Origin of the sequence: Lolliginicoccus suaedae, from assembly GCF_008312885.1 — a bacterium.
GTDB classification, from domain to species: domain Bacteria; phylum Actinomycetota; class Actinomycetes; order Mycobacteriales; family Mycobacteriaceae; genus Lolliginicoccus; species Lolliginicoccus suaedae.
The window spans coordinates 235846-292344 of record NZ_VSSO01000002.1; the positions used below are offsets into that span (position 1 = coordinate 235846).

Below are 56499 nucleotides of genomic sequence, written 5' to 3' on the forward strand. Positions count from 1 at the left end.
GACGATCTGGGCGTCGGTGGGGGTGGCGCGGACCTGCATGCCGAAGCGGGTGGCGTCGGGCGCTGCGGGCGGGATGGTGGCGGCGATGATGCCGCCTGCCTCGGGCAGCTCGGCGAAGGCCTGGCAGGGGATGGTGGCGTCGAGGGCCTGGGGGAGGTAGGAGATCAGGGGTGCTTCGACGTCGGTGGCCTGGGCGTCCTGGGGCCAGCTGAGGGTGGAGGTGGTCTGGGCGACGGGCATCAGGGGGGTGGCGATGGCGAGGATGAATCCGGCGAGGCCGGTGATCACCGCTACCAGACGAGCTAGCCGTACCGTGCGCGCATCCCTTTTTGTAGCCACGGGAACTGATGGTATTCGGACCTCGTGGACGACGACGCCCCGGCCATGGCTGGCCGGGGCGTGTCGGGGCTATTCGCGCGGGTAGTCGTCGTCGTCGGGGACCTCCTGGAGCTGCTCCACGAGGTCTGCCTCGTTGGCCTCCATGCTGCGGGAACCCGTGTCCTGGGTTTCCTCGTCCTCGGGTCGCACCGGGGTGGCCTGCTCGATCCGGTCCGCCTCGGGGGCATCGAAGCCGTAGGGCGAGGATGCGCGTGAGGTCATGATGTCCTCCTCGTATCGTTCGCGGAAGCCAGCCCGGCCGGGCCGCGCCGTCCGTTCCAGTCTACGGAGCAGGCGTGCGCGGGGCACGGTGATCCGGTGGTAGCGGCCCGAGGGTGGTCATACAGTGACGAGGATCGTCCCGTCGCGCACCTCGGCATGATGCACGGTGACCGGCGGGACATCGCCGGCAGTGCATTCGCCGGTGGCGAGCGAGAAGCCGTACTGGTGCAGCGGGCACATCACCACGGTGTTGTCGATCTGGCCGTCGGCGAGCGGGCCTCCCCTGTGCGGGCAGACCGCGGCGGTGGCGCGGACAGTCCCGTCGGGCAGCAGGAACACTGCGATCTGCTGGCCCTCGACGACGTAGGCGCGTCCCTCGCCGGGCGTGAGGTCGGTGATGGGGCCGACTGCAATGGCGTGCCGTGTGCTCATCGGACCGGCACCTGTGGCAGGGGCAGCAGCGGCAGGGCTGGTGCGAACTGGGCAGGGGAGCGTGGCTCGGTCCGCTCGAGCCACGGATCGCGGTACCCGTCCACGGACTGCTGCAATCGCTCATCGAGCCTGGCCGCGATGCCGTCGCTGTCGTCGATCAGCACGGCGCGCAGCGCGTCGAGCCCGACGCGGGGCACGAAGTCATAGGTGCGCTCCAGCCATCTGCCGTTCTCCCGGTAGTACTGCACGAACCGCCCGGCGAGCCGCAGCACCTCATCGGCCGAGCCGACGGTGGCGAGCAGGTCGCCCTTGCGGATGTGCGCCCCCGCCGCGCCGCCGACGTAGATCTCCCAGCGGCCATCGCCGACCGCCACGACGCCGAGATCCTTGCACAGTGCCTCCGAGCAGTTGCGGGGGCAGCCCGCCACCGCCATCTTCAGCTTCGCGGGGCACTCGAGGCCCTGCAGGCGCTCCTCCATGCGGATGCCGAGGGCGGTGGAATCATCGAGCCCGTAGCGGCAGAAGTCGCTGCCCACGCACGTCTTCACCGTCCGCATGGACTTGCCGTACGCGAATCCGGACGGCATGCCGAGATCGCCCCACACCTTTGGCAGGTCCTCCTTCTTGATGCCGAGCAGGTCGATGCGCTGGCCACCGGTGACCTTCACCATCGGCACCTGGTACTTGTCGGCGACGTCGGCGATCTTGCGGAGCTGTTCGGGCGTGGTGACGCCGCCCTTCATCTGGGGCACCACCGAGAACGTGCCGTCGCGCTGGATGTTGGCGTGCACGCGATCGTTGATGAACAGCGCGCCCCGCTCGTCGACCCAGTCCGGGCCCCACACCGTGCGCAGCAGCGAGGCGAGCGGCATCTTGGCCGTAGCGTCCTCCTGGCCGCCCGCGGCGAGCTCGGCGAAGACCTGCGAGACGGCACGCAGGTCGCGGGCGCGGATCTCGGTGATCAGATCGGGCTTGGACAGCGGGATGCACGGCACGTACCAGTCCGCGGCGGGATCGGACTCCAGCGCGCCGTCGGCCGCGCAGGCCACCACCTCGCCGACCAGGGCCTTGCAGGAGCCGCAGCCCTTGCCGGCCCGGGTCCGCGCCATGACATCGGTGAGGGACTTCGCGCCATGCTCGACGCAGGCGACGATCGCGCCCTTCGTCACGCCGTTGCAGTTGCACACCTGGGCATCGTCGGCGAGGTCGGCGGCGCCCTGCCCCGCTGGCGCGCCACCGAGGTCGAACAGCATGCTGATGCGTTCCTCCGGCAGCTCCACCTTGTCGTCGAAGGCCTGGCTAAGGAAACCGATCTTGCTGATGTCGCCGAGCAGCATCGCCCCGATCAGCTTGCCCTCGCGCACCACCACGCTCTTGTAGACGCCTGTGCTGGGCTCGTAGAACTGGACGAACTCGTCATCCTCGCGCTCGGGGCCCTTCACGCCCATCGCGGCGACATCGATGCCCGCGACCTTCAGCTTCGTCGTGATCCGCGAGCCAAGATAGGCAGCACGCGGATCAGCACCGGTCACGACATCGGCGAGCACCACCGACTGCTCCCACACCGGCGCCACCAGCCCATACACCTCGCCGCGATGCTGCACGCACTCGCCGACCGCGAAGATCGCCGACTCGTCCTCGCACCGCATCTGGTCATCCACGACCACCCCGCGCTCCACCACCAGGCCCGCGGACCGCGCTAGCTCCGTGCTCGGCCGGATGCCTGCTGCGACCACGACCATGTCCGCACCGAGGCGCGCCCCGTCGGCGAACTCGACGCCGGTGATGCTGCCCTCCTCATCGCGCAGCACGGCGGTGGTTCGCGCGCCGGTATGCACGCGGATGCCGAGCTTCTCGATCTCCTTGCGCAGCACCCGGCCCCCGCGCTCGTCGAGCTGCTGGTTCATCAGGTGCCCGGGCGAATGCACCACTTCCACCTCGAGGCCCTGCGTGCGCAGGCCGTACGCGGCCTCGAGCCCCAGCAAGCCGCCACCGATCACCACGGCATGGGTCTTGTCGCGCGAGTGCGCGAGCTGCAGCATCCCATTGGTGTCCTCGATGTTGCGGAACCCGAACACCCCCGGAAGCAGATGCCCATCGGTGCCGCGCAGGCCGTCGATGTTCGGGAAGAAGCTTGTCGAACCGGTCGCGATGACGAGCACGTCGTAGCCAACGATGCGGCCGCTCTCGCACTCCACGTGCTTGGCGAACCGATCCACTCGCACGACACGATCCCCCGCGTGCAGGGTGACGCCGTTCTCCCGGTACCAGCTCATCGGGTTGAGCAGCAGGTCATCGTCGTCGATGGTGGCCTCCCCGGCCAGCACGTGCGACAACATGATGCGGTTGTAGTTGCCGTATGGCTCATCGCCGATCATGGTGATGTCGAACAGGTCGCGGCCGCCGCGGGAGATGATCTCCTCGACCGCCCGCGCGCCGGCCATGCCGTTGCCGATGACGAGGAGCTTCCGGGCCGTCATGCGCGGACCAGCCCGAGGTCGGTGGTGGCCCCCGCGTCCGCGAACGGGAAGGCGCCCTGCAGGAACCGTGGAGTGCTCGACATGGCCTCCAGGCTCGTCGCAGTCAGTGTCGCAGCGACTACCCGAGCGTTACGCGACCGTCAGGAAGTGCTCACAGTCCCGGGAGCGGGCTCGTGCAGGGCCTCGGCCTGCAAAAGCACCGGAAGTTGCTAAACGCGATAGAAACTCCAAGGGTTTCCGAACCACTTCCAGTGCTTTTGCCCAGCGGACGGCCCCAGTGGCGGGCAGGCAGGCCTAGATGGGCAGCTTGCGGAACAGTGGGCGGGGCACATGCCGCAGCGCGGACATCACGTAGCGGTACGCCGCGGGCGCCCACACCAGTTCCTTGCCCTTGCGGGAGGCCTTGACGGCGATGCGGGCGACCTCATCGGCGGTAATGGTCATGGGTGCCTCGTCCATGCCGTCGGTCATCTTGGTGCGCACCATGCCGGGCCGCACGACGGTGATGATGACGCCGTGGGGGCGCAGGGCCTCGCCGAGGCCGAGGTAGAAGCCATCGAACCCGGCCTTGGAGGAGCCGTAGACGAAGTTGGAGCGGCGCACGCGCTCCCCAGCGACGGAGGAGAACGCGATGATGCGGCCGTGGCCCTGGGCCTTCATCTTCTCGCCGAGGATCACGCCTGCGGAGACGGCGGCGGTGTAGTTGACGGTGGCGAGCTTGACGGCCTCGTCCTGGTTCTGCCACAGCTCCTCGGCGTCCCCGAGCAGGCCGAACGCGACGACGGCGACGTCGACGTCATGGCCGGCGAAGGCCTCGTCGAGGGCCTTCTGGTGGGTGCTGGTCTCCAGTGCGTCGAAGTCGACGAGGGTGACAGTGGCACCAGCCTGGCGCAGGCGGGTGGCTGCATCGTCGCGACGGTCGGAGGGGCGGGCGGCAACGATCACGCGCAGCGGCCCCGCCACCAGGTACTCATCGGCCACGGCGAGCGCGATGTCGGAGGTGCCGCCGAGCAGCAGGATCGTGTTGGGGTTGCCTACAGCATCAATCACAGGAGTTCCAGCCTTCTGGCGAGATCGGAGACAAAGACACCATTGGGGTCCACGGAGCGGCGGACCTTGATCCACTCATCGATCCGCGGGTACATGGCATGGAAGGTCTCGGCGCTGGTGCGGGAGTCCTTCGCGAGGTAGAGGCGGCCACCCATCTCGAGGACCCGGCGGTCGAGGTCGCGGACGAGCTCGTGCAGGCCCGGCTTGATGGGGAAGTCCACGCAGATGTTCCAGCCCGGCATGGGGAACGACAGGGGAGCGTCGTTGCCCGGGCCGAAGCGCTTGAACACGTTGAGGAACGAGTAGTGCCCGCTGTGGGCGATGTCGTGGATGATGCGCCGGAACTCGTCGACGGCACTGATCGGCACGATGAACTGGTACTGCAGGAATCCCACGTCGCCGTAGGCGCGGTTCCACTCCCCGAACAGATCGAGCGGGTGATAGAACTGCGTCAGGTTCTGGACCTTGTTCCGGTAGGTGCCGGACTTCTGGTACCACAGCTCGCCGAGCATCCCGAAGGTGAGCTTGTTGCCCATGCCGTTGGGGAAGATGTCGGGGAGCGTCATCAAGGTCGGCGCGTCGAACTTGAGCGGGTCCTTCTGCAGCTTCTTGGGCAGCTGATCGAACTTCGCTAGCGATCCGCGCGAGATCGCGGCCCGGCCTAGCTTGGGCCCCTTGGAGATCGCGTCGAACCAGCCCGAGGAGTAGTCGTAGTTCTCCTCGCTGCCATCGCTGTGCAGGGCGATCGTCTCATCAAGGTTGGCGGTGCGGTCGCCGTCAGCGATGAAGTACGCCGTCTCGGTGGGGGTCATCTTGATGACCGCGCGCAGGATGATGCCGGTCAGCCCCTGCCCGCCCACGGTGGCCCAGAACAGCTCCGAGTCCTTGCCGCGCGGCGTGATGGTGCGGATCTGCCCGTCGGCGGTCAGCAGGTCCAGCGATACGACGTGGTTGCCGAAGCTGCCCGCGCTGTGATGGTTCTTGCCGTGGATATCCGAGCCGATCGCGCCGCCGACAGTCACCTGCCGGGTACCGGGAAGCACGGGAACCCACAGGCCGAACGGCAGCGCCGCCTTCATCAACTGGTCGAGATTCACCCCAGCGTCGACATCTACGAGCTGGGTGTCCGCGTCGATCGAGTGGATCGAGTTCAGCGGATTCATGTCGATGACGAGGCCGCCACCGTTCTGGGCCGGATCGCCATAGGACCGTCCGAGCCCGCGCGCGATGATGCCGCGCTTGAGGTAGGACGGGGCGTCTTCGGCCTTCTCGCTCGCCATGCGGACCGCCTTGGCGATCAGCTCGATATCGGGCGTCGAGAGGACCTCAGCGGTGGTGGGCGCGGTACGGGCCCAGCCTGTGAGGGTGCGCGTCTGCGTGGGCAGCTCCGGCGAGAAGCCCGGGGCCCCGGAATTCGTGGTCGTGGACATCACGGTAGAGATTACTCGCCCCGCGCCGCTTCGGGTGGGTGGACAGCCCGGTTTGGTGCGACCGCTGTGCTGAACACTCGTGCGCCCGTGGCCCAGAGCGCGTCGAGGTCCGATCCTGGCGGGTAGCGATGGTCCAGCTCAAGGATGGTGGTGCCGTGCGCGAACGACCACAATGCCTGCGCGGCAAGCGGATCGCCCGTGGCGAGGAAGAAGGGTTGGCCCGCCCACTCCTCCAGGCCTTCGGGGAGGACGTCGCGGGGGAGGGGCCCGCTCGTGGCGAGCCGGTAGAGGTGCGGGCGCGCCGTGGCCAGGGCCCGGTAGGCGGCGAGCAGGTCGTGCACCGAGCCGGTCGCCGCGTGCAGGGCAGTGCCGGACTGATGCAGGGCATCGGTGATGAGCACCGCGCGGATCGCGTCGCGGCTGGTGAAGTGCTTGTACAAAGACGGTGCCTTGATGCCCAGGGCGGTGGCCAGCGAGCGCATAGTGACCGCCTCCCAGCCCTGTTCGTCGAGGATGGCGTGGGCGGCGTCGGCGATCTCGCGGGCCCGGGGGGCGAGGCTGGTCACGGCCGGGCAGCTTACCGCGCTGCTTGCTGCTCGACACGCTCCTTCAGCGCACGGTTCATCGCGTCGAAGCTATCGCGCACATCGAGCGATCCTCCGGCGAGGGGCACGAGGGCGCCGCGGAAGTTCTCGCCCTGCACGAAGCGGGTGCGCTCGCCGGGGAGTTCCTCGAGGAGGAAGTAGTGCTCGCCGTCGACGATGCCAGGGGCGACGAAGCGTCCGATCCAGCGGAGCTCGCGCGCTGGCTCCGCGGCGGTGATGCGCGGCTCGAACGTCATCGTCGATCCCTTGTTCTCGAGTGTGTTGTGCAGGCGGGTCCCGGTGGTGGCGGTGCCTTCCGCGGAGGTGATGAAGGGGTTCCACTGCTCGTAGGCCTCGAAATCGGTGAGCGTGGCCCACACGGCCTCGGGTGGCGCGTCGATGGTGATGGCTGTCTCGATTCCGGGCTTGGCGAGGACGGTATAGAGGTAGCTGCCCGCCGCTGCGATGACGGTAATGGCGAGCAGGGCAGCGGCGGTGATCGCGATGACGCGCATGATGACTCCTCGTGCGGGGACGACAGCTCGGCTAACGCTGTTAGCTATCACTTTAGGCTAACGGTGTTAGCTGCGCAAGGTGGTGCCACCCACGCCCCGCAATCCGGCGCGCCGCGATACGCTCGACCGGTGACCCGACAGCCGCACGAGCCCCCCGAGCAGCACCACGAGGTGCCCCTGCCCGTCGAGCTACCCCTCGACGAATACGTGAGCACCGCGGACGTCGACCTCAAGACACAGATCATCCGGTTCGGCGTCACCGGCGGGCTCTCCGCCATCGTCGACTTCGGCAGCCTGCTGATCCTCCGCTACTTCGGCCTCCCTTTCGAGGTAGCCAAAGCCATCAGCTTCATCCTCGGCACCACCACTGCCTACATGATCAACCGGCGCTGGACCTTCAAGGCCGAGCACAGCAACAAGCGCTTCGCCGCCGTCGTCGCCCTCTACGGCCTCACCTTCGTCCTCCAGGTCGGCATCAGCGCCCTCATCTTCTACAGCCTCCAGGGCCGCTGGAACGAGCTCATCGTCACCACCATCGCGTTCGTCATCGCCCAAGGCATCGCGACGATCATCAACTTCATCGTCCAGCGCGTCGTCATCTTCCGCATCCACTAGAGGCGCGGGAGCTGGCTACCCCGCGAACCGCGGCAGGATCCCATCGTCGAGTGCCTCCTGCAGCGACGGCGCGGCCTTGTCCTTATCGGACAGGACGGGAGAAAGTGGCTTCCCGGTGTGGCCCAGCCGTGGCCATTCGATGCCGATGGCAGGGTCGAGGGGATCGATGCCATGCTCGGCCGCGGGGTTGTAGCCGCTGGTGACGAGGTAGGCGACGGTGGCCTGCTCGCTGAGCGCGAAGAATCCGTGCCCGAGGCCGACGTCGAGGTAGATGGCCCGGTGGGAGAGATCGTCGAGCAGCACGCTGTCCCACTGCCCGAAGGTGGGGGAGCCGACGCGGATGTCGACCACCACGTCGAGGACCGCGCCACTGACGCATTTGACGTACTTGGCCTGGCCGGGCGGCACGTCGGCGAAGTGGATGCCGCGCAGCGTCCCCTCGGTCGAGGTGGACATGTTGGCCTGCTCGAGGCGGAAGCGATGCCCGGTGGCCTTCTCGAATGCCTCCTGCTTGAACCATTCATGGAACGAGCCGCGGTGGTCGCCGAACAGGCGGGGAGTTATCTCCCATGCGCCGTTGATGCTGAGTTCACGAAATTCCATCTGCAAGCTCCCGATGCATGAGGTCGATCAAGTATTGGCCGTATCCGGACTTGACGAATGGCTCTGCCCGCTCGAGGAGCTCGTCCGCGGTGATGTAGCCGCAGCGCCAGGCTACTTCCTCGGGAGCGCCGATCTTGAGGCCCTGCCGGTGCTCGATGGTGCGCACGAAGTTCGACGCCTCGAGGAGGGAATCGAACGTGCCCGTGTCGAGCCACGCGGTGCCGCGCCCGAGCTTCTCCACAGAGAGGCTGCCAGCGCGCAGGTACTCGAGGTTGACGTCGGTGATCTCGAGCTCGCCGCGCGGCGATGGCTTGAGGTTCCGCGCGATCTCGATGACGTCATTGTCGTAGAAATACAGGCCAGGTATGGCGTAGTTCGATTTCGGATTCTTCGGCTTCTCCGCGAGGGAAACGGCACGGCCAGCGTCGTCGAACTCGATGACGCCATACGAGCTGGGATTGGACACCCAGTATCCGAATACCGAGCCGCCGGTGATCGTCGAGAATCGAGCGAGGCTGGTCCCTGTTCCGGGGCCGTAGAAGATGTTGTCGCCGAGGATCAGCGCGACGGGTCCGGTGCCGATATGGTCGGCCCCGAGGGTGAACGCCTGGGCCAGGCCCTGTGGTTCCGGCTGCACCTTGTAGGTGAGCGAGATGCCGAACTGGCTGCCGTCGCCGAGCAGGCGCACGAACTGCTCCCGATCATGCGGCGTCGTAATAATCAGGATGTCACGAATTCCGGCGAGCATGAGCGTCGAAAGCGGATAATAGATCATCGGCTTGTCGTAAACCGGAAGCAATTGCTTGCTCGTTCCCAGGGTGATCGGATGCAATCGCGAACCGGTGCCGCCCGCCAGGATTATTCCGCGCATGCCGCAATACTGTCAGGTTCGACGCCGGATGCAAGCCACCCCGCGAGCGCGCCACGGTCCCCTGCGTGCCACGGCCCTCAGCGGCGCAGGGCCTCCCGCCACGGGATCCGCGCGCCCATGCGCAGCACCGAGTTGCTGTAGATGCGCGCCGCGAGCACGGAGATCGCTGCGCATGCCGCCACCATGAGGACGAGCGACCCGGCGATCTCGATCATCGAGGCCTCGCCCGTGGCGACCCGGATCGGCATCGCGAACGCCGAGAACGGCGGTAGCCACGCCGTCACCACAGCCAGCGTGCCCCCCGGATTCGTCAGGTTCATGACGCTCGCGCCCAAGCATGCGAACATCACCATGATCACCGGCGCCTGCACCGACTGGACTTCCTCCTGCCGCGACACCAAAGACCCGGCCGCGGCGTACAGCAACGCGAAGAACAAGTAGCCCAGCAGCGCCCACACAACCAGCGAGGCAAACATCGCGACCTCGCTCCCGGATATCGTGAGCAGCCCCGTCAGGCTCGCCACCACCAGGCCCACCGCCGCGTAGGTGAGCACCTGGAGCAGACCCGCCGCGCCGATGCCGAGCACCTTGCCCCACAGCAGTTGCAGCGGCTTGATCGTCGACAGCAGGATCTCGACCACCCTGCTCGACTTCTCCTCCACGACGCCCATCGCCACATACATGCCGAAGCCGAACACCAGGCCGGTCAGCAGGTACAGCACGACGCCCGCGATGATGGTCTGCTGCGTGGCGTCCGAATCCGGCGGATCAGCGACCTCCACCTCGACCCCGGACGCAGCATCCGCCGCGAAAGCCTCGGGATCCACACCCTGTGCCTGCAAGGCCGCATCGAAGGCCAGAGCGCTCGCCGCCGACTCCAGCACCGCCGCCATTGGCGGATCCAGCGGCTCCACGCTATAGGCATCAAGAACAGTGTCCGAGCGGCCCAGCAGCGCGACCCCGGCATCCTCGCCGTCCACCCAGGCCCGCGCCTCCTCGACGCTCGCGGCGTCCCGTGCCTCGACGAGCACCCCGAGAGCCTCGCCCGATGCCTCGACCGCTTCCGCCTCCACCGACAAGCCCGGCGCCACCGCCACCACCGTCGGCTCCGGCTCCCCGTCGCCCCGGAACAGCGAGAACGCCACCAGGCCGCCGACGATGATCACCAGCGTGATGATGTTGCCCACCACGAACGACTTCGTGCGCACCTGCGCCCGGAACTCCCGCAGCGCCACCAGAAGGACTGCCGAACTGCTCTGACCACTGCTCATGCCGCCACAACCTCCCGGTACAGATCCGTCAACGACGGCACATGCGACGCGAACCGCTCCACGCGGCCAGTGCCCAGCGCCGCCCGCAGCACCGCCTGATCATCGACCCCAGGCTCCAGCTCCAGCACCACCACACCATCGGTCGCGCTCACCACGCGCACGCCCTCCACGCGAGGCGCCCACCCCGGCGGCGCATCCGGCACCACCACTTCCAGCATCCGGCCGCCCCGCGACCGCAGCTCCTCCACCGGGCCCACCGCGCGCATCCGGCCCTCCTTGATGATCCCCACCCGATCGCACAACCGCTGCACCAGATCCAGCTGATGGCTCGAGAACACCACCGGCACACCCTCAGCGGCCTTCTCCCGCAGCACCTCCGTCATCACATCCACTGCCACCGGATCCAGCCCCGAGAACGGCTCATCCAGCACCAGCACCGACGGGTCGTGCACCAGCGCCGCCGCCAGCTGCACCCGCTGCTGATTGCCCAGGCTCAGTGCTTGCAGCTCCATCGAGCGCTTGTCCTCCAGGCCCAGCCGCTCCGTCCACCGCTCCATCGCCGCCGACGCATCCTTCGGCGACAAGCCATGCAACCGCGACAGGTACACCAGCTGCTCGCCCACCCGCATCTTCGGATACAACCCGCGCTCCTCCGGCATGTAGCCGATCCGCTGCCGCACCGCCAGATCCACCGGAGAGCCCGCGATCCTCACCGAGCCCGCGTCCGAGGCCAGCACCCCCAGGATGATGCGCATCGTCGTTGTCTTGCCCGCGCCATTCGACCCCACGAACCCGAACAGCTCGCCCGCCCCGACCGAGAACGACACCCCATCGAGCGCCACCACACCCCCGAAACGCTTGCTGACCTCATCGACCTCCAGCACCCCGACCACCCTCCAGCCCTCTTCCCGCCAACGAGACACACTGTGACCAACACGCTAGCCGGGGGAGGGGTAGGGCGCAGGGGGACGGGTGGGATGTCCGGTTTGGGGGCGCGGGCTGGGTGTTCGGCCTCAGGCGGGCTGGCTGTTCGGCCTCGGAAGTGTGCGGTTTTGCCCGCTCGGACGGACTTGGGAGGGGGCGAAACCTCACACTTCCGGGATGCGGGGGTGAGGTGGCGGCGCGATGCCTGGCTAGGCCCGCACCCAGCCCCGCCCCACTAGGCTGCAAGGGCATCGTTCCGATGGTTGGCGAAGGTGGGTTGAGCGTGCGGGTTCTCGTGACGGGCGGGGCGGGATTCATTGGTGCGAACTTCGTGCATCTGACGGTGCGGGAGCGCCCGGATGCGCGGGTGACGGTGCTGGACAAGCTGACGTACGCCGGTCGGTGGGAGTCGCTGGCGCCGGTGGCGGACCAGGTGGAGCTCGTGCAGGGCGATGTCGCGGACGCGGCGCTGGTCGATGAGCTGGTGGCCCGCCACGATCTGGTGGTGCATTTCGCGGCCGAGTCGCACAACGACAACTCGCTGCGTTCGCCGGAGCCGTTCATCCACACCAACATCATGGGGACGTTCGTGCTGCTCGAGGCGGTGCGCAAGCACGGCGTGCGGCTGCATCACATCTCGACCGATGAGGTGTTCGGGGATCTCGAGCTCGACGATCCGGAGCGGTTCAGCGAGGCCACGCCGTATCGCCCGTCGAGCCCGTACTCGTCGTCGAAGGCATCGGCGGACCTGCTGGTGCGCGCCTGGGTGCGCTCGTTCGGGGTGGCCGCCACGATCTCCAACTGCTCCAACAACTACGGGCCTTACCAGCACGTGGAGAAGTTCATCCCGCGGCAGATCACCAACCTCCTCACCGGGCGTCCCATCAAGCTTTATGGCGCGGGCGAGAACGTGCGCGACTGGATCCACGTGGACGATCACAACCGCGCCGTATGGACCATCATCGACCACGGCAAGCTGGGGGAGACCTACCTCATCGGCGCGGACGGCGAGAAATCCAACAAGGACGTCATCGCCGACATCCTCGACCTCATGGGCCACACCCTCGACGAGGTGGAGCACGTCACGGACCGCCCCGGCCACGACATGCGCTACGCCATCGACGCCACCCGCCTGCGCACCGAGCTCGGCTGGCAGCCCCACTACCGCGACTTCCGCGACGGACTCGCCGCCACCATCGACTGGTACCGCGACAACGCCGACTGGTGGCAGCCCGTCAAGGACTCCACCGAGAGGCAGTACGAGGGGTAGCGCGGGGGCGGATGGGTGATAATGAGGCCCCTGTGAACGAGGCGAGGTGGGCAAGGCATGGCGATCAAGTACCTCGGCTCCAAGCGTGTCTTGGTTCCGGTTCTGGGGGACCTGCTAGCGGCGAGCGGTGCCGGTACCGCGTTGGATCTGTTCACGGGCACGACGCGGGTGGCGCAGGAGTTCTGCCGCAGGGGCGCGCGCACGACGGCGGTGGATCTGGCTACGTATTCGGAGGTTCTGGCCCAGTGCTATGTGGAGCTTGACGCTGCCGCGGTGGATCGCGCCGAGATAGTTGATGCGCTGGAGCATCTCGAGTCATTGCCGCCTGTCCGGGGCTACATCACCGAGACGTTTTGCGAGGCGAGCCGCTATTTCCATCCCAAAAATGGTGTTCGCATCGACGCGATCCGCGAGGGGATCGACGAGCACTATGGGGATAGCTGGCTGCGTCCTGTTCTCTTGACGAGCTTGATGGAGGCCGCTGATGCGGTGGACTCGACCGTGGGTATCCAGATGGCGTACCTCAAGCAGTGGGCGCGCCGGGCGAGCAATGATCTCAAGCTGAAGGTTCCTGAGTTGACGCCGTGCGCGGGCAAGGCGGTGCGCGGGGACGCGACGGAACTGGTGCATTCGCTGCCTCATGTGGATCTTGCTTATCTGGATCCGCCCTACAACCAGCATCGATACTTCACGAACTACCACATCTGGGAGACGCTGGTTCGCTGGGATGCGCCGGAATGCTATGGGGTGGCGTGCAAGCGGATCGATAGCAGGGATCCGGCGACGATGAGTGTATTCAATCGCAAGCGCGAGATGGCTCCCGCGCTGGCGCAGACCATCAAGTCGGTGAATGCGGATGTGGTCATGGTCAGTTTCTCGAACGAGGGCTATGTTCCGCTCGAGGATCTGGTCGAGATGTGCAAGGCCCGCGGCAATCCTGTCGAGGTCCTTGCTTTTGATGCGAAGCGGTATGTGGGTTCGTTGATCGGCATCTATAACCCGAGCGGCGATAAGGTCGGCAAGGTATCGCACACCCGCAACACGGAGTATGTCCTGCTCAGCGGGGAAGCTGACCGGATCGGGGATATGGCCAGCACGGTGCTCGATCGGACCCAGCAGTTCTCGCGCGCCGGGAGTGCTGTGTCCTGACGAGAAACGGCCGAGGCCCCCCGCAGATCATGCGAGGGGCCCCGGTCGATTCCTACTGGATCAGCTTGTGGCCTTGTCCAGCTTGGTGGCGGCGATGCCCGCACCGACCATCACGGCGCCGAGCACGAAGTGCAGCCAGTTGTCAGCAGTGTTGAGGCCGACGAAGTTGAAGTTGGTGTCCAGGTCGATGACCAGGCCGTAGGCCCACAGCACCAGGTAGATGGCACCGCCGGCGAGGAGGAACCAGCGCGCTCCGGCCGCGGTGCGGGCCAGGACGAGGCCGACAACACCGAAGAGCAGGTGCACGATGTTGTGCAGGACGGACACGGCGAAGATGCCGAGCAGCTGGGCGTGCTCGCCGCCGTGGCCGTGGCCAGCGAAGGCAAGGTCGCCGTAGTTGGTGGTGATGCCCGGGATGAACCCGAGGATGCCGACGAGGATGAACACGGCACCAAAGACGCCGGCGATGATCTGGCCGGTGGACTTGCCGTTGAGTACTGCGGGACGGGTCACGGGAGTGATCCTTTCGGTTGGTTGCGCTCTTGCTGATCGAGCTTCTGCGGGTCATTCGCTGGCCAGCTACCGCGTGGATTGGCCGATGACGTGCGGCGATGATCACACCTGAGGGGTGGAACGGATGCGCCGCGCCGGGCGATCGCGCGTGCGGATGCCATTATCCGGGGGCGCCGATATACTCCCGGCAGGCGCAACAATCTGTCGCAAAACGGGGAGGAGCCACCATGGCGAAGGATCTCGCGCGCGGCCCCGCCCGCACCGGGGAGCGCGCCCTCGCCCCCGACCTTGCCCGCGGATTCATGCTGCTGCTCATCGCCATCGCCAACACCCCGTGGTACCTGTGGGGCCGCGAGGGAGAGCGGCTCGCCGCGCATCCCCCAGGCGGCTCCGCCCTGGACCAGGCGACGCAGGCGCTCATCGTCACCACCGTGGACCTGCGCGTCTACCCGATGTTCGCGTTCCTCTTCGGCTACGGCATCGTCATGCTTTATCAACGCCAGATCGCCGCGGGCACCCCGGAGCGGGCCGCGCGCGCCCTGATCCAGCGCCGCAACGTGTGGCTGCTCGTCTTCGGTTTCGCGCATGCGCTGCTGCTGTGGTTCGGCGACATCCTCGGCGCGTACGGCCTGGTAGGCCTCATCCTGGTATGGCTGTTCCTGCGCCGCACCGACCGCACGGTGCTGCTGTGGAGCGTCATCGGAGTCGCCGTGCTGGCCATGCTGACCTTCCTGGCGCTGATCACCGCGCTGTCCGTGCCGCCCGCCGACCAGCCCAGCGAATCATTCAGCCCGTACTTCATCATCGATGCCGCCAATGGCGAATCGAACTACTTCATCTCCGCTGTGACACGAGTGGCCTTCTGGGGAGCACTGATCCTCTTCCAGGGAATCGTCAGCCTCGCGGTGCCCATCGCGATCCTGCTCGGCATCTGGGCGGCACGCCACCGCATCCTCGAGCAGCCTGGCCAGCACCTGCGGCTCCTGCGCGTCACCGCGATCACCGGCATCGCGCTCGGATGGGCCGGGGGCGCGCTCGCGGCGTCCGCCAAGCTCGGCGCGTGGGAACCGTCGGATGCGATGCGCGGCGCTCTCGAGTTCGTGCAGCTGAGCACCGGGCTCACCGGTGGGGTCGGCTATGTCGCCCTGTTCGGGCTGCTAGGCCACTGGCTGCAACCGCGGGTGCCCCTCGGTATCGCGGGAACCGCCATCACCGCCGTCGGCAAGCGATCCCTCTCCTGCTACCTCGCGCAATCCATCCTGTGCGCGCCGATCCTCGCCGCCTGGGGCCTCGGCCTCGGCGAGCACCTCCACAGCGCCAGCATGGCCGCCTACGCCATCGCCGTCTGGATCCTCATCGCGGCATGGGCGTACTGGCTGGAGCGAGGTGGCAAGCAAGGTCCGTTCGAGAAGGTGCTGCGGGGCCGTGTGTACGGGCGGGCGAGCTAGGGGCGTCATGGCTCGCCTGGCCTCCGCGCGGCCGTAAACGCGATAGAAATTCCCGGGAATCCAGGTCGGTTTCTATCGCGTTTGGCAACTTCCGGTGCTTTTGCCCCGCGAGGGCCGGGCGCCTAGCGTCCCGAGTCGTTCTTGAGTTGCTTCGGCCAGCGAACCGCAGTGGTCGGCCACAGCTGGATGAGGTACTGCTCAACAGGATCTTCCTCGAATAGTGGCCCGTCATAGTAGGTACCCTTGCCATTCGCATGTACGCGCACCCCATAGCGGTGGCTCCCTGCGGGCGTCAGCGTCATCCCCGGCTCCGTGGGCAGAAAGACCTCAAGCTCGCGTCCTTGCAGTACCAAACCCTTGCCCTTGTACTCCACGATTCCTTCCGCGACATCCTCCCACCTATCCAATTCCTGAGGTGGCTTGGAATCGTGCAGTTCCACGGTTACGTCGACGGGGCCGTAGGAGATCCCGACGTACATGAGCACGGTGTCCTCGGCGAAGGTCGCAAGCCTCGTGTACGGGTAGGCGCCGGGGACGATCTCGCGCATATCGCCTGGCGATAGTTCCAAGAGATGATCCTCGGTGGGGACAACCGCCTGATAGCTGGATTGGAGCATTCCGCCTGCCTCCTGTCACGGGTCCGGGGGCATAGGTAACCCTCATGGCGCGCCCGACTGCAAGTGGCCCCTGCTCCGCGGTAAACGCGATAGAAACTGCCGGGAATCCAGGTCGGTTTCTATCGCGTTTGGCGATTTCGGGTGCTTTTTCCCAGCAGTCGCCCGCCGGCCACCCGCCCGCCGGCCAGCCACCAACCAACCCGCCAGCCACGCTAGGGCCGCCGGAACTGCTCCTCGCGCCCGAGCTTGCGCAGCCGGTTCCATTCCCGCCAGCCCGCCACGTCGCGCTTGCTGATCAGGAAGTACCAGCTGAATCGCACCCATTCCTGGAGCAGCAGCTTCCGCATCCCGGGCTGGGAGAGCAGGTAGCCACGGTTGCGGTAGGTGAAGTAGCGCTTCGTCTCGTTGTCGGGGTACTGGGTGTGCATGCGGCCGCCGAGGATCGGCTTGAACTCGTCGGATCCGTCGGGGTGCAGGTAGGCGGCTTGCAGGCAGGTGCCGAAGGGCAGGCCGGATCGCACGAGGCGGCGGTGCACGTCGACCTCATCGCCACGCACGAACAGGCGCAGGTCGGGCACGCCGACTGATTCGAGGGCGGTGGCGGAGAACAGCGCGCCGTTGAACAGCGAGGCGATGCCGGGCAGCAGGTCCTCGTCGCCGAGCTCGTGCCGCCAGCGCCGCCACACGAGGCCGCGGCGCAGGGGGAATGCCAGCCGGTCGGGCTCGTCGATGTTGCACACCACGGGCGAGACCTCGGAGAGCCCGTGCCGCTGGGCGCAATCGAGGAGGGTGGCGAGCACGGCGGGGCCCTCGGGGCGTCCGTCGTCGTCGGCGAGCCACACCCAGTCCGCACCGAGGGCGAGGGCGTGAAGCATGCCGAGGGCGAAGCCGCCGGCGCCACCGAGGTTGCTCTGCGAGCCGAGGTAGGTGGTCTCGATGGGCTGGTTCTCGACGAGCTCGCGCACTTCGGGCTCGTTGGCGTTGTCGACCACGATGAGGTGGTCGACGGGGCGTTGCTGGTTGGCGATCACGTCGAGGGACGCGGCGAGCAGCTCGCGCCTGCGGTGGGTGACCACCACGGCGATGATGCGTTCGTTCACCGGTTCTCCTCGATCCCGTCGCGCTTGTCCTCGATGGCCATGTCGGCGCGCACCTTGTCGACGATGCTGGCCGCCTCGGGCCCCTTGTAGTGGGTGAGCACGTCCTTGATGCTGCCGCGCTCCCGGATGGTGCCGTGATCGATCCACATGGCGGTGTCGCACAGCTGCGCGAGGAACTCGTCGGAATGGCTGGCGAAGACCAGGATGCCGGATCGCGAGACCAGTTCCTCGAGCTTGCGGCGGGCCTTGCGCATGAACTCCGCGTCCACCGCGCCGATTCCCTCGTCAAGCAGCAGGATCTCCGGCTCGATGCTGGTGACCACCCCCATAGCCACCCGCACGCGCATGCCGGTGGAGTAGGTGCGCAGGGGCATGTTGAGGTAGTCGCCGAGCTCGGTGAAGTCGGCGATCTCGTCCATGCGGGCCAGCATCTGCTTGCGGGTCATGCCGAGGAACAGGCCGCGGATGATGATGTTCTCGTAGCCGGAGATCTCCGGGTCCATGCCGACGCCGAGGTCGAAGATCGGCGCCACACGTCCCTGGACGCGGGCCTTGCCGCGGGTGGGCTCGTAGATCCCGGCGAGCAGCCGCAGCAGCGTCGACTTGCCTGCCCCGTTGTGCCCGACGAGCCCCACGCGGTCGCCCTCGCGCAGCGACATGGTGATGTCCCGGAGGGCCTCGACGACCATCACGTTGGAGTTGTTGCGCTTCATGGCGCCGCCGGCCCTGCCGAGCACGGCTTTCTTCAATGATCGTGTCTTCGCGTCGAAGATGGGGAAGTCCACGTACGCCCCGGCGGTGTCGATCCTGACCTCGCTCACGCTGCTCCTCCCTCAGACCCAGTACGCCACGCGGGCGCGATAGTTGCGCATCGCCAGCAGGGTCATGGCCCAGCCGACGACGGTGAATCCCAGCACGATCACCCAGTGGTACAGGTCCACGTGGTTGCCGAGCATGGGTGCCCGGATGATCTCCAGGTAGTGGAACAGCGGGTTGATCTCGACGAGCCGCGCGCGATCGGCGGCCTCGCCGCCCCGGTTGATCAGGCCCTCGGTGGTCCACACGATCGGCGTCATGAAGAACATCAGCAACGTCAGGCTGTTGAGGATCGGATAGATGTCGCGGTAGCGGGTGGCGAGGATGCCGAAGAACATGATCACCCACAGCACGTTCAGCACCAGCAGCACCAGCGCGGGGAACGCGAGCAGGCTATGCCACCCCAGCGGCGGCCGGAAAACCGCCAGCATGATCAGGTAGATCAGCATGTTGTGCGCGAAGAACAGCAGCAGTCGCCACGTCAGCCGGTAGACGTGCACGCTCAGCGCCGACGGCAGGAACTTGATCAGTCCCTCGTTCTTGATGAACACCTCTGCGCCGTCGATGATGGCGCCCTGGATCATCGCCCACACGATCAGGCCCACCGTGACGTGCGGCAGGAACGAGCGCAGGTCGACCTCGAGCAGCACCGAGTACAGCAGGCCCATCGCGACGGCCTGCACGCCGGTGGCGATGGTGATCCAGAACGGGCCGATCACCGAGCGGCGATACCGCTGCTTGATGTCCTGCCAGCCAAGCACCCACCACAACTCGCGCTGAGCCAGGCCGGTGCGCAGGTCCTCGATCGCGCGGCGCATCGTGCGCGAATCGGAGGTGATCTCATGCACCTCTACCTGCAGGGCATGGGCGGTCGGCTCGCCGTGGCCTCCGCTGGGCTGTGTTGCTGAGTCGGGCACGGGTCACAAGCCTAGTCGTGCCCCCTGCCCCACGGGGCGGAGGCCGCGCCGATAGCCTCGAGCAGGGTGGTCAGCCTGAGGGCGCGGGGACACGGCCGGCATCAGTGTTTGCGCCGGACCTGTTGAGCAGTAATGGTTGTCGCATGCCAAAACCGGACATGGGCCAGGATGTCGTCTACCTCATCGCGCCCAGTGGTCACCCCAACTACGGCGATGAGCTGATCGCCGCGCAGTGGCTGCGCTTCCTCGCGCGCCGCCGCCCTCGCTCCCTGGTGGTGCTCGACTGCCACACGCCCGGCCAGGCATCGATCCTTCTCCACGGACTGCACCCGAACGTCATGTTCGTCGACACCGCCTGGCGGCTCGCGATGGATGCCAGCACGCGGGAGCCCGCGCAGGCCGAGGACTTCCTCGCCCACGTCATCGCGGAACCGGGCCGCGCCTGCCTCATCGTCGACGGCATCGAGCTGCTCGCCCGTGCGTCGAGCATCCACCTGCTCGGCGGCGGCTACCTCAACGCGATGTGGCCCCACCACTACAATCTCCTCGACATCGCCAAGTCGGCCCAGCAACGCTCCGGAGCGCGCCTCTACGCCACCGGGCAAGGACTCATGCCCGCGGAGGACACCGTCCGCATCGCCGCTGCCACCCGGCACTTCGATGTCTTCGATGTCCGCGACCAGCCCTCCACGCGGTTCGACGGCACCATCCTCACCGGCGACGATGCCTGGCTCGACCTGCCCGCCGCGCCCACCAGGGGCACCGCGGCCGAGGCGGCGCGGCGTGGCACCGTGCTGTGCCTGCAATCCGATCTGACCGGCAGTGACGACGGTGCCGCGCGGCTCGCTACCCTCGTCCGTGGTCTCCTCGACCACTGGGGGACTCCCGGCAGCGACATCGCCGTCGTCGAGGCTATTCCCGGCACCGATCGCGTCGTGTTCGATCTGCTCGCGGACCGCCTCGGCGGAGCACTGTTCGTGCCCTTCACCGAGATCTGGCGGCACGGTTTTCCCGCCAGCCCCAGCCAGGCGTGGATCAGCACGCGCTTCCACCCGCACCTCATCGCCGCCGCAGCAGGCGCCTCCGGCATCGCCATCAGTGGCCAGCGCGGCTACTACGACACCAAGCACCAGTCGCTGACGAGCCTTGGATCGGGCTGGACGCTGCTGCACCTCGACGACGACCCCCAGGAAGTGCCACGGCCAGCATCCGGTGGATTCGCTGCCTCCGACGCCGAGATGCTCACTGGCGCCAAGAACGATCTCGCTGACGCCCTGTATCCGCCAGTTCCCCTGCGCGATCGCGCCCGCGCCCTCGCGCCACCGATGGTCAAGCGTGGGGCGCGCAGGCTCGCCGGCAGGGGGTAGGGGCGCCTACAGGTACTGGCCGGTGCCGTGGCCGTTCGGATGCGGCTCGCCAGCTTCGGGCATGCGCGGATCGGTCTCCTGGGAGCCGCCCAGGCTCATGCCGGGTGGCAGTGCGCCCTGCCGGATCTGCTCGAGCTGCGCCCGTGCCGCCATCTGCTGGGCGAACAGTGCTGTCTGGATCCCGTGGAAAACACCCTCGAGCCAGCCCACGAGCTGCGCCTGCGCGATGCGCAGCTCCGCGTCCGACGGCACGGCGTCCTCGTTGAACGGCAGCGTCAACCGGTCGAGCTCCTCGCGCAGCTCGGGCGCGAGGCCGTCCTGCAGCTCCCGGATCGACGAGTCATGGACCTCCCGCAGCCGCGACCTGCTCGCCTCGTCCAGCGGGGCCGTGCGGACCTCCTCGAGGAGCTGCTTGATCATGGTGCCGATGCGCATGACCTTCGCGGGCTGCTCCACCAGATCGGTCAAGGGCGTCTCGCGCGGCTCGGTGCCAGCACGATCGTCGCTCGTGCCGAGCACCTCGATGCCGTCATGGTCGGTAAGAGTCATGCATACCATCATGCGGTCGGTGCCACGCCAGCGCTAATCCGCCAGCGAAAGCCCACTCGCGACTCAACTGACCCGCAGCAGGACCTTGCCCGCGACGTTCCCGGAATCGAGCAGCTCGTGCGCCTTGGCCGCATCGGTGATCGGCAGCTCGTCATGGATCACCGGACGCACCAGCCCCGCCTCGATCATCGGCCACACGCAACGCATGGTCTCCTGGATGATCTGCTCCTTGCTCGACTCGCCCACTACCGGCCGACCCCGCAGGTTCGTCGCCGTCACCGTGGCCCGCTTCGCCAGCAGCTTCGCCAGATCGACCTCCGCGCGGCGCCCGCCCTGCAAGCCGATGATGACGATCTGCCCATCCATGCCCAGTGCATCGATGTTCCGGTCCAGATACTTCGCGCCCATGATGTCGAGAATGATGTCCGCCCCCGGGTGGGAGAACTCCTTCGTGTAATAGGCCATCTCGGCGACGAAATCGTCGTCCTTGTAGTTGATGACATAGCGGGCACCGAGCTCACGGCACAGCGCGAGCTTCTCCGCCGAGCCCGCCGTCACCGCCACCCGCACATTCATCGTGCGTGCCACCTGGATCGCATGCGTGCCGATGCCGCTCGCCCCGCCGTGGATGAGCAACGTCTGCCCACGATGCATCCCCGCGCGCATCCCCAAGTTCGACCACACCGTGCACGCCGCCTCCGGCAAGCTCGCCGCCGAGTACAGGTCCACACCCTTGGGCACGCGCATCAGCTGAGCCTCCGGCACTGCCACGAACTCCGCGTACCCGCCCCCGGAGAGCAGCGCGCACACATCATCGCCGACTCGCCAGCCCTGCACGCCCTCGCCGAGCTCCACGATCGTGCCGGAGCATTCCAGGCCCAGGATCGGGCTCGCCCCCTCCGGCGGCGGATAGTGCCCCGCGCGCTGCAACAGATCAGCACGGTTCACAGCGGTCGCCGCCACCCTCAGCAGCACCTCGCCCCGCCCTGGGCGCGCATCGGGCACCCGCTCCCACTGCAACACATCGGGACCGCCGGACCGGGACATAGTGATCGCACGCATGGTCCTGAGGGTAGTCGCCCACCCCGTGCGGCGGCGCGACCTTGACCAGTAAGCCAATGCGCGGATCCCTGCCTGGTATGACTATTCTCTTACGTGTCATAAAGGATCAATCGGCGGAAGGACACGCGCTCCATGGGGGACAGCGAGAATAGCGGCATCGACTGGCTCAATGCCAACGAGCAACGAGCCTGGCGCGCCTTCATAGACGGCAGCCAACGCCTCATTGGTCTGCTCAACCGTGACCTCGCCACCAGCGACTCCCTCTCCATCGCCGACTACCGCATCCTCGTGCTGCTCAGCGAATCGCCGAAGGGCGCGCTCCGCATGAGCGAGATCGCCGACGGCATCGTCGCCTCCCGCAGCAAGCTCACCCACCAGGCCCGCCGCATGGAATCGGCCGGCCTCATCCGCCGCGAAGCCTGCTCCGAGGACGGCCGCGGAGTATGCGCCCACATCACCGACACCGGGCGCGAGGCCCTCAAGAAGGCAGCCCGCAACCACGTCACCAGCGTCCGCTCCTACTTCATCGACCTCCTCGACGACACCGAGCTCGACGCCCTCGCCAGCATCTTCGAGAAGATCGACAACCACGTCATCGCCAAGCAACACGACGACGACTGAACGATTCGCCCCCGCTCGCACCCGTTCGCTAGGATCGCCTACGGAAGCGTGGCAGAGCGGCCGAATGCACTCGCCTTGAAAGCGAGCGTCGTTAACAGCGACCGGGGGTTCAAATCCCTCCGCTTCCGCTTGATGCCCTGACCTGTTCGCACGGGTCAGGGTGTTTTTTGTTGGAGATGGCTTGGGGCGGTAGGGCTGTGCGGGTTGCTCGTGGCCCCCAGTGGGCGCCTGCCACCTTCGACGCGGAGCTGCCACCCGTGGGGGACGCCTGCCACCCTTGGTGCAGAGCTGCCACCGATATTTCCGTGGGCGCTATCGCTAAAGGTGGCGGGAACCAGCTAGAGGTGGCGGGAGCGCACGGGGCGCATTGCGATTTGTCCACAACAATCCTACGGATCCGCCGCTAGCGGCTTATTCGGATCAGTGCAGGCGATCTACAAGCCCGCCCCTTTCGCCTTCTGGTCCGCCAGGCGTGCGGCTTCTTCATCACTGACCTCCTCGTAGTCTCCACTGAAGGCGATCTTGGTGGTCAGTCGGCGCGCGACCTGCGGATCCAGCGTCCGCCAAAAACTGCCGGTGAAGGTGTCCACCGCAGCCTCGTGGAACCCCGGCACTCCCACCCCGTCGTCGCTGTGGACCCGCACGAGCCGCAAGGCTCCATCTGAGAAGTACCTCATCGTTTCCTCCGTGTTCGACCCTGCCCTCATGCTAGGCAACGCGGCGGCTGTTGCATTCCGCCCCTACCCCGTCCGGGTGATGCGGTCCTGCTCGTCGACGGTCGCGGGGGCGTGGTCGGCGATGTAGGTGCGTAGCGCGCTGGCGCCGCGGATGGTGGTCTCGGGCTCAGCGTCGTCGAGGACGGTGAAGCCGCTACCGGGGCTGGTGAGCACGGGATCGACGACGATGCGGTATTCCAGTCCTGGTTGCACGGGCTCGGCGTTGATGGTGATGCCGCTGATCCGGGAGCCGATGGGGGCGGATTCGTCGATGGTGTAGGCGAGCGCGGCCGAGGGCTGGAGGAGTGTGGCGCGGTCGTCCTGGAATTGCTGCTCGAGCAGTCGTGCGAGGGTGTCGCCGGTGATGTCGATGGTGGCGAGCGGGGTGTTGTCCACGGCGGCGAAGATGTCGCCGTGGGTGACGGTCTCGTGGAGGTCGTCGCGCAGGAAGGCGGGGTGGATCAGCGCCGCGACGGCAGGTGCGTCGTTGTTGCGCCCGTTGTGGGAGTAGACGGCTGCGTCGGCGATGAGCCTGCCGAGGGGGCTCTCGGTCACGGCGGAGACTGGCTTGGGGGCTTGCCGGGTGAGTGTTCCCACGGGCGTGCGCGCGGCTTCGCTGATGGTGGTCTCGAGGGCGTCGAGGGTGGCGGCGACGTCGTCGGCGGGGTCGATGTCGCGGGTGACGATCTGGTTGAACACGCTCACCCGGTCGCGCTGCACATCGCCGGTGGTGCCGTCGATCACGAGGTCGGCGACGGCGATGGTGCGGCCGTGAGACCCTGCGGCGAGGAGCGGGCGGTCGTTGCCGGCGGGGTCGCGCACGAGGCATGTGTAGGGGCGCGCGCCGCTGGTCAGGACGAGGTCGATCTGGGGTGGGGCTTGGGCGGCGAGGCCGTGTGCCGCGGTGTTGCCGGCGCCGCAGTCGCTGGGGCCGCCGGGCTCCTCGGGCAGGTCCGGGCTGTTGACGAGCAGGACCATCGCGGCAACACCGAGCCCCTCGAGTGCTTCGGTGGCGTTGGTGATGGTCTCGCGCTCAGAGGCGAGGGTGTATTCCGGTCCGGCTTCATCGTGGAGCGTGGCGCCGATGATGCCGATGGGGGTGCCGTTGACGTGCCGGATGGTGAACGGTGCGGTCAATGGCGTGTGGGTGGGGCCGTAGATGTTGGAGCTGACCAGGGGGAACGCTGCGCCGTCGAAAGTAGTTTCCTCATCGCACTCGTCGTCGAGGTGGCATCCGCCGTCCGCCTTGCGGAGCAGCTCGGGGACACCCTCGGCGAGCTCGGTGGAGCCGATGGCGGAGGCGTCGAGGCCCCAGGTGTCGAGCAGGTCGATGACGGGCTCGTGGCGGAGCACGGCGGTGCGGCTCGGCTCGTCCGGCGCGGCGACGTTGTTGCCCGTGGAGAGGAACAGGGAGCGGCCAGCCTGGCGGCGCAATTGGTCGAGGTAGGTGCCGAGGTTCGCGGCGCCGCCCGCGTCGATGCGGGACCCGTCGGATTGCAGGACCGTTCCGGCCTCGCCGTCGAGAGGATCGAGGGCGCTGCGCAGGTCACCGATGGAGAGGATGCGAACCTGCACGTCGTCCGGATGGTTCGCGGTGGCGGCGGGCGTAGCGATGAGGGGCAACGCTAGCGCGATCACCGATGCGGCGACAGCATGACGGCGCATGCTCATCCCCTGCCTCCTCGACCAGCCTTCGTGTCCTGCGCGTGCGCGCTTCCCACTGAACCCAGTGTGGGGGGTGCCGACAGTTCGGGGGGCAACCATCGGATCACGGTTGCATCACTATCCGGTGCACCGCCGCGGTGCCGGGAGAGCTACCGCCGGGCCAGCGCGAGCGCCGCGTCGCTGAGCGCGAAGTCGAGGAACTGGTCGTTCTCGAAGGCATCGCCGACGGTGACGCGCACGCCCTCGCCAGCGAACGGGCGCACCAGTACCCCGGCTTCGGCGCAGCGCGTGGAGAACTCCGCCGCGTTGCCGCCCAGGTGCAGCCAGACGAAGTTCGCATGCGTCCGGGGCACCTCGTAGCCTGCCGCGAGCAGGGCAGCGCGCACGCGCTCGCGCTCGGCCACCACCACGTCGGTGCGCTCGAGGAGCTCGGCCTCGGCGCCGAGGGAAGCCAGCGCTGCTGCTTGGGCCAGGCTGTTGACGCTGAACGGGATGTATACCTTGCTGACCGTGGCGATCACCTCGGGCGAGCCCACGGCGTAGCCGATGCGCAGCCCGGCGAGTCCGTACGCCTTGGAGAATGTCCGGAGCACCACCACGTTCGCGCGGCCGCGGCCCAGCGCGATGCCATCGGGCAGGTCGCCGTCGGCGAAGTCCTCGGCGCGCAGGTACTCGATGTACGCCTCATCGAGCACCACGAGCACATTGCTTGGCACGGCGTCGAGGAAGCGCTCGAGCTCGCCCCGCCCCACCGCGGTGCCCGTGGGGTTGTTCGGATTGCACACGAGCACGAGCCTCGTGCGGCCGGTGATCGCGGCCAGCATCGCATCGAGGTCATGCACGTGCCCCGGGGCCAGCGGCACCCGCACGGGATTGGCTCCCGCGACGAGGGCGACGAGCGGATACGCCTCGAACGAGCGCCACGCGAACAGCACCTCATCGCCGGGCGAGCACGTCGCGAGGACGAGCTGCTGGCACAGGCTCACCGAGCCGCACCCCACCGACACCTGCTCGGCTGTCACGCCGAGCCGCTCGGCCAACGCCTCCCGGACTGCCACCGAGCCATTGTCCGGATACCTATTGACGCCCTGGGCGGCGGCAGCGATGGCGCCCACCACGCTGGGCAGGGGGCCCGGCGTGCTCTCGTTGCTCGCCAGCTTCAGCGCGCCCGGCCACGACTTTCCCGGCACATACATCGGCAGCGTCTCGAGGTCGGGACGGAGCTGGACGCGCGTGGACTGGTCGCTGGCAGGATCCTGGGGCGAAGTGGTCACCTGCGCGAGAATAGTCGTTCCAGGCCTCGAAAATCATGGCGAGGAGTGGGAGAGTAGAACCTATGTCGGGAATCCACACTTCACGAGCCCGGCAGGAATACGCGGCCCTGCCGGATGCGTCCACCCGTGTGCCGCTCACCGTCATCGCGCCCGAGTCACCACCCCGCGGCGGGATCGTCTTCCTCCATGAGATGCGCGAGTTCCACGAGCCCCTGCTGCAGCTCATGCATGAGCTCGCGGACGATGGCTGGCTCCTAGCGGCACCGCACCTGTTCCACCGCCAGCCCGAGGATCGCATGGATCCGGTGTTCGGCGCGGAACTGTTCAACGATGCGGAAGCTGCCCGCGGCTGGCTGATCGACCAGGAGATCGAGGCGGACAGCGTCGGTGTGATCGGGTTCGACAGCGCAGGCACAGCGGCCGCGATAGTCGCTACCCAGCAACCCTATGGCGCGGCGATCAGCATTGCTCCGCATGGCATCGAGCGCGCGCTCGGTCCCGGAGCCACGCCCCTGCTCGAGACTGTGGCCTCGCTGCGCACGCCGTGGCTCGGCATCTTCGGCGAGGACGATCCGCAGACCCCGCCGGACGCGGTGAACGCGCTGCGCAACGCGGCTTTGCGCGCGCCCGTCGCCACGCTGCTGGTGAGCTACCCGGGCCTTGCGCATCGGCCCGACGATGGATTCGGCGCATGGTCGTGGCACGACGTCGACGATGTGCCGGATGCGGAGCCCACGGATACCGAGACCGCTGTGACAGCTGCGAAGCAGCACATGTTCGAGTGGCTCGACAGCTATCTCCGCTGACCCCGCCACGCCGTCTGCCTCCGGTTTTGCAAAACCACAGCAGACGTGTGTAGTCTTGCCGATGCCCGACGCAAAGGGTCCAGGGAGGCGTGCCAGAGCGGCCGAATGGGGCTCACTGCTAATGAGTTGTTCCCCTCAAAGGGAACCGGAGGTTCAAATCCTCTCGCCTCCGCCAACGGTGTTGCGGTAATACAAAAGAATATGTACGCGCCCGTAGCTCAACGGATAGAGCATCTGACTACGGATCAGAAGGTTAGGGGTTCGAATCCCTTCGGGCGCACGTCTTGGTTGAGACAGCAATCGCCCCCGCACTCGTGCGGGGGCGATTGGGTTTCTGGGGCCAGTATCGGTGCCGCGCGCACCAGGCAATCCCCACGTTCCGTTGCGCGAGGCCCCGGTGCTTCCTACGGTAGGGGGCGTGACCAGATCCGTATCGGAGCCGACTTCGTGGCCTGCTGTCCTGACGTGGAAGTCCACTACGGCGCCGCGGATGGAATCCACCCGCATCCAGCTATCCGGCAAGCGCGTCAAGGCGTCGGGCCGTCTCATCGGTGGCCCCTGCGAGGATCACGAGAGCTTCAGCGCTTCCTATGACCTCGTGACCGACGATGCGGGCGTGACAAGGCGCTTGTCGCTGCGCACCACTACCGCTGAGGGCGAGCGCGTGCTGTCGGTGTCGCGCGACCGCGAGGGCTACTGGACGGTTCATGAGGGCACGACCTCGGCCCGGTCCCGCTTCGGGGGCGCGCTCGATGTGGACGTGATCCTGAGCCCGTTCTTCAACGCGCTGCCCATCCGTCGGCTCGACATGCAGCATGAGTCGGGGGATGAACAGGTCTCGGTGGTGTATGTGTCGCTGCCGGATCTCACGGTGCGCGAGGAGTCCCTTACCTATAGCGCGGGCGGCGAGGGCATCCATGTCATCTCCCCGGTCGCGAGCGCCACCGTGACCGTTGACGGGGATGGCTTCGTGATCGACTACCCGGGGCTGGGGGAGCGGATCTAGCTGTTGCTCCTGCTCGCGCGTCGAGTACCTGCTAGCCGAGTGCCTGGGCGCCGAGCATGAGCGGGGCGCGGGCAGCAACGTGGGGGAGCGCGGCGAGCTGCACGCCCACGGGCAGGATGTCGTGTCCTGGAACGACTTTCACGGTCCCGGGCATCGCCACGACCGAGTAGCCAAGCACGCTGAACGGGATGCACAGCCGCAGGATCTCCGGGCGCACCGGCACCGTCGCCCCATCGATATCGAGCTCCTCGACGCCGATCAGGGGCGCGCGGAACGGCACCGTCGCGGCGAGCAGCATATCGAGGCCCTCGGCGCGCAAGCGCTCACCGATCAGCAGCCTCAGCTCGCTCAGCCGCCGCACCGCGTGGATGTACTGGCTGGCGGTCCGGCCACGCTGGGCGCGCAAGCGCTCCCGCGTCAACTCCTGGAAGCGATCCGGCGTCGCCTCGAGATGCTGCTCGTGGGTGGCCAGGGCCTGCGCGCCGGTGATGGTGCCATACAGCTCCACGAGCTCGACCGCCTCGGGCAGCTCCACCTCCACCACCACATGACCGGCGTCGGCAAGCCCCCGTTCCGCGCCATCCACAGCACCCCGCGCCTGCTCGTCATGCACCTGCCAGCCAGCTCCGGCGAGACGTCCGATCCGGTAGCGGGCCGCAGCACCATCAGCACTCGCCCCGCCCAGGCCGACCGCGTCCCACGCGAGCAGCGCATCAGCACCCGTCCGCGTGAAAAAACCCACATGGTCGAATGACTCGGCCAGCGGGAACACACCGCCGGTGGGCAATGCACCGAACGGAGGCTTCACGCCCACAATGCCGCACAAGGCAGCCGGGGCGCGCACGCTGCAACCAGTATCCGTACCGATCGCAAGCGGAACCACGCCCTTGGCGACCAGCGCCGCCGACCCCGAGGAGGATCCACCGGTGATGCGCGCGGCATCCCACGGGTTCGCGGCCGGTCCATCCGCGCTCACCGCGCCAGTGGGCCCGTAGGCGAACTCATGCAGGTGCGTCTTAGCGACGACGATGGCTCCGGCCTCGCGCAGCATCCGCACGATCGCCGCATCCTCGACCGCGGGCCCCGCGCCCTCGCCCACCTGGCTGCCGCACCGCGTGGGGACGCCTGCCACATCAATGAGGTCCTTCACCGCCACCGCCACGCCATGCAAGGGGCCCGGGGCCTCGCCACCAGCGCGCCGCTCATCGAGCAGCCGTGCCTGCTCGAGAGCCTGCGCGGCGAGCCGCTCCTGGTAGTCCCGCCCCACCACGAGGTTCTCCCACGGTGTGCCACGCAGCGCATCGATGCGGCCCAGCACGTCGGTCACATGCTCCACGGCGGTGACGCGCCCGGCGCGCAGATCGTCCACAAGCTCCGTCAGGCTCAACGCGCGTCCCCCTCCTCCTCGGGCAGTGCTACCAGCACCGCGCCATCGCGGCCTGCCTCGCGCAGCGCATCCAGCCAGCCAGGATCGCCGGGAACGATGCCCTCGATCACCTTTCGCCCCGAGCCCCGCTTCTCGTATGCCAGCCGTGCCTCGTGGCCGGCCGCCACGATCACCGAGGTCGAGGAATGCCAGGCCAGTGCCTCGCGGGCCTCCTGCAGGACATCGAGCACTTCATCGAGCACCGGCAGCAACGCATTCGCGTTGGCCTCGCACATCGCATCCACCAGCGCGGGCGCCGTGCCCGCCACGCGCGTGCCATCGCGGAACGACCCCGCTGCCAGCGACAGGGCCAGCGACCCGCCCCGCGCCCCCGCGATCGCCAGCGCCTCCGCCAGCACATGGGGCAGGTGCGAGATCCGTGCCGCAGCGTCGTCATGCTCCCGTGACTCCGCGGGAACCACCACCGAGCCGCAATCCAGCGCGAGCGCCGCCACCTGCCGCCAGACCGCGGGATCACGGCCCTCGTCCACGCCCACCACCCACGTGGCGCCCTGGAACAAGGCGGCATCGCCTGCCTCCCAGCCGGACTCCGCCGTGCCGGCCATCGGATGCCCGCCCACATACCGGGCATCGAGGCCCTGCTCCCGCACCGCCTCCGCGACCGGGCCCTTCACGCTCACCACATCAGTGAGCGGGCATCCGGGCGCGCGCTCCGCGATCTCACCGAGCACCGCGCCTACCGCCGGCATCGGTACCGACACCACGATCAGCGACTGTTCCCGCGCCGCCCGATCCAGCACCCCGGCCAGATCGCTGCTCGCCTCGAAGCCATCAGCGCGGGCAGCGGTCACCGCTGCCGCCGACCGGTTATAGCCGAACACCTCCCGGCCGGCCGCGCGCGCCGCGCGCATCACCGAACCGCCGATCAATCCCAGGCCAAGGACACAAACAGACTCAGGCACACCACCAGGTTCGCACACCACCGCTGGCGTGTCGCGCCCCGACACCGCCCCGCCACCTGCGATTTCCCTTCCGGAGTTCCCACACGTCCCTCACCGCGCTAACCTCACGGCATGGCAGCACAGCGCGCTCGCACACAAAGCGACGACGATTATGAGGTAGACGGCTTCGCGGTGGGAGTCGTCCGGGAGGACGGCCGGTGGCGCTGCGTCGCGCTCTCGCAGTCCGTGCTGACCAGCCTCGAGGACGCCGAGACCGAGCTGAGGGAGCTGCGCAGCTCCGGAGCCACCATCGGGCTGCTCGATGTCGACGATGAATTCTTCATCATCATCCGGCCGTCCCCGGGCGGGACGCACCTGCTGCTCTCCGACGCTACTGCCGCCGTTGACTACGACATCGCCGCCGAGGCCCTCGACGCGCTCAACGTCGACATCCCCGACATCGACCCCGACGAGCTCGACGAGGTGGATCCCTGGGAGGAAGGCGAGCTGGGCATTCTCACCGACCTCGGCCTGCCCGAATCCGTCATGAGCGTCATCCTCGCCGAGGACGATCTCTACCCCGATGAGCAGCTACAGATGATCGCCGAGCGGCTCGGCTTCGAGCGCGAGTTCGTCACGATCCTCGACTCGCTGCAGAACTAGCCAACCAGCCAGAACCCAACCAGCCAGGCATCGCACCCGTGACGCTCGCCGACGACGAGGCCATGATCGCCGCCGCCATCGAGGCGGCGGCGCTCTCCGGCCCCGACGACGTCCCCGTGGGCGCCGTCATCCTCGCCCGCGACGGCACCGTCCTCGCCCGGGCGGGCAACCAGCGTGAAGCCACCGGGGACCCCACCGCGCACGCCGAGATCCTCGCGCTGCGCGCTGCTACCCAGGCGATGGGGGATGGCTGGCGGCTCGAGGACACCACTCTCGCGGTGACGCTCGAGCCCTGCACCATGTGCGCGGGCGCCCTCGTCCTCGCGCGGGTCGGGCGCATCGTGTTCGGTGCGTGGGAGCCTCGCACCGGCGCCGTCGGATCACTGTGGGACGTCGTGCGGGACCGTCGTTTGCTGCACCGGCCCGAGGTGCGGGGCGGCATCCACGCCGAGGCCTGCGCCCGTCTGCTCACCGACTTCTTCGAAGCACGCCGCTGAGTGGGATCGGCGGGCTAGAAAGCGCTGTGACCTGGCGATTCGGCGCGAAACACAACCTCAGGTACAGTTGTGCGCGGTGGCGTGTCCGAGCGGCCGAAGGTGCAGCACTCGAAATGCTGTGACGGGTAACCCCCGTCCGAGGGTTCAAATCCCTCCGCCACCGCTTCCAGCCTCCCGCCTGTTCACGCAGGCGGGAGGCTTTTTCGTGCGTGTGGTGGGGCATGTATCTGGTGGGCGCGATGAGGCCGCGGTCGCGCGCGGTGGCCTCATGCAGCGGCGGGCTCATGCAGCGCCGGGCTGCGAATCTGCGAGCAAATGTCACCATCCTCGCAGCGTGTCGCAGCGTGTCGCGCGACATTCACCAGCAGATCCTCCCGCAGCCAGCCAGTCGATCACGTGACCTTGCCTAGACTTCGAAAAGCGCTGTGTGCTGCAATCCGCAGTCCTATACTTGGGCGCGGCTAAACGCCTGCCGGAGCACAGTTTTCGGGCGGGCTCCACAGTCGGTGGATGAATGGACTGGCATGATTGTCAATGCTCGAACGGGGATGCGACCGCGTGGCCACGTACGCTGCTAGAGATATTTACGCGTTAGCGCACAGCTATCTGCGTGGAGCCGGGCAAGTTGACAGGCTTGTCGGTGACACGCTAGAAGGTTGGGCTGTCCATTGGTCGAAAACACGGTCGGCAGAGGTGAGCCTCGTAATCGATGGGCAGGAGTGCCTGCGAGTCGCAGCGAACCGGCATCGCGCCGACTTGGAGGCAGCAGGCATCTGTGGTGGAAATGCTCAGTTCATGGTGAAGATCCCTCGCAGGTTCCATGATGGGCAGCCGCATTCGGTCGAGATCATCAATGAGTCGAATCAGCGGCCCATCACGCCGGGGAAGCTTGTAGTAACAATTGGTCCTGAACTCGCGGGCCACGGCCATGATGAGCAAGCCCCGCTTGGCGCGGCAACTTTCGATCAGGCTAGCGGCAGTCGCGGGAAGCGCATGGAGTACTCGTGGAGAGTCAGCAGCCAGGCGCAGGGAGCAGGTCTCAAGCAGGAGCTCAAAGAAAAGCGAAAGCTTGCCGTCGTCGCCGCATGGAGCAACCAGAGAACGTTTCTCTCCTGCCACAGGGATATTGTTTCGGACTTGAAGAGCATGGGATTCGCTGTGGTCCTGGTTCACGCGACCGATCGGCAGGATGAGTGGCGTACCTGCTCGGAGATCGAGGGCCTGGATTGCCTCATAGATCGACCCAATCAAGGATACGATTTTGGCTCGTGGGCAACGGGAATACTCCACTGCGCGGATGTATTGAATGATCTCGATGAGGTCATCCTCGTCAATGACTCGGCATTCGGACGGATCGCGCCGCTTGAGCCACGACTCAGCGCTTGTTCCGCGCCTTTCGTGTGCTTGACAGATTCCTACCAAGTTTCGCACCACGGCCAGAGCTATTTCCTTCGATTCGGTCGCGAGCCGCTGGAATCAGGGGCAGTGCTGGACTTCTTTGAGAAATATCCTTTCACGAACAAGAAGCGGGATGTTATCAGGAATGGCGAGATTGGCCTGAGCGCGGCAATGCTGGATGGCGGATTCGGTATCCATCCATTGTTCCCCTATGAGCAAGTGGCGGCTCGGTGGATCGAGCATGCACCGAGTACTGTTGACCTGATCAAGGATTCTTACCGCGATATCGGTCTCTATGGCAGCAAGACGATGGAGCGACGGCTGGATTCGTTCGCCGCGCATGTAGAGAGCGTGCTGCGGAATGTTCCGCTCAATCCGTCGCACTTGTTCTGGAGAACGCTCATCTCAGAGCATGGATTCCCCCTCATCAAGCGCGAGCTGCTACTGAAGAATCCAATCGGTGTTGCTGATCTCTTTCCGATGAAGTCCGCGCACTACCTGGAAGCTATCGGCGCGGATCATCAGGTCGTCGAGTACCTGGCGCGACACGGGGATGGCCCACTGATCCAATGTGGAAAGCTATCCGAGCATGAAATGTTGACCGTAAACTGACCTTCAGGGGGGCAAGTGAAATCATTGGAACAGTCAAGCTCGGGCTGGGTCCTTCGTGATCCGGTTCCCGGCTCGCGAAAAACTTTCTGTGTGCTCGGTGTAGCGCGAGGCGGAACCTCGATGGTTGCGGGGCTTTTGCACCAGCTCGGCGTCAACATGGGGACGCATATCGATCCCAGCAACCAGGAGGACGTCGATTTCCTCACGCATCGAGGGATTAGGCGGATTTTCTGGAACCGCGCAGAATCTGCCAAGCGGAAAGAATATGTGAAGCATGCGCGATCGCTCATTTCTGACCGCAACGAAGCATTGGAGACCTGGGGCTGGAAGGATCCAATAGCCTCGTACTACGTCGCTGACGTTCACCGCTTTCTCGTCAATCCGCACTACATTTTTGTGGTGCGGGATGTCGCGGCGGTCGCGGCTCGGGAGATGAGGCACGCCGGTGATGTCGTAGCGGGCGACTCTATAAACCTTATCGATCGAGCCTTGAAAGAGTACTCTGATTGCCTCGGCTTCCTCTCAGGGATCAAGAGTCCTGCTCTTTTCATCAGCTATGAGCGTGCGCTTCGGCACCCAATGGATACAGTCAGGCTCCTGGCCGATTTTGTGGGCGCTTCCCCGCTGGATGGGCAACGTTGCGAGAATCTAGCCGCATACATTCAGCCGGAGAGAAACACTGCGGCATTCGGCTGATGCACTGATTGTGTCCTGTTTCAAGGGTTTCGCTAATAGCGAAAGTCTTTAGCTATTCATGCATTACTTTGACTTCTGCAGGAGGGCAGGCAATGAGCATCGCAAACCTGGTTCGTAAAGTGACACCAAGCAAGTTCCATTCGATGGTGGGCGCTGATTCCCGCAAGGGTGAGGTGAGGATAACCTTCGATATTGCAACCACGTTCCGGCGCTTCGCCTATTTTCGCGGCACGATCCGCGGTGGATCCGGTGGGGCGTGCAAGATCGTATCCGCCCAGGTTGCCTCCAACGTGGAAATGAGTCCAGCGTCCATCAACTCGTGGCCGAACCAGAGGGATCCGAGCGTCATAGTGTTCGAGGTCTTCTCGGTCGCCTACGAGGAGTTCGACCTCGCGCAATCCAGCCTCGAGCTCACCATCAAGTGTGGTCGGGATGAGCAGGTGGTTTCGCTGCCCTACTCCGAGGTCCAGAAGCGCCATGGGGCGGAGAGCTACACCGTCATGGAGACCTGGCGGTCGCTCGTCAGCGATGCGGATGTCAAGCAGGTGCTTGATGTTGGCGGACGTGCGCGCAGTGGCGTGTCGCACAAAGACATAGCGCTCGGCAAGAACGTCGTGATCACCGACATCATCGAGGCCGATGATGTGGACATCGTTGCTGATATTCATGAGCTTTCGCAGCATGTCGAAGAGAAGTTCGATGCCTTCATGAGCATCGCTGTCTTCGAGCACCTGGTCATGCCCTGGAAAGCAGTGGTCGAACTGAACAAGGTGCTGCGAACGGGGGCGGTGGGGCTTGTGGTCACTCACCAGACCGAGGGGCTTCACGACGTTCCCTGGGACTTCTATCGCTATAGCTCGGATGCGTGGAAGGGCCTGTTCAACAAGAGGACCGGGTTCGAGATCGTCGACACCGGCATGCGGACACCGATGGGATTCATCCGCCTGCGGTGGAACCAGCGCAATACTGGCACTACTTTCGCGGTCGGCTACCAGGAATCCGCTGTGGTCGTGCGCAAGATCGGTGAGCCCGAGGTCGACTGGCCCGTGAGCTTGGCCAGCTTGGTCGAGACTGGCTATCCGGGCTTCCCCGAGGGGCGATAGTGATTCGGTGATTGGCTGGCGAATCTGCGAGCGAATGTCACCATCCTCGCGGCGTGTCGCAGCGTGTCGCGCGACATTCACCTGCAGATCCTGCCGCAGCCAGCCAGCCAGCCAGCCAGCCAGCCAGCTACTCGCAGAGCGGAACGGTCAGCTCCACGATGGTGCCGTCGCCGGGGCTGGAGTCGATGAGCGCGGTGCCGCCGATGTCGTGCATGTTGGCCTCGATGGCGTGGGTGATGCCGTACCCGCGGGGCGTGGTGGCGGTATCGAAGCCGCGGCCGCGGTCGACGATGCGGACGGTGAGGCGGGTGTTGTCGGCGAATGCGGTGAGCCATGCCTCGGTGGTGCCGGAGTGCTTGAGGACGTTGTTGAGGGCCTCGCGCACGGCCTCGGAGAGGGTGTCGCACCGGTTGCCGGGGAGGCGCTCGGGCAGGCTGTGCTGCTTGACGTGCACCTCGAGGCCGAGTGCCTCGACATCGGCGAGGGTGGCGGACATGAGGTTCTGGAGGCGGGACTCGGTGGCGATGTCGGTCTCGGGGTCGTTGGTGATGAGGTTGCGCAGGTAGGCGGCCTCGGTGGCGCAGCGACGCTGGACCTCGGTGGTCTTGTGGTCGAGCCCGCCGCGGGCGATGGCGGTGAGGGTTGTCAGGACGGTGTTGTGCAGGTGCCGGTACTGGGTCTGGCGCTCGGTGGCGCGGGCGGCGCTGGCGGCCCGCTGGGTCTCGGCGTGGAGCTGCTCGGCCTGGATCTGCTCGAGGATACGGCCTTGCCCGCTGAGGTAGCGGCGGACGAAGTGGGCGGCGACGGCGTACCAGAGGCAGCCGTTGAGCACGGAGAGCGTGGGCTGGGCGAGCAGGTCGATCTGGTTGTCGTGGAGGTATGCGGCGGCGAGGAGGGCAGCGGCGATGATGGTGAGGCAGGTGGCGGCGAGCCAGGGGCGGAATGCCGCAGCGGTGAGGGCGGAGGCGGCGAGGGCTAGCTGGACGGGCCAGTTGCTGTCGGAGAACACGTCGGCGCCGGTGACGTTGCGGCTGCTGATGAATAGCAGGCCGATGACGATCGCGAGGTCGGTCCAGACGGTCCATCGGGGAAACCAGCCGCGCCGGCGGGCGATGAGCAGCAGCAGGAGGTTCCACCCGCCCGCGAGCCCGAGGAGGGCGGTATTGAGCGTGCTGTCCTGGTAGGTGGTCGGTGGTGCGGTGGCCGCGGCGGCGATGGCAGGCAGCAGGTAGCTGGCGCGCTGGATGAACAGCAGAGCGAGGATGAAGCGCAGTGCCCGGTCGGTGCTGGAGCGGGTGGAGAGGTACTGGGGATCGTTCCAGCTGAGGACGTTGCCGAACAGGATGCGCCACGCCGCGCGCAGCCGGGCCGTGAAGGGCGTCGTGAGCACAGCGGCGTCGCGCGGTTCGGGTGCTAGTGGTGCTGCCTCAGCGGACTGCATGGTCCTTATTGTCGGGCATGGGGAAGCAGGCCGCGTGTAACAGCTCTGGTGGGTGTTGCGATTGTGGTGGTGGAGTGGCGGTTGTGTGCTGCTGGGCACGTGTTAGTGAGACGGATGATGGCAGTCACTTGTCGCATGGGAACGGTGGTGCAGCCGTTACCCTTCAAGAAGGGCTGACATCGGGGTGGGCCCGCCGACCATGGCGAAAGGTGGCGTGATGACTCGGGCAGACCGTGATTCGCGCAGCCATCTGGAGCTGGGCCTGGTGAACTTGTCCGATCCGGGCGCGGTGCGTGATGAGCCTGCGCTCGTTGAGCTCGATGGCTGGGTGCGCAGCTTCTTGACGCGCCCGCATGCTGATCTGGGCCGTTCGGGGCCAGTGTGCCCGTTCACGGTGCCCTCGTTGTCGCGGAAGCTGCTGTGGGCCGGGGTGGTGCGCGGCTCCAGGCTCTCCGAGGCGGATGTCCTGCTGGCGGTCGAGAAGCTGGTGGACGAATTCGAGAACCTTGGTCCGTCGGAGGGTGGGCAAGCGCTGTACAAGGCGGCGATGATCGTCTTCCCCGACCTGACGGATTATTCGCTGATCGATCGCGTGCAACTGGCTCGCAAGCCGCAGGCTGTGGCCAGTGGCCTGATGCTGGGCCAGTTCTATCCCGGTTGCGATGAGCCAGGCTTGTGGAACGAGCATTTCCGTCCCTTGGATTGCCCGCTGCCCATGCTGGCGCTTCGTCATATGGTGCCGAGCGATCTGCCGTTCCTCGATGGTGATGCGGCGTGGACGGAGAGCTACCTCAAGCGTTTTGCCCCGACCATCCCGGCGCAGGTGCGGGCGACGATGGTGCAGCGGCTCCTGCGGCCGCGGGAGGAATAGCGGTGCCGACCGTGCATGGCAGGATCCGCGAGGTGCTGGATCGTGGCGATCTGGATGTGACGGTGCATGAGCATGCATCGCTGCCAGGCCCGATCCGGAGCCCGCAGGACTTCGCCGATGCGCTGGGCTATTCGCTGGACCGCATTACCAAGTCGGTGTTCCTGCGCGCGCGCAACGGAGCGTCCCATGCTGTCGCGGTGTGCGCGATGGGGCGCAAGCTCGACATGGGGCGGGTCGCGGGCCTCGTGGGCACGGGGCGGATGGAGTTGGCGGGAGCGGAGGAGCTCGCGCGCGTGCTGGACTATCCCCGTCACGGGGTATCACCACTGGGCGTGCCGTCGCCCGTGATGGTGCTTGTCGACGCTGGGCTGCTCGATCAGCCGACGATCCTGGTTGGCGGGGGAGCGGCGGGCGTCGAGGTGGAGATCGCGCCGCGGGACCTGGTCGCTGCCGCGGGCGCCGTGGTCGCCGATCTCGCCGTGTAGCAGCCGCTCTTGTAGCGCGATAACCGACGTGGAGTCACCCGCGCCCGGACAAATAAGACATGGTGTCGCAAATCATAATCTTGCAGGCTCCTGAAATATTGCAGTCTGTTGCAAAGTGCTGAAGCATGGAAGCCATGCACAACGGACCAAGCCTGCGAGAGCGCAAGAAGGCAGCCACCCGCGCTGCCCTCGCGGCCGCTGCCGTCCGCATCACCCGGGAGCGCGGGGTCGACGCCGCCACCGCCGAGGCCATCGCCGCGCAAGCCGGAGTATCGGCCCGCACCTTCCACAACTACTTCGCCAGCCGCGAGGACGCGATCGTCCACCACCTCGAGACGCTCGTCGACACCCTCCTCGACACCCTCGAGGACATGCCCCGCGAGCTCGACGCCATGACCGCCCTCCGGAAGCTCCTGCTCGATGCGGCCAGCGCTCGCCAGCACGAGCTCGCTGACCTCGTCGGCGCGCTGCACCTCGTCGAGGCGCATCCGACCGCAGCCTCCTGCAACCAGGCGCTGCTCACCCGGACCATGGACCGGGCCGTCCGCATCGTCGCCGACCGGGCCGGGCTCAATGGCGACACCCACATCTACCCGCGCCTCGCCCTCGGCATCGCCAGCGCTGCCTTCAGCGCCGCGGCCGAGGTCTGGGTGCGCGGATCGCCCAGTGGCCGCACGCTCACCGACCTTGTCGACGAGGCGTTCACGCGCATCTCCGACGGCATGACCGCCCCCAGGACTGACCAGAACCCACGACCACAGGAGCCCGCATGGCCACCTACCTCTACCGCCTAGGCCGGTTCGCCTACCGGCGCAAAGGCATCGTCCTCGCCTTCTGGCTCGCGATGCTCGTCCTCGCCGGCAGCGCGGCCGCGGCCTTCTCGGGCCCCACCAAGGACTCCTTCTCCATCCCGGGCACCCCCGCCCAGGAGGCGCAGGACCTCATGGCCGAGCGGTTCCCCAACGCCGCCGCCGACCCCTTCAACTCGCTCACCGCGCGCTACCTGTTCGTCGCGCCCGACGGCAGCACCCTCGACGATCCGGCCATCAGCGCCGCGATCGACGAGACCCTCGCCGCCATCCGTAGTGTCGACCAGGTCAGCGAGAGCGCCACCAGCACCGAGGGCCCCGGCGCGCTCGCCAGCCCCACCGCCGCGTTCGACGGCATGGTCGACCAGCTCATCGAGCAGGGCACTCCCGAGGACCAGGCCACCGCCAACGCCACTGCCGTCGGCCCGCTCAGCAGCGACCGCACCGTCGGCTACGTCGACGTCCCCCTCGACGGCGATTTCGGTGACATCACCGAGCAACTCCGCGAGGACCTCAACGCTGCCGCGGACCCAGCCCGCGATGCCGGTCTCGACGTTCTCGTCGCAGGCTCGGTCATGCAGGATGTGGAGCCACCCGGCGGCGCCGCCGAGCTCGTGGGCCTCGCCATCGCCGCTGTCGTGCTCGTCATCACCTTCGGCTCGCTCATCGCCGCCGGCATGCCCCTGATCGCCGCCATCATCGGCGTCGGCATCGGCGTCTCCCTCATCACCGCGGCCACTGGATTCATGGACCTCAGCTCCACCGTCTCCACCCTTGCCGTGATGATCGGCCTCGCAGTCGCCATCGACTACTCGCTGTTCATCCTCTCCCGCTACCGGGCCGAGCTCGCCACCGCGAGCTCCCGCGAGGAAGCAGCCGGGCGAGCCGTTGGCACAGCAGGCTCCGCCGTCGTCTTCGCCGGCCTCACCGTCATCATCGCGCTGCTCGCCCTGCGCGTCGTCAACATCCCGTTCCTCACCGACATGGGCCGCGCTGCCGCGCTCACCGTGCTCATCGCGGTGCTCATCGCGATCAGCATGCTGCCGGCGATCCTTGGCCTGACGAAGTCCGCGATCTTCAAGGGCCGCATCCCCGGCCTGCGCCAGGTCGACCCCGAGCACCCTGATCGCCTCACCAATGGCCGTCGTTGGGCCAACGTGGTCACCCGCATCCCCGCGGTCACCCTCATCGGTGCGATCGTCGTGCTCGGCGTGCTCGCCATCCCGGCCGCCAAGCTCGAGCTCGCGCTGCCCACCCCGGCCACCGAGCCGCCCGGCACCGTCACCCGCGATGCCTTCGACGTCACCGAGGATGCGTTCGGCCCCGGCCGCAACGCCCAGCTCATCGTCGTCGCCGACGGGCAATCCCTCGCCGAGGACGAGCGTGCCGATGCCTTTGCCGAGCTCGCCGACCGCATGTACACCTTCGGTGACGTCGAGAACGCCCAGATCGTCGGCATGAACGAGGCGGGCGACACCGCCCAGATCCTCGTCACCCCCGCCACCGGACCGATCGAGGAGGCCACGAAGGACCTCGTCAACACGATCCGTGGCGCCGAGGAGCAGGTCCAGGCCGAGACCGGGCTCAGCTACGGCGTGGCCGGGCAGACCGCTATCGAGATCGACGTCTCCGATCGGCTGCAGGACGCCCTCATCCCGTACCTCGTGGTCGTGGTCGGGCTGGCGTTCCTCCTGCTGATGCTGGTGTTCCGCTCGATCCTCGTGCCGCTGACCGCCACCCTCGGGTTCCTGCTCAGCGTGGCCGCCACCTTCGGTGCCACCGTGGCGATCTTCCAGCTCGACTGGCTCGGCATCGCCACCAACCCGCAGCCGATCGTCAGCTTCCTGCCGATCTTCCTCATCGGCGTGGTCTTCGGCCTCGCCATGGACTACCAGGTGTTCCTCGTCAGCCGCATGCGCGAGGCCTACGTCCACGGCGAATCCGCGAAGGAAGCGATCGTCAGCGGCTTCTCGCACGGCGCCCGCGTCGTCACCGCCGCAGCGGTCATCATGATGTCGGTGTTCGCCGCGTTCATCGCCGAGGACATGGCCTTCATCAAGGTGATGGGCTTCGCGCTCGCCGCCGCCATCGTCTTCGACGCCTTCCTCGTCCGCATGGTGCTCATCCCCTCGGTGATGGCACTGCTTGGCGACAAGGCCTGGTGGCTGCCCGCATGGCTCGACCGCATCCTCCCCAATGTCGATGTCGAGGGCGAGAAGCTCGCCCAGCACATCGAGGAGCGGGAGCTCGCGGCTAGCGAGCCGGAACCGGCCATCACCCGCTAGGCGCGCGTCCCGGGCCCCGTGGCATCGCACCCCTAACCGGGGGAGTGCCGCGGGGCCCGTTCGGTTCTCCCGGCCCGTTTTCGCTCGGCGCCGCGCCTCTGGTTGGATGGCTACCCGTGCCCCACAACCAGCAGCAACCCTTCGACGTCCACGCCACCCTCGACGGACGACTCGGCCGCACCGGGACCATCCAAACCCCCCACGGCACCATCGAGACCCCCGCGTTCATCCCCGTGGGAACCAAGGCCACCGTCAAGGCGCTCCTGCCCGAAACAGTGCAGAGCCTCGGCGCGCAGGCCGTGCTCGCCAACGCCTACCACCTCTACCTGCAGCCCGGCTCCGACATCATCGACGAGGCAGGCGGGCTCGGCCGCTTCATGAACTGGCCCGGCCCCACCTTCACCGACAGCGGCGGGTTCCAGGTCCTCTCCATGGGGTCGGGATTCCGCAAGATCCTCGCCATGGAGCTCGACAAAGCCCGCCCCGAGGACATCCGCGCCCACCAGCGCGACCGCCTCGCCCACGTCGACGATGACGGGGTGAACTTCAAGTCCCACATCAACGGCTCCAAGCATCGCTTCACTCCCGAGGTGTCGCTGCGCATCCAGCACGAGATCGGCGCCGACATCATGTTCGCCTTCGACGAGCTCACCACCCTCGTCGACACCCGCGACTACCAGGTCGAATCCGTCGAGCGGACCCGGCTGTGGGCGCAGCGCAGCCTCGATGAGCACGAGCGCCAGACCGAAGCGCGCACCCACCGCCCCTACCAGTCCCTCTTCGGGGTCGTCCAGGGCGCCCAGTATGAGGACCTGCGCCGGGAAGCAGCCCGCGGCCTCGCCAAGCTACGCTCCTACGCCGACCGGCCCTTCGACGGGTACGGCATCGGCGGTGCGCTGGAGAAGCACAACCTTGGCACCATCGTCCGCTGGGTCAATGAGGAGCTCCCCTTCGAGACTCCCAAGCACATGCTGGGCATTAGCGAGCCCGACGACCTCTTCACCGCCATCGAGAACGGTGCCGACACCTTCGACTGCGTCTCGCCCTCACGCGTCGCCCGCAACGCTGCCATCTACCTGCCCACCGGTCGCGTGAACATGGACAAGGCGCGGTTCAAGCGGGACTTCAACCCCATCGACGAGACCTGCGACTGCTACACCTGCGGTCATTACACGCGCGCCTACCTGCACCACCTGTACAAGTCGAAGGAATTCCTCGCCTCCACCCTCGCGACCATCCACAACGAGCGGTTCATCATCCGGCTCGTCGACCAGATCCGCGACAGCATCAACGGCGGCTACTTCGCCGACCTGCGCGCCGACGTCCTCGGCCGGTACTACGCGCCGCGCGAGGGGTAGGGGCTAGTTGGCGGGGCGTGGTGGCCTGGCCCGGCCGCCGGCAGGTGGCCCGGCCTGGTGAGTTGGCCCGTGGGCGGCGGCCGACGGCAGGTGGCCCGTGGCCGGCGGCCCCGGTTGTGTGCGGTTTTGCACCCTCGGACGGCCGCGAAAGGGTGCAAAAGGTAACACTTCCGAGGCTCGGGCGGGGCCGCGTGCGCGGCAGCGGCCGCACCGCCGAGGGCTAGCAGCCCAAGCTAGCGCGGTAGCTGCCGCTGCGGGGCGAGCTGGTTGGCGCGCCATTTCAGGAACGACCACATCGCGAGGCCCGACAGCACCGACCCCGCCGAGAGGAACGAGCCGACCGACAGGATCGATCCGAACGATGCCGCGGAGCCGATCGATAGTGCCGAGCCGGTCGATCCGATGGACAGCACCGAGCCAGATGAGGCGATGGAGAGGACGGAGCCGGTCGAGGCGATCGACAGCACCGACCCCGATGAGGCGATGGATGCGCGCGATGCCGCCATGATGTGCCTTCCTGCGGTGCTAGGCCTGTTCAGCAATAGCGTAGGTGGGCTCGCGCTTCTTCACCAGGGCAACCACCTGGTAGGTGACCGGCAGCAGGATCGCCTCCACCGCGGTCTTGTACACGAATCCGAAGAACAGGTAGTTGAGGAAGTCGTCCATCGTGCTGATGCCGATGGCCGTCGCGGCGATGGCGCAGAAGATCAGCGTGTCGGTGAACTGCCCGACCACTGAGGAGCCCATCAGGCGTGCCCACAGGTGCCGCTCCTTGGTGCGCTCCTTGATGCGCACGAGCACGTACGAGTTGAACAACTGCCCGAGCAGGAACGCGGTGAGGCTCGCCACCAGGATCTGCGGATACACGCCGACCACGGCCTCGAGGGATTCCTGCCCCTCGTAGAAGCTCGCCGGGGGCAGCAGCGTCACGATCCAGAACGACACGGCCGCGAGGATCGCGACGCCGAAGCCGATGAGGATCGCGCGGCGCGCGGCCTTCAAGCCGTAGACCTCCGCGAGCACATCACCGAGGATGTAGGCGAGCGGGATGAGGAAGAAGCCGCCATCGGTGATGATCGAGAAGTCGCCCACGATGGGGCCGAACTCGACGCCCTTGGTGGCGGCGATGTTCGCCATGAACAACAGGGACGCGAACACCGCGACGATCGTGGCGTACATTCCGCTGCTCGCGCGCGCGAAAACGGCGGGGCCAGGCTGGTCGGCGGTCAAGCTGGCGTTGGGCATCCGGGTATCCAACCACACATCTCAGGCCCGGACCACCTGGGTGCCGTCCGCGATATCGTCATGCCTGCCCTGCCCGCGCGGGCTCCGCGCGATGCTCAGCGCGATGGATGCCACCGCAGCGAGGGTCACTAGCGCCGCGAGGAATGACACCGCGAGGAAAGGCATCATCACCAGGGATTGGAGGATGTAGAACGAGTTGCGGCGGAAAGCCTCGTTGCGCGTGGGGAACTCGCCAGTAGGGCCGTACACGCGCAGCCGCATGAGGCGCTTGCCGAACGTCTGCCCCGTCTCGGACTCGAGGATCACCGAGTACGCGATCAGGGTGATGCCATAGATCAGCGCGCCGAGGAATCCGCCGAACGCGCCCAGGCCCTCGCCGAGAACCCGGTATATGAACACAGCGGGGATGCCGACGATCAATCCGTCGATGACGCGGGCGATCGCGCGCGGCGCTAGCTCGGCAGGCTCATGCCCGGAAGGCAGGTACGAGGCGTCGGCGCCGTACGCGGCGCGCGGATCGAAGGCACGCGGATTGTGCCTCTCGTTCGCCGGGGACTGGCGGCCATCGCGGCGTGGTTTTTTCTTCCCTTGGCTCATCGGCTCGATCCTGGCTCATCGCGGCGTGGCGGTTGCTTCGTGACGAGACAACAGTACGGCACACCCCGCGCACCCTGCATGTTCGCTGCTCGCGCGGCGCGCGGTCAGGGGGTCGGGCCGGGCACGAATACCCACGGCTCGTGGGGGAGGAGCGTGGCATCGAAGCCGCCGAGCAGGTCCTGCGGGGTGCTCTCCTCCTTGTTGCTCAGCCCTAGCGATCGGGCCAGCAGCCCCACGATCCGGGCGGGGCGGGCGTCGATCTCGCGCATGGTCACCGCTCCATCGCGTTTGGCCAGGCGCTTGCCGCTGGGACCGAGGACGAGGGGCACATGCGCGTACCGCGGCGGCTCGTGGCCGAGCAGGGACGCGAGATACGCCTGGCGCGGCGCGGAGCTGAGCAGATCATCACCGCGGACCACTTGGTCCACGCCGGTGGCGAGATCATCGACCACGCACACGAAGTTGTAGGCGAACGTGCCGTCGCCGCGCTGGAGCACGAAGTCATCGACCACGCCGGTGTAGCGGCCATGCAGCGCATCTGTGACCGTGCAATGCGTGGCGCTGGTTCGCAGCCGCACGGCAGGGGGCCGACCGGTCGCCCGGCGCTCGGCGCGCTGCTGCTCGGTCAGATCGCGGCACGTTCCCGGATACGAGCCCGGTGGCGCGTGCGGGGCGGAAGCCGCGGCGTGGATCTCGCGGCGCGTGCAGAAGCACTCGAACGTCAGGCCCGCGTCCCGCAGCTTGCCCAGCTCGGCCCAGTACGTCTCCTGTCGGTCCGATTGATAGAGCACCGGCCCGTCCCAGTCGATGCCGAGCGCTGCGAGGTCGGCGAGCTGCCGCTGCGCCGATGCGGGATCCACCCGGTCATCGAGGTCCTCCATGCGCATCAGGAACGCGCGATCGCTCGACCGGGCGAACAACCATGCCAGCAGCGCCGTCCGGAGGTTGCCGAGGTGCAGGTCCCCCGTGGGGCTCGGCGCGTACCGCCCGGCCCCGGTCGCGGGAACGAGCGGGATCAACACCTAGCCGATGCTACCGGCGCGGACCGCTCAGCAGACGCACGACGTATCGCAGCAGCTCACGTCCTCCACCCACATTCCGGAGGTCTTCCATGCCTTCAACGCGCTGGTGTCCATCCCGAGCCGCGAGCCGACGGTGTGCGCCACATGCGCGAAGCGCTGGCGGAACTTGTAGACGAAGCACAGGTGCAGGCGCGCGTGCCGCACGGCAGGGCCCGCGAGGAACAAACCCGGCGTGATGGTGGATTCGTCATTGCCAGTCAGTGCTGGCCACCCGTCGGCGCGGCTGTCGAAGAGATGCTCGACAGGTCCGAGGTGCGGTCGATAGCCAGTGGCGAGGACGGGCCGCGCGGCCGAGGACAGCGTTGTGCCGTCACTGGCCGTCACCACGTAGTGCCCACCGCGAGCCTCGACGGAGCTCGCGGAGACCTCGCCGCGCAGATGGAGGCGGCCGGTGGCGCGGGCCTCGCGGAGCCTCGCCTGGGATCGGGGCGAGAGCGTGACCGAGGGATCCGAGCTCGCGCGCTCCCACGGCGTCTCCGGGTCCAGGACGGTTACCTGGTGGCCCCGCGAGGCCAGCGTGCAGGCGATGTCGATGCCGGACTCGTAGCCGCCGATGACGATCACGGGATCATGCTCCGGTGGGTCCCAGGCTTTCGGATCGCTGCTGTGGATAGCCAGATCGGCGCCAGGGATCGCGGCGATGGCGGGACGGGCGAACTCGCCGCCTGCCCACACGACCGTGCGAGCGGTGAGCACCCCCCGCGCGGTCGTCACCTGGAACTGCTCATCATCGGTGGGGGTGACCTGCTCGACCGCTGTGTGCTCGACGACGGGCACCTCGTAGTGCTCGGTGATCTTTCGCAGGTAGTGGGCATACTCCTCGCCGGAGGGGTAGTCGGTCTGCAGCAGCAGGGCGGGGGAGGTGCGGGGGTGGATCGCGTTGAGATCGATCGCGCCGAACGCGTTGCCCGTGAACGACGGCGTGAGGAGGTTCATCGCGGCGGGCCACTGCTCGAACGTGTGCCCGATGGTGGCTTGCTCGAGAACGCCGTAGGTGATGCCATCGACCGCTTGGAGAGCTAGCGCGGTGCCCAGCCCAGCGGGACCGGCGCCGATCACGAGGGCGTCAACGGTGGGGGACAGGCTCGGGTTGCTCATGGGTGCTCCTTGCGGCGGGTGTGCGTCGTGGTCGCTCGCGGAGGACATGCGCGAGCAGGGCGAGGTGCGGGAACTCGATGAGCATCGCGAGCACGATCGTGGCGTGCAGCACGGGCTCGTCCGGGAACGCCACGATGCTCAGGGCGAGCATCATCGGTGCGTTGCGGGCGGCGGTGGTCATCGTGAGGGTGACGCGATCCTGGCGGGGCAGGCGCAGCCGGAACGCCGCGGCGGTGGCGATGGCCAGGGACATCGCGAGGAACAGCACGGCCGTGGCGAGCACGGGCAGGATCAGCGAGGTGTGGTCCGCCATGACGGGCGCGTTGCTCATGAAGACCTGTAGCACCAGCGCGGCGAGCACCCAGGGCACCAGGGCATCGGCGATGCGCGTGGCCCGGGCGGGGGCTTGCGATGCCGGGGCGATGCGGGAAAGGGCGAAGCGCGCGACGACAGCCACAGCAATGGGTGCTCCGAACCACACTGCGAGTGCCGAGCCGAGCTCCCCGATGCCCAGCGTGCCCGTGCTCGTGCCCGCGCCGAGCATCGCTACCACTGGGAACAGCAGTACCTGCCCGACCAGGTTGCCGGGGATGAGAGCCGCGGCCGCCGCTGTATTGCCTCCCGCGAGGCGGGTGAAGGCCAGGAACCAGTCCGTGCAGGGGGCCAGGAAGTACAGCATCAGCCCGAGCATCGCGGCGGGATGGCCATTCAAGGTCAGCCAGGCCAGGCCGATGCCGATGGGTGCGATGACGAGGAAGTTCAGCACGAGCGCGGCGGCGACCAATCGACCGCTAGCAAGCGCGCCGCGGATGGCCGCGAGGTCGAGCGGCAGCAGGATCAGCACGACCAGGGCGAACAGCGTCACCGTGGTGATGGTGCCTACGTGCTCGCCTGCTCCGGGGCTGAGCAATGCGGCGGCGGTGCCCACGATGATCGCGCCGACCAGGAGAAGGGGCGGCGGTGCGTGGCTGGCGCGCGGGCGTTCCAGGGTGGTGGTCATCGTTCTCCCATAGCGTAGATAACGATAACCGTATTCATTTAATGGGTGCGGGGCAAGCGGGGGCCAAGCCCCTGGGGTGGGCATCGCGAGCTAGTGGAAATTTCTCCCGCTCCAGGCGGGAAAAGTTTCCACTAGCGACTCGCGCCGGAGCCGTCGCGCCGTCCACGCGAGGACGCGGCCAGGCGCTATCCAGCGCGACCGCCGTTCCGCCGCCAACGAGAAAAGGGGCTGCCCGCGCCTGCAATACAGGTACGAGCAGCCCCTTCTCGGAGCGGAGGATAGGGGATTTGAACCCCTGAGGGCTGTTAACCCAACCCGCGTTCCAGGCGAGCGCCATAGGCCACTAGGCGAATCCTCCGGGGCCATCATAACCAACCGGTGGGGGCCGAGCGCAAACCGAGGCTCGGGCTAGCGGTGCGACACGCCTTCGGCGCGCGCTCCGAGGGGGTGCTCCTGCGCGATCGTCGGCAATGTGGTTACACTGTTCCTCGGATCCCGCGTGGCGTGCATCCTGTGAACTCCCCCAGGGCCGGAAGGCAGCAAGGGTCAACGGGCTCTGACGGGTGCGCGGGGTCCCCCAACTTCTTCCGAGAGATGGCGGGGCATTGTTGATGGTGTCGTTCGAGGCGCTGGACCGCGAAGCACTCTCTGCCGAGGTCGACGAGCTGCGTGATCAGTACTCCCGGCTCCAGGCGAAGCAGCTCAATCTCAATGTGACCCGTGGCAAGCCTGCTCCGGAGCAGCTTGATCTCTCCGCTGAACTGCTCGCGCTGCCCGGTGAGGACTACCGCGACGGCAATGGCCTCGACTGCCGCAACTATGGTGGTCTCGACGGCCTGCCGGAGCTGCGCGCCATCTTCGGCGAGCTCCTCAATGTTCCCACCGGCCAGCTTCTCGCGGGCAACAACTCCAGCCTGGAGATGATGCACAACACGATCGTCTACCAGCTGCTGCATGGCAACGTGGACTCCGCGCGGCCCTGGTCGGCGGAGCCGGGGATCAAGTTCTTGTGCCCATCGCCGGGGTATGACCGTCACTTCGCGATCTGCGAGCATTTTGGCATCGAGATGCTTCCCGTCCCCATGCGTCCCGACGGGCCGGACATGGACGTGGTCACCGAGCTGGTGAACGATCCGCAGGTCAAGGGCATCTGGTGCGTGCCGATCTATTCCAACCCCACCGGCGTGACGTTCTCCGAGGAGACGGTGCGGGCGCTGGCCTCGATGCCGACCGGCGCGCACGATTTCCGCATCTACTGGGACAACGCCTACGTCGTGCATCCCCTCACGGATGCCGACGCGCCCGTGCACGACATTCTTGGCATGGCCGCTGAAGCCGGGCACCCGAACCGCCCGCTGGTGTTCGCCTCCACCTCGAAGATCACTTTTGCTGGCTCGGGCGTGGGGTTCCTCGGTTCCTCCAGCGAGAACATCGCCTGGTACAAGAAGAACCTCGGCTTCTCCTCGATCGGTCCGGACAAGCTCAACCAGCTTCGTCACCTGCGGTTCTTCAAGGATGCTGCTGGGGTGCGCGCGCACATGGCCAAGCATCGGGAGATCCTCGCCCCGAAGTTCAATGCCGTGCTCGACATCCTCGATTCCCGCCTCAGCGACGCCAAGGTCGCGTCCTGGACCCACCCGGACGGCGGGTACTTCATCAATCTCGACGTTGTCGAGGGAACCGCGAAGCGCGTGGTGCAGCTCGCCAAGGAAGCAGGCATCGCGCTGACCGCTGCGGGCGCGTCCTTCCCCTACGGCAAGGATCCGGCGGACTGCAACATCCGGCTCGCGCCGAGCTTCCCGTCCCTCGAGGAGATCCGCGTCGCCATGGACGGGGTCGCGACCTGTGTTCTGCTCGCAGCCGCCGAGCATTTCGAGCAGCAGCGGGGCTGATTACCAGCTCACCGCTGGTCCTAACGGGGTTCCAGGGGCTAGTCCCGGGGCGCGGTGGCCCGGACATACTGGGTCACCCCATGCACCTCCCGCTCGATGCTGGCCATGCCGCGATCCGCGAGATGCCCCGTTAGCTCGTCGAGGCCGAACATGCGCAGGCCCATCGCGCCCAGGATCCGATCCTGCCCACCGCGCACCACGCCATGCCGGGACGCGCGCGACGCCATCAGGGCTAGCCGTCCCCCTGGCCGGAGCACGCGGATCATCTCATCGATCACCGCGAACGGCTCGGGGATCAGGTACAGCGCCGCATAGCAGGACACCGCGTCGAATGCCCCGTCGCGGAAGGGGAGCCGCGTGGCATCGGCGCGGGCATAGACCGCGTTCTTCCGCCCATTGGTGGCAACGGCACGCCGCAGCATCGGCACCGACACATCCACGCCGACGGCGATCCCCGCCTCGCCCGTGCCTCCCGCCGCAACAGCATCAGCAAAAGCACCGGTGAAGTTCCCCGGACCGCACGCCACATCAAGCACGGCATCGCCGGGGCCGAGCCCGAGCCACCGGACGGTCTTCGCTCGCTCCTCGCGAAAGTGCCGAACGTCGAGGCCCATGAACGCCAGCACCCCGGCCGGGCGCCAGATCCGCTCATAGATCGGCGCGAGCAGCGGGAACTCCATCATCCACTGGGTCATTGAGCGCCCCGCCGTGCCTGGCGGCTCCTGTGGCAGCAGGTCGGCGAACCCCTCGGTGATGGGGATCAATCGGTCGGTCCAGGCATCGGTGAGCAGCGGCGCGAGAGCCCGGGCTTGCCAGGATGGTGCGGATCCGTCCACGATGACCTCCCTCGGGCCTCATTGTGCGCGCCCGTGCCGCCCATGTCGACCATCCGGGATAGTCGGTGCGAACCGGTAGGCTTGCCGCGTGGCGCTCTACCGCAAGTATCGACCCGCGACCTTTGCCGAGGTCGTCGGCCAGGAACACGTAACCGAACCGCTCAGCGTTGCGCTGCGCGCGGGCCGGATCAATCACGCATACCTGTTCTCGGGGCCGCGCGGCTGCGGAAAGACATCCTCGGCGCGCATCCTCGCACGCTCGCTCAACTGCGTCGACGGCCCCACCCCGGAACCCTGCGGGAAGTGCTCCTCGTGCGAGGCGCTCGGTCCTGGCGGCCCGGGCAACCTTGATGTGATCGAGCTCGATGCCGCGAGCCACGGTGGTGTCGACGACACGCGCGAGCTACGGGACCGTGCCTTCTACGCACCGGCGGAATCGCGCTATCGCGTCTTCATCGTCGATGAGGCGCACATGGTCTCCAACGCGGGCTTCAACGCGCTGCTCAAGATCGTCGAGGAACCGCCCGAGCACCTGATCTTCATCTTCGCCACCACCGAGCCGGAGAAGGTGCTGCCGACGATCAAGTCGCGCACGCACCACTACCCGTTCCGGCTGCTGCCCCCGCCCGTCATGCGCGGGCTCGTCGAACAGATCTGTGGCCGCGAGGGAGTCCGAGTCGACGACGCGGTTTTCCCGCTAGTCATCAAGGCAGGCGCTGGCTCTCCCCGCGACACGCTATCCGTGCTCGACCAGTTGCTCGCCGGGGCCGGCGACGAAGGCATCACCTACAACCGGGCGCTGGCCCTGCTCGGCGTCACCGACCTGGCTCTGATCGACGCGGCCGTCGATGCGCTCGCCGAGAACGATGCGGCCGGGCTCTACGACACCATCAACCGGGTCATGGATGCCGGGTTCGATCCACGCCGCTTCGCCGCCGATCTGCTCGAGCGCTTCCGTGACCTGATCCTCGTGCAGGCCGTGCCCGAGGCCGCGGGAAACGGGCTCGTGGACGCTCCGGCGGAACAGCTCGAGCGGCTGCGGGACGACGTCGATCGGTTCGGCCCCGCAACCCTCACCCGCTACGCCGAGCTGCTCCACGACGGCCTCGCCGACATGCGCGGTGCCACCGCGCCACGCTTGCTGCTCGAGGTCCTGTGCGCCCGGATGCTGCTGCCCTCTGCATCCGACGCGGAGAGTGCCCTGCTGCAACGCCTCGAAGCGCTCGAGCGTGGCGCCCCGGCCCGTTCCGGCGGTACCGCGAGCAGCGAGCAGTCGGCAGCATCAACGGGCACTGCTGCCACTGGTGCTGAGCAGCCACCACGGTTCCAGCGTCCTTCGCTGCGGCCTGCGACCGAGCAGGAGCAGCGTCCCGCGGTGGCACCGGCCGAGGAGGGCGCTGCCGCTCCTTCCGCACGGGTCCCGGCAGCCCAGCCACAGGAAGTCCAGACTCAGGAAGTCCAGGCAACCCCGGCCCAAGAAGCCCCGGCTCCGGAATCTCTTGTGCCGGACTCTCAGCCCGAACCATCCCGCGAACCAAGCGCCGAGGCCGCGCAGCCAGCTCCGCCGGAGCCCCCGTCCCAGCGGCCCGGCCCCACTCAGGAGTCCAGCGCCGAGTCCAAGCCCGATGCTGCTGCCCCATCGGCGAGCCAGGCCGCGCCGCCGGAGCAGGAGGCACCAGAGCAGGAGGCCCAGGGTGCCGCGCTCGATCCACGATCAGTGGAAGCAGCCTGGCCGCGCATCTGCGCCGAGGCCCGTAAGGCGAGCAAGATCATCGAAGTAATGCTCTCGGGCGCGCGGGTATCCACCACCGAAGGCAACACCATCGTGCTCAGCCACGAGACCCCGGCACTCGCGGCGCGGCTGCGCGAGCCGCGGAACGCCGCTGCGGTGCAAGCCGCCTTCAGCGCCGTCCTCAGAATCCCTGATGCCACCATCCTGTGGTCGGGCCAGCAGCCGACAGCCCCCGCCGCGCAGCAACCGGCCCGCCAAGCCTCCGCGCAGCCCGGCCACGCGGCCAGCCACCAGCAGCAGCGGCCCGAGTTCGTGCGGCGCTCCCGCGCTTCCGCGCCGACCACGCAGGGCGGGAACCAGCGCAGCGCGCCGCCGCGATCGCCCGCGCCACCGGCGGACGACATCCCGCCCCCGGACGATCCTGGCTACCCGGATGACCCCGGCCCGGGCGAGCCACATGGAGCTTCCCAGGCCGGTGCGAGGATGGCTGCGGCGCCGTCGGCCCCGGATCAGGGAAGGCCTCCCGAGCCAGATGATGAGGACGAGCTGCTCGCCGAGGCGCGTAGCGACACCGGTGGTGGGGATCCGGCCTCCCGCCGCGACCCCGAGGAGATCGCCATCGAGCTCCTCGCGAACGAGCTCGGCGCCAAGCGCATCGACTAGCGGCTATGCAGCGAACCCGCGGCCGTGCGGGTAGGCGGCCATGTCGAACCCGCGACTAGGCGGTCGTGTCGAACCTGTGGCCGTGCGCCCAGTCGGCCGCAAACGCGATAGAAACGTCGACGGATCGGTCGCAGCTTCTATCGCGTTTGGCAACTTCCGGTGCTTTTGCCGCGAGGCACCCGCGCCATACCCACGAGGCACCCGCGCCGCACCCGCGCCATACCCGCGCCATACCCGCGCCATACCCGCGCCATACCCGCGCCGCACCACCTACCCGCACCCCAGCATCGACTAGCGGCTCCACCAGGGGCGCAACGGCACTCGCGCATCGCCGGAACTGGTGGGCTTGACCGCGAGGATCTGGTGCAGCTGGATGGAGTTCTTCTCGAACGCCACCCGCGAGCCGGCGATGTAGAGGCCCCACACGCGTGCGGTTCCCTCATCGGAGGCCGCGACGCATGCATCCCAATCGCGGGCGAGGTTGGCGTTCCAGTCGCGCAGCGTCAACGCGTAGTGCTCCCGCAGGTTCTCCTCGTGGCGCACCTCGAAGCCCGCGTCGTGCACCTCGCTGATCAGCCGTCCAGGCGAGGCGAGCTCCCCGTCGGGAAACACGTATCGGTCGATGAACTCTCCCGCATGCTCGCTGACCAGGTTGCTCGGCCGGGTGATGCAGTGGTTCAGCAAGCGGCCGCGGGGCCGGAGCTTGCTGTGCAGGAACCGGAAGTAGCTCGGATAGTTGCGCACGCCGATGTGCTCGGTCAGCCCGATGGAGGAGATGGCGTCGAACCCGGACTCGGGGATGTCCCGGTAGTCGCAGAACCGCACCTCGGCATGGTCCTCGAGGCCCTCGCGGGCGATTGCCTCCTGCGCCCATTCGGCCTGCTGGCGGGAGAGGGTCGCGCCGATGACGGTGACACCGCGCTTGGCGGCGTAGCGCACCATGCCGCCCCAGCCGCACCCCACGTCGAGGAGGCGGTCCCCCTCGCGCAGGCCGAGCTTGTCATGGACGAGCGCGTACTTGGCTTCCTGCGCGTCCTCGAGGGTGGTGTCCTCGCTGGCGTAGGTGGCGCAGGTGTAGGTCATCGATGGGCCGAGGATGTGCTGGTAGAACTCGTTGGAGACGTCGTAGTGATGCTGGATGGCCGCGGCGTCGCGTGCTCGCGAGTGCAGCAGGCCCTGGGCGATGCGCCGCCAGCGGGGGAGGTGCTCCTGCGGCGGGGGAGCGATGGGGCGCAGGTTCTGCCAGCCGAGGGAGCGCACGATCGTGGCGAGCTCGACGGCCGATGGCCGGCGCACGGTCACATCGCTCGACAGGAGCTGTATCAGCGCGTACGGGTCCCCGGGGTGTGTTCCGGTGAGCACGAGGTCGCCGCTGACATAGGCGCGTGCCATGCCGAGGTCGCCGGGGGCGGAGGCGAGGTAGCGCAGCCCGCGCGGGCTGCGCAGGTGCATGCCGTACGGGGCGTCCGAGGGGCCATGCTCGGAGCCATCGTAGGCCGTGAAGCGGATGGTGCTGTTGTCGCCCAGCACCGAGCCGACGACATCCGCGATGGTCAGAGTGTCGAGCTCGGGCAGATGTAGGAGGCTGGGTCGATGTAGGAGGCTGGGCAGCCGCATCGGAGCCATCGGTCCTGCCGGGGTCTTGATCAATGCTCTCATTGGTTTCGCACCGCCTTCGCGTACAGGTCGAGTAGCCGCGTATTGGGGTCGTAGCGTTGCTTGAGCTGGTGGTAGGCCTCGCCGCCGTAGAGCTCGTCGAACTCCGCGCGGCCGTAGTAGGAGTCCGAGTACAGGGACTTGTGCCCGTCGAGGCGGGTGACCTCGGCCTCGATCGCGCGGTTCGCATAGCCGGTCTCGTTGGCGGGGTCGGTGTGCACAGCGGACCAGAAGCCGATGTTGACGTAGGTGCGGTCCCGCCGGAGCGGGTACAGCGGCCACGGATGCTCCTGCCGCTGGCCCGGATCGTCGTGAGTGCTGCCGCGGAGGCGCAGGGGGCACAGCCACACCGGCTCGATGGGGATGTGGGAGAGGAACCAGCGGAGGAAATCGGCGGTGTGCTCGACCGGCACCTCGATGTCCTGCACTACTCGCTCGCGCGGCGGATTACCCTTGCGGGCCTCGATGCGGTCCGACAGGTTGATCCGGTTGTCGAGGGCGAGGAGCTTCCAGTAGATGCTGGAGCGGCGCCACCGGCTCGGCCATGCGCGGCGGAGGACGGGATGCTGCGCGCCGAAGGCCCGCGAGCACCAGAACCAATCGGTGTCCCATCGCCAGAGGTAGTCGCGGATGCGCATCCGGTCCACGGCCGGGGTATCGATCTGGTCGTGCTGGATGGACCGGTAGAAGATGCGGGAGCCGGTGTAGTCGCTGACGGGGCCGGGCTCGCTCGTGAAGCGGCCGAGCACCAGGTAGCTCTCCGTGGCGGAGAACATCACGCCATCGAGGAAATCGACCCGCTCGCCCTGGTAGGAGTGCTGCTCGGAGATGCCTGCGATCGCATCCCGCAGCGCATCGAGCTCGGGGAAGCGAACATGCCGCAGCTCCACGAAGGGCTCGACGGGCTCGAGGGTGATTCGTAGGCGCGTGGCATAGCCGAGGGTGCCGTACGAGTTGGGGAAGCCGTGGAACAGGTCGGCATGCGGACCCGTCGGAGCGGCGGTGATGACTTCCCCAGCACCGGTGAGGATGTCCATCTCCAGCACCGACTCGTGGGGCAGGCCGTTGCGGAACGACGACGATTCGATGCCCAGGCCCGTGACGGCCCCGCCCAGGGTGATCGTCTTGAGCTGCGGTACGACGAGTGGCATCAGGCCATGCGCGAGCGTGGCGTCGACGAGATCCTCGTAGGTGCACATGCCGCCGACATCCGCGGTCCGGGCTTCGGGGTCGATAGAGATGACCGCGCCGAGCCCGGACACGTCCAGGCCGGGCACCCCAGTGCTAGCACGGTTCCGGAACAGGTTCGACGTCTTCTTCGCCAGGCGTACCGGAGCATCCTCGGGGAGCGCGCGGTAGCTCGCCACGAGGCGCTCCACGGCCGCAGCGTAGGTCAGCGGGCCCTCCAATGAAGGTCGCTCGCCGGGAAGCCAGGCTGTGATGCTTCGCACACGTCCGACTGTAGCCCTCCCGCGTGGCCGCGTGCACGGCCCCGGAGTTGCTCCTGGGTGAACTTTCTGTCGGAACCAGGCAGTATGGTCACGGCAACAGGGCAGCGGCAGAGCCATCTCATGGCGAGCCGGCCCGGCAACGAGAACCAGCCAGCAGGCTTGAAGGGAGATCGGTGTGTCCACGCCGAACAAGGTCAGCGCATCCAGCACGGTCACGATCGATGCCCCCGCGGAGGCGGTCGCGGCGGCGCTCGCCGATTACAGCACCGTGCGGCCCAAGCTGCTGACGGAGCACTTCCACGACTATCGGGTCGTGGAGGGCGGCGTGGGCTCGGGCACCGTGGCGGAGTGGACGCTGCAGGCGACGAAGAAGCGGTCCCGGCAGGTCCGGGCTGTCGTCGAAGCAGCAGGCAACACCATCACCGAGCGT

The 56499-nt window shown here is 67.3% G+C and carries 54 protein-coding genes, 5 tRNA genes, 1 other RNA gene and 1 pseudogene (1 of these 61 only partly in view); 26 read left to right on the top strand and 35 right to left on the bottom strand.

Annotated elements, in window-relative coordinates; genetic code table 11:
* The 8 genes and pseudogenes from FXO18_RS06715 to FXO18_RS06750 form a co-directional block, all read right to left on the bottom strand.
* A pseudogene (locus FXO18_RS06715) lies at window positions 1–339 on the bottom strand (arabinosyltransferase); the annotation flags it as partial.
* 69 nt (window positions 340–408) lie between these two features.
* Window positions 409–600, bottom strand: a complete 192-nt coding sequence (locus FXO18_RS06720) for a hypothetical protein (protein WP_149360329.1) — start codon at window positions 598–600, stop codon at window positions 409–411.
* A 117-nt stretch (window positions 601–717) separates the two neighbouring features.
* On the bottom strand, window positions 718–1032 hold the full coding sequence (locus FXO18_RS06725) for a Rieske (2Fe-2S) protein (protein ID WP_149360330.1): 315 nt from the start codon (window positions 1030–1032) through the stop codon (window positions 718–720).
* Window positions 1029–3512 (bottom strand): nitrite reductase large subunit NirB, encoded by a 2484-nt coding sequence (gene nirB, locus FXO18_RS06730; protein WP_149360331.1) that lies wholly within the window; start codon window positions 3510–3512, stop codon window positions 1029–1031. Before nirB ends, FXO18_RS06725 begins: the two co-directional genes overlap by 4 nt.
* Before the next feature lie 294 nt (window positions 3513–3806).
* The gene (locus tag FXO18_RS06735; protein WP_149360332.1) at window positions 3807–4562 is read right to left on the bottom strand and encodes a decaprenylphospho-beta-D-erythro-pentofuranosid-2-ulose 2-reductase; all 756 of its coding nucleotides are present in this window, start codon (window positions 4560–4562) and stop codon (window positions 3807–3809) included.
* A complete protein-coding gene (locus FXO18_RS06740; RefSeq protein WP_149360333.1) occupies window positions 4559–5992 on the bottom strand; it encodes an FAD-binding oxidoreductase in 1434 nt (477 codons plus the stop codon). Before FXO18_RS06740 ends, FXO18_RS06735 begins: the two co-directional genes overlap by 4 nt.
* Window positions 5993–6003: 11 nt before the next feature.
* Complete coding sequence (locus FXO18_RS06745; RefSeq protein WP_149360334.1) at window positions 6004–6558, bottom strand: TetR/AcrR family transcriptional regulator; 555 nt, start codon at window positions 6556–6558, stop codon at window positions 6004–6006.
* Window positions 6559–6569: 11 nt separating this feature from the next.
* Window positions 6570–7091, bottom strand: a complete 522-nt coding sequence (locus FXO18_RS06750; protein ID WP_149360335.1) for an SRPBCC domain-containing protein — start codon at window positions 7089–7091, stop codon at window positions 6570–6572.
* A 129-nt stretch (window positions 7092–7220) separates the two neighbouring features.
* Between FXO18_RS06750 and FXO18_RS06755 the strand changes: the two genes are divergently transcribed.
* Window positions 7221–7706 carry a GtrA family protein gene (locus FXO18_RS06755; protein ID WP_149360336.1) on the top strand — a complete coding sequence of 162 codons (486 nt, stop codon included), beginning with the start codon at window positions 7221–7223 and terminating at the stop codon, window positions 7704–7706.
* Window positions 7707–7721: 15 nt separating this feature from the next.
* Here FXO18_RS06755 and rfbC read toward each other — a convergent pair whose 3' ends face one another.
* The 4 genes from rfbC to FXO18_RS06775 form a co-directional block, all read right to left on the bottom strand.
* Window positions 7722–8309, bottom strand: coding sequence for a dTDP-4-dehydrorhamnose 3,5-epimerase (gene rfbC / locus FXO18_RS06760; protein WP_149360337.1), 588 nt, complete (start codon window positions 8307–8309; stop codon window positions 7722–7724).
* On the bottom strand, window positions 8296–9180 hold the full coding sequence (gene rfbA, locus FXO18_RS06765) for a glucose-1-phosphate thymidylyltransferase RfbA (protein WP_149360338.1): 885 nt from the start codon (window positions 9178–9180) through the stop codon (window positions 8296–8298). Before rfbA ends, rfbC begins: the two co-directional genes overlap by 14 nt.
* 77 nt (window positions 9181–9257) lie before the next feature.
* Entirely contained in the window at window positions 9258–10451 is a 1194-nt protein-coding gene (locus tag FXO18_RS06770; protein WP_149360339.1) for an ABC transporter permease, read from the bottom strand.
* Window positions 10448–11344, bottom strand: coding sequence for an ABC transporter ATP-binding protein (locus FXO18_RS06775; protein ID WP_149360340.1), 897 nt, complete (start codon window positions 11342–11344; stop codon window positions 10448–10450). Before FXO18_RS06775 ends, FXO18_RS06770 begins: the two co-directional genes overlap by 4 nt.
* Before the next feature lie 314 nt (window positions 11345–11658).
* On the opposite strand from FXO18_RS06775, the gene rfbB reads away from it, so the two are divergent.
* Together rfbB and FXO18_RS06785 are read left to right on the top strand one after the other, a co-directional pair.
* On the top strand, window positions 11659–12645 hold the full coding sequence (gene rfbB / locus FXO18_RS06780; RefSeq protein ID WP_149360341.1) for a dTDP-glucose 4,6-dehydratase: 987 nt from the start codon (window positions 11659–11661) through the stop codon (window positions 12643–12645).
* A 57-nt stretch (window positions 12646–12702) separates the two neighbouring features.
* On the top strand, window positions 12703–13794 hold the full coding sequence (locus FXO18_RS06785) for a DNA adenine methylase (RefSeq protein ID WP_149360342.1): 1092 nt from the start codon (window positions 12703–12705) through the stop codon (window positions 13792–13794).
* Window positions 13795–13854: 60 nt separating this feature from the next.
* Here FXO18_RS06785 and FXO18_RS06790 read toward each other — a convergent pair whose 3' ends face one another.
* Window positions 13855–14307 carry a DUF4383 domain-containing protein gene (locus tag FXO18_RS06790; RefSeq protein ID WP_149360343.1) on the bottom strand — a complete coding sequence of 151 codons (453 nt, stop codon included), beginning with the start codon at window positions 14305–14307 and terminating at the stop codon, window positions 13855–13857.
* 227 nt (window positions 14308–14534) lie between these two features.
* Between FXO18_RS06790 and FXO18_RS06795 the strand changes: the two genes are divergently transcribed.
* Window positions 14535–15755, top strand: coding sequence for a DUF418 domain-containing protein (locus FXO18_RS06795; protein WP_149360344.1), 1221 nt, complete (start codon window positions 14535–14537; stop codon window positions 15753–15755).
* Window positions 15756–15877: 122 nt separating this feature from the next.
* On the opposite strand, the gene FXO18_RS06800 is transcribed toward FXO18_RS06795, so the two are convergent.
* From FXO18_RS06800 to wzm, 4 genes are all read right to left on the bottom strand, one after another.
* Complete coding sequence (locus tag FXO18_RS06800; RefSeq protein ID WP_149360345.1) at window positions 15878–16372, bottom strand: hypothetical protein; 495 nt, start codon at window positions 16370–16372, stop codon at window positions 15878–15880.
* Between the two features lie 212 nt (window positions 16373–16584).
* The gene (gene glfT1, locus FXO18_RS06805; protein ID WP_149360346.1) at window positions 16585–17472 is read right to left on the bottom strand and encodes a galactofuranosyltransferase GlfT1; all 888 of its coding nucleotides are present in this window, start codon (window positions 17470–17472) and stop codon (window positions 16585–16587) included.
* A complete protein-coding gene (gene wzt / locus FXO18_RS06810; protein WP_149360347.1) occupies window positions 17469–18293 on the bottom strand; it encodes a galactan export ABC transporter ATP-binding subunit Wzt/RfbE in 825 nt (274 codons plus the stop codon). Before wzt ends, glfT1 begins: the two co-directional genes overlap by 4 nt.
* Before the next feature lie 12 nt (window positions 18294–18305).
* A complete protein-coding gene (gene wzm / locus FXO18_RS06815) occupies window positions 18306–19148 on the bottom strand; it encodes a galactan export ABC transporter permease subunit Wzm/RfbD (protein WP_456237247.1) in 843 nt (280 codons plus the stop codon).
* A 200-nt stretch (window positions 19149–19348) separates the two neighbouring features.
* Between wzm and FXO18_RS06820 the strand changes: the two genes are divergently transcribed.
* The gene (locus FXO18_RS06820) at window positions 19349–20572 is read left to right on the top strand and encodes a polysaccharide pyruvyl transferase family protein (protein ID WP_149360348.1); all 1224 of its coding nucleotides are present in this window, start codon (window positions 19349–19351) and stop codon (window positions 20570–20572) included.
* A 6-nt stretch (window positions 20573–20578) separates the two neighbouring features.
* On the opposite strand, the gene FXO18_RS06825 is transcribed toward FXO18_RS06820, so the two are convergent.
* Both FXO18_RS06825 and FXO18_RS06830 read right to left on the bottom strand, forming a co-directional pair.
* Window positions 20579–21133, bottom strand: a complete 555-nt coding sequence (locus FXO18_RS06825) for a bacterial proteasome activator family protein (protein WP_149360349.1) — start codon at window positions 21131–21133, stop codon at window positions 20579–20581.
* 51 nt (window positions 21134–21184) lie between these two features.
* On the bottom strand, window positions 21185–22183 hold the full coding sequence (locus FXO18_RS06830; RefSeq protein ID WP_149360350.1) for an NAD(P)H-quinone oxidoreductase: 999 nt from the start codon (window positions 22181–22183) through the stop codon (window positions 21185–21187).
* Window positions 22184–22315: 132 nt separating this feature from the next.
* Between FXO18_RS06830 and FXO18_RS06835 the strand changes: the two genes are divergently transcribed.
* Window positions 22316–22804 carry a MarR family winged helix-turn-helix transcriptional regulator gene (locus FXO18_RS06835; RefSeq protein ID WP_149360351.1) on the top strand — a complete coding sequence of 163 codons (489 nt, stop codon included), beginning with the start codon at window positions 22316–22318 and terminating at the stop codon, window positions 22802–22804.
* Between the two features lie 42 nt (window positions 22805–22846).
* Window positions 22847–22932: transfer RNA gene (locus FXO18_RS06840), tRNA-Ser, on the top strand.
* Between the two features lie 306 nt (window positions 22933–23238).
* Here the strand turns inward: FXO18_RS06840 and FXO18_RS15985 are convergent.
* The 3 genes from FXO18_RS15985 to hisC all read right to left on the bottom strand — a co-directional run bounded on the left by FXO18_RS15985 (window position 23239) and on the right by hisC (window position 26459).
* Window positions 23239–23481 (bottom strand): hypothetical protein, encoded by a 243-nt coding sequence (locus tag FXO18_RS15985; RefSeq protein WP_149360352.1) that lies wholly within the window; start codon window positions 23479–23481, stop codon window positions 23239–23241.
* 63 nt (window positions 23482–23544) lie between these two features.
* The gene (locus FXO18_RS06850) at window positions 23545–25191 is read right to left on the bottom strand and encodes a bifunctional metallophosphatase/5'-nucleotidase (protein WP_187774228.1); all 1647 of its coding nucleotides are present in this window, start codon (window positions 25189–25191) and stop codon (window positions 23545–23547) included.
* A 143-nt stretch (window positions 25192–25334) separates the two neighbouring features.
* Complete coding sequence (gene hisC, locus FXO18_RS06855) at window positions 25335–26459, bottom strand: histidinol-phosphate transaminase (RefSeq protein ID WP_268884920.1); 1125 nt, start codon at window positions 26457–26459, stop codon at window positions 25335–25337.
* A gap of 62 nt (window positions 26460–26521) precedes the next feature.
* Here hisC and FXO18_RS06860 point away from each other — a divergent pair, with 62 nt between their 5' ends.
* The 4 genes from FXO18_RS06860 to FXO18_RS06875 all read left to right on the top strand — a co-directional run bounded on the left by FXO18_RS06860 (window position 26522) and on the right by FXO18_RS06875 (window position 28271).
* Window positions 26522–27265, top strand: a complete 744-nt coding sequence (locus tag FXO18_RS06860; protein WP_235900514.1) for a dienelactone hydrolase family protein — start codon at window positions 26522–26524, stop codon at window positions 27263–27265.
* A gap of 83 nt (window positions 27266–27348) precedes the next feature.
* A tRNA-Ser gene (locus FXO18_RS06865) sits at window positions 27349–27440 on the top strand.
* 32 nt (window positions 27441–27472) lie between these two features.
* Window positions 27473–27545 (top strand) — tRNA-Arg (locus FXO18_RS06870).
* 138 nt (window positions 27546–27683) lie between these two features.
* Window positions 27684–28271, top strand: coding sequence for a putative glycolipid-binding domain-containing protein (locus FXO18_RS06875; protein WP_268884921.1), 588 nt, complete (start codon window positions 27684–27686; stop codon window positions 28269–28271).
* Window positions 28272–28302: 31 nt separating this feature from the next.
* Here FXO18_RS06875 and FXO18_RS06880 read toward each other — a convergent pair whose 3' ends face one another.
* Both FXO18_RS06880 and FXO18_RS06885 read right to left on the bottom strand, forming a co-directional pair.
* The gene (locus tag FXO18_RS06880; RefSeq protein ID WP_187774229.1) at window positions 28303–29658 is read right to left on the bottom strand and encodes an amidase; all 1356 of its coding nucleotides are present in this window, start codon (window positions 29656–29658) and stop codon (window positions 28303–28305) included.
* A complete protein-coding gene (locus tag FXO18_RS06885; RefSeq protein WP_407936445.1) occupies window positions 29655–30638 on the bottom strand; it encodes a prephenate dehydrogenase in 984 nt (327 codons plus the stop codon). Before FXO18_RS06885 ends, FXO18_RS06880 begins: the two co-directional genes overlap by 4 nt.
* 93 nt (window positions 30639–30731) lie before the next feature.
* Here FXO18_RS06885 and FXO18_RS06890 point away from each other — a divergent pair, with 93 nt between their 5' ends.
* The 6 genes from FXO18_RS06890 (at window position 30732) to FXO18_RS06915 (ending at window position 35568) form a co-directional block, all read left to right on the top strand.
* Window positions 30732–31262: a tRNA adenosine deaminase-associated protein gene (locus tag FXO18_RS06890; RefSeq protein ID WP_149360356.1), complete on the top strand. Its 531-nt coding sequence runs from the start codon at window positions 30732–30734 to the stop codon at window positions 31260–31262.
* Window positions 31263–31300: 38 nt separating this feature from the next.
* Entirely contained in the window at window positions 31301–31759 is a 459-nt protein-coding gene (locus tag FXO18_RS06895; RefSeq protein WP_235900515.1) for a nucleoside deaminase, read from the top strand.
* A gap of 75 nt (window positions 31760–31834) precedes the next feature.
* Window positions 31835–31922 (top strand) — tRNA-Ser (locus FXO18_RS06900).
* 530 nt (window positions 31923–32452) lie between these two features.
* The gene (locus tag FXO18_RS06905; RefSeq protein WP_187774230.1) at window positions 32453–33769 is read left to right on the top strand and encodes a rhamnan synthesis F family protein; all 1317 of its coding nucleotides are present in this window, start codon (window positions 32453–32455) and stop codon (window positions 33767–33769) included.
* A 15-nt stretch (window positions 33770–33784) separates the two neighbouring features.
* A complete protein-coding gene (locus tag FXO18_RS06910; RefSeq protein WP_149360358.1) occupies window positions 33785–34465 on the top strand; it encodes a sulfotransferase in 681 nt (226 codons plus the stop codon).
* A 296-nt stretch (window positions 34466–34761) separates the two neighbouring features.
* Window positions 34762–35568 carry a class I SAM-dependent methyltransferase gene (locus FXO18_RS06915; protein WP_149360359.1) on the top strand — a complete coding sequence of 269 codons (807 nt, stop codon included), beginning with the start codon at window positions 34762–34764 and terminating at the stop codon, window positions 35566–35568.
* A gap of 127 nt (window positions 35569–35695) precedes the next feature.
* Here the strand turns inward: FXO18_RS06915 and FXO18_RS06920 are convergent, their stop codons facing one another.
* A complete protein-coding gene (locus FXO18_RS06920; RefSeq protein ID WP_149360360.1) occupies window positions 35696–37009 on the bottom strand; it encodes a sensor histidine kinase in 1314 nt (437 codons plus the stop codon).
* 199 nt (window positions 37010–37208) lie between these two features.
* Between FXO18_RS06920 and FXO18_RS06925 the strand changes: the two genes are divergently transcribed.
* The 5 genes from FXO18_RS06925 (at window position 37209) to tgt (ending at window position 42817) form a co-directional block, all read left to right on the top strand.
* On the top strand, window positions 37209–37880 hold the full coding sequence (locus FXO18_RS06925; protein WP_149360361.1) for a DUF6875 domain-containing protein: 672 nt from the start codon (window positions 37209–37211) through the stop codon (window positions 37878–37880).
* Window positions 37881–37882: 2 nt separating this feature from the next.
* Window positions 37883–38365, top strand: a complete 483-nt coding sequence (locus FXO18_RS06930; RefSeq protein WP_187774231.1) for an aminoacyl-tRNA deacylase — start codon at window positions 37883–37885, stop codon at window positions 38363–38365.
* A 134-nt stretch (window positions 38366–38499) separates the two neighbouring features.
* On the top strand, window positions 38500–39159 hold the full coding sequence (locus FXO18_RS15885; RefSeq protein WP_187774232.1) for a TetR/AcrR family transcriptional regulator: 660 nt from the start codon (window positions 38500–38502) through the stop codon (window positions 39157–39159).
* Window positions 39135–41459 (top strand): MMPL family transporter, encoded by a 2325-nt coding sequence (locus FXO18_RS06940; protein ID WP_149360363.1) that lies wholly within the window; start codon window positions 39135–39137, stop codon window positions 41457–41459. The genes FXO18_RS15885 and FXO18_RS06940 overlap by 25 nt, the downstream gene beginning before the upstream one ends.
* A 116-nt stretch (window positions 41460–41575) precedes the next feature.
* Window positions 41576–42817, top strand: a complete 1242-nt coding sequence (tgt, locus tag FXO18_RS06945; RefSeq protein WP_149360364.1) for a tRNA guanosine(34) transglycosylase Tgt — start codon at window positions 41576–41578, stop codon at window positions 42815–42817.
* A 233-nt stretch (window positions 42818–43050) separates the two neighbouring features.
* On the opposite strand, the gene FXO18_RS06950 is transcribed toward tgt, so the two are convergent.
* The 7 genes from FXO18_RS06950 to FXO18_RS06980 all read right to left on the bottom strand — a co-directional run bounded on the left by FXO18_RS06950 (window position 43051) and on the right by FXO18_RS06980 (window position 48197).
* Window positions 43051–43323: a hypothetical protein gene (locus tag FXO18_RS06950; protein WP_149360365.1), complete on the bottom strand. Its 273-nt coding sequence runs from the start codon at window positions 43321–43323 to the stop codon at window positions 43051–43053.
* Between the two features lie 19 nt (window positions 43324–43342).
* Complete coding sequence (locus FXO18_RS06955; protein WP_149360366.1) at window positions 43343–44062, bottom strand: queuosine precursor transporter; 720 nt, start codon at window positions 44060–44062, stop codon at window positions 43343–43345.
* 21 nt (window positions 44063–44083) lie between these two features.
* The gene (locus FXO18_RS06960) at window positions 44084–44659 is read right to left on the bottom strand and encodes an RDD family protein (protein WP_149360367.1); all 576 of its coding nucleotides are present in this window, start codon (window positions 44657–44659) and stop codon (window positions 44084–44086) included.
* A 104-nt stretch (window positions 44660–44763) separates the two neighbouring features.
* On the bottom strand, window positions 44764–45681 hold the full coding sequence (gene gluQRS / locus FXO18_RS06965) for a tRNA glutamyl-Q(34) synthetase GluQRS (RefSeq protein WP_407936446.1): 918 nt from the start codon (window positions 45679–45681) through the stop codon (window positions 44764–44766).
* Between the two features lie 27 nt (window positions 45682–45708).
* On the bottom strand, window positions 45709–46839 hold the full coding sequence (locus FXO18_RS06970; RefSeq protein WP_149360368.1) for an NAD(P)/FAD-dependent oxidoreductase: 1131 nt from the start codon (window positions 46837–46839) through the stop codon (window positions 45709–45711).
* Complete coding sequence (locus FXO18_RS06975) at window positions 46808–47839, bottom strand: arsenic resistance protein (protein WP_187774233.1); 1032 nt, start codon at window positions 47837–47839, stop codon at window positions 46808–46810. Before FXO18_RS06975 ends, FXO18_RS06970 begins: the two co-directional genes overlap by 32 nt.
* Before the next feature lie 272 nt (window positions 47840–48111).
* Window positions 48112–48197: transfer RNA gene (locus tag FXO18_RS06980), tRNA-Ser, on the bottom strand.
* 129 nt (window positions 48198–48326) lie between these two features.
* On the opposite strand from FXO18_RS06980, the gene ffs reads away from it, so the two are divergent.
* Window positions 48327–48421, top strand: an RNA gene (gene ffs / locus FXO18_RS06985) — signal recognition particle sRNA small type.
* 29 nt (window positions 48422–48450) lie between these two features.
* Window positions 48451–49731 carry an aminotransferase class I/II-fold pyridoxal phosphate-dependent enzyme gene (locus tag FXO18_RS06990; protein ID WP_149360370.1) on the top strand — a complete coding sequence of 427 codons (1281 nt, stop codon included), beginning with the start codon at window positions 48451–48453 and terminating at the stop codon, window positions 49729–49731.
* Between the two features lie 38 nt (window positions 49732–49769).
* Here FXO18_RS06990 and FXO18_RS06995 read toward each other — a convergent pair whose 3' ends face one another.
* The gene (locus FXO18_RS06995; RefSeq protein ID WP_149360371.1) at window positions 49770–50567 is read right to left on the bottom strand and encodes a methyltransferase domain-containing protein; all 798 of its coding nucleotides are present in this window, start codon (window positions 50565–50567) and stop codon (window positions 49770–49772) included.
* Window positions 50568–50655: 88 nt separating this feature from the next.
* On the opposite strand from FXO18_RS06995, the gene FXO18_RS07000 reads away from it, so the two are divergent.
* Window positions 50656–52962 (top strand): DNA polymerase III subunit gamma and tau, encoded by a 2307-nt coding sequence (locus FXO18_RS07000; RefSeq protein WP_149360372.1) that lies wholly within the window; start codon window positions 50656–50658, stop codon window positions 52960–52962.
* A gap of 291 nt (window positions 52963–53253) precedes the next feature.
* Here FXO18_RS07000 and FXO18_RS07005 read toward each other — a convergent pair whose 3' ends face one another.
* On the bottom strand, window positions 53254–54579 hold the full coding sequence (locus FXO18_RS07005; protein WP_149360780.1) for a class I SAM-dependent methyltransferase: 1326 nt from the start codon (window positions 54577–54579) through the stop codon (window positions 53254–53256).
* 38 nt (window positions 54580–54617) lie between these two features.
* Complete coding sequence (locus tag FXO18_RS07010; RefSeq protein ID WP_407936447.1) at window positions 54618–56069, bottom strand: FAD-binding oxidoreductase; 1452 nt, start codon at window positions 56067–56069, stop codon at window positions 54618–54620.
* 175 nt (window positions 56070–56244) lie between these two features.
* Here FXO18_RS07010 and FXO18_RS07015 point away from each other — a divergent pair, with 175 nt between their 5' ends.
* Window positions 56245–56499 carry the 5' portion of an SRPBCC family protein gene (locus tag FXO18_RS07015; RefSeq protein WP_149360373.1) on the top strand. Its footprint extends 192 nt past the window's final position, so the window shows 255 of its 447 coding nt (coding positions 1–255); it begins with the start codon at window positions 56245–56247; its stop codon lies beyond the right edge, outside the window.

Coding starts and splice junctions, on each gene's coding strand:
- FXO18_RS06720 (WP_149360329.1), bottom strand. CDS start 600: ATGACCTCACGCGCATCCTCGCCCTACGGCTTCGATGCCCCCGAGGCG.
- FXO18_RS06725 (WP_149360330.1), bottom strand. CDS start 1,032: ATGAGCACACGGCACGCCATTGCAGTCGGCCCCATCACCGACCTCACG.
- nirB (WP_149360331.1), bottom strand. CDS start 3,512: ATGACGGCCCGGAAGCTCCTCGTCATCGGCAACGGCATGGCCGGCGCG.
- FXO18_RS06740 (WP_149360333.1), bottom strand. CDS start 5,992: ATGTCCACGACCACGAATTCCGGGGCCCCGGGCTTCTCGCCGGAGCTG.
- FXO18_RS06750 (WP_149360335.1), bottom strand. CDS start 7,091: ATGCGCGTCATCGCGATCACCGCCGCTGCCCTGCTCGCCATTACCGTC.
- rfbC (WP_149360337.1), bottom strand. CDS start 8,309: ATGGAATTTCGTGAACTCAGCATCAACGGCGCATGGGAGATAACTCCC.
- rfbA (WP_149360338.1), bottom strand. CDS start 9,180: ATGCGCGGAATAATCCTGGCGGGCGGCACCGGTTCGCGATTGCATCCG.
- FXO18_RS06770 (WP_149360339.1), bottom strand. CDS start 10,451: ATGAGCAGTGGTCAGAGCAGTTCGGCAGTCCTTCTGGTGGCGCTGCGG.
- FXO18_RS06785 (WP_149360342.1), top strand. CDS start 12,703: ATGGCGATCAAGTACCTCGGCTCCAAGCGTGTCTTGGTTCCGGTTCTG.
- FXO18_RS06795 (WP_149360344.1), top strand. CDS start 14,535: ATGGCGAAGGATCTCGCGCGCGGCCCCGCCCGCACCGGGGAGCGCGCC.
- FXO18_RS06800 (WP_149360345.1), bottom strand. CDS start 16,372: ATGCTCCAATCCAGCTATCAGGCGGTTGTCCCCACCGAGGATCATCTC.
- FXO18_RS06820 (WP_149360348.1), top strand. CDS start 19,349: ATGCCAAAACCGGACATGGGCCAGGATGTCGTCTACCTCATCGCGCCC.
- FXO18_RS06825 (WP_149360349.1), bottom strand. CDS start 21,133: ATGATGGTATGCATGACTCTTACCGACCATGACGGCATCGAGGTGCTC.
- FXO18_RS06830 (WP_149360350.1), bottom strand. CDS start 22,183: ATGCGTGCGATCACTATGTCCCGGTCCGGCGGTCCCGATGTGTTGCAG.
- FXO18_RS06835 (WP_149360351.1), top strand. CDS start 22,316: ATGGGGGACAGCGAGAATAGCGGCATCGACTGGCTCAATGCCAACGAG.
- FXO18_RS15985 (WP_149360352.1), bottom strand. CDS start 23,481: ATGAGGTACTTCTCAGATGGAGCCTTGCGGCTCGTGCGGGTCCACAGC.
- FXO18_RS06850 (WP_187774228.1), bottom strand. CDS start 25,191: ATGAGCATGCGCCGTCATGCTGTCGCCGCATCGGTGATCGCGCTAGCG.
- FXO18_RS06860 (WP_235900514.1), top strand. CDS start 26,522: ATGTCGGGAATCCACACTTCACGAGCCCGGCAGGAATACGCGGCCCTG.
- FXO18_RS06890 (WP_149360356.1), top strand. CDS start 30,732: ATGGCAGCACAGCGCGCTCGCACACAAAGCGACGACGATTATGAGGTA.
- FXO18_RS06915 (WP_149360359.1), top strand. CDS start 34,762: ATGAGTCCAGCGTCCATCAACTCGTGGCCGAACCAGAGGGATCCGAGC.
- FXO18_RS06920 (WP_149360360.1), bottom strand. CDS start 37,009: ATGCAGTCCGCTGAGGCAGCACCACTAGCACCCGAACCGCGCGACGCC.
- FXO18_RS06925 (WP_149360361.1), top strand. CDS start 37,209: ATGGCGAAAGGTGGCGTGATGACTCGGGCAGACCGTGATTCGCGCAGC.
- FXO18_RS15885 (WP_187774232.1), top strand. CDS start 38,500: ATGCACAACGGACCAAGCCTGCGAGAGCGCAAGAAGGCAGCCACCCGC.
- FXO18_RS06940 (WP_149360363.1), top strand. CDS start 39,135: ATGGCCACCTACCTCTACCGCCTAGGCCGGTTCGCCTACCGGCGCAAA.
- FXO18_RS06950 (WP_149360365.1), bottom strand. CDS start 43,323: ATGGCGGCATCGCGCGCATCCATCGCCTCATCGGGGTCGGTGCTGTCG.
- FXO18_RS06955 (WP_149360366.1), bottom strand. CDS start 44,062: ATGCCCAACGCCAGCTTGACCGCCGACCAGCCTGGCCCCGCCGTTTTC.
- FXO18_RS06960 (WP_149360367.1), bottom strand. CDS start 44,659: ATGAGCCAAGGGAAGAAAAAACCACGCCGCGATGGCCGCCAGTCCCCG.
- FXO18_RS06970 (WP_149360368.1), bottom strand. CDS start 46,839: ATGAGCAACCCGAGCCTGTCCCCCACCGTTGACGCCCTCGTGATCGGC.
- FXO18_RS06975 (WP_187774233.1), bottom strand. CDS start 47,839: ATGACCACCACCCTGGAACGCCCGCGCGCCAGCCACGCACCGCCGCCC.
- FXO18_RS06990 (WP_149360370.1), top strand. CDS start 48,451: ATGGTGTCGTTCGAGGCGCTGGACCGCGAAGCACTCTCTGCCGAGGTC.
- FXO18_RS07005 (WP_149360780.1), bottom strand. CDS start 54,579: ATGCGGCTGCCCAGCCTCCTACATCGACCCAGCCTCCTACATCTGCCC.